The following is a 56,341-nucleotide window of genomic DNA, read 5'->3' as shown; positions in this document are numbered from 1 at the left end:
ACCGCGACGTTCCATTGGATCCGCAAGACCTATCAGCAGGTCGACGGCATCGAGGTGCCCGAGTCCTTCGTGACCCGGGAGCGCGATGTCGTGGGCGTCGAGATGCCCGACACGAACGGGGCGTGGAAGACCCAGCGGTTCGTCGATCCGAACGACACCCGCCACGACATGCACGTCAACATCGTGTCCTTCGAACCGGGAGGTGCGATCCCGTTCCCCGAGACGCATGTCATGGAACACGGCCTGTACATCCTCGAGGGCAAGGCGGTGTATCTGCTCAACAAGGATTGGGTCGAAGTGCAGGCGGGCGACTTCCTGTGGTTGCGTGCCTTCTGTCCCCAGGCGTGCTACGCGGGCGGGCCGAGTCGCTTCCGCTATCTGCTCTACAAAGACACCAACCGGCACGCCGGCCTCCAACTCTGACTCTCCTGAATCGGGTCATGATCCGGTGGCTGCTGCCGTTGGCGCCCGGGTGGCGGCCCACCGATCGCCTGTGCACAGGGGTCAGTGCGGTCTGCTGGGAGCGTCGTGTTCGGTGCCGAGTCGTTCCTGACTAGCGGCCCAGGAAGCGAGGAGCGTGAGGGCGTCGGCGGTGGGTGTGCCGGCGGCTGCGGTATAGATGTTGAGTTGCAGGCCGGGTTCGGAAGACAGTTCGAGTGCTTCGAAGTCGAGGTCGAGTTGGCCGACGGCGGGGTGGTGCAGGCGCTTTCGGCCGCTGCGGTGGAAGCGGACGTCTTGTGATGCCCAGCGTTGGCGAAATAGTTCGCTTTGGGTGGACAGTTCCCCGACCAGTGCGATGAGTGCTTTGTCGTGGGGGTTGCGGCCTGCTTCGAGTCGGAGCATGGCGGCTGCGTCCCTGGCGATGGTGTCGTAGTCGACGAAGAAGTCTGCGGCTGCCTGGGGGTGGAGGTAGACGAATCGGGTGGTGTTGGCGGGGCGGCGGGGGTCGGCGAGCACGGGGGAGTAGAGGGCGCGCGCGAGGTCGTTCATCGCGATGATGTCGTGGCGGCCGTTGCGGACCCAGGCCGGTGCGTCCGTGATGGCATCGAGTACTTGCTGGATTGCCGGACGCACGGTCACCGGTGGAGTGCGGGGGCGGCGGGTGGTGCTTGCCTGTGCTTGCCGGGCGAGGGCGAAGAGGTGGTCGCGTTCGGCGTCGTCGAGTTGCAGGGCGACGATGAGGCCGTCGAGGACGCTGTCGGAGGCGCCGGCGAGGTTGCCGCGTTCCATGCGGACGTAGTAGTCGACCGAGACACCGGCGAGCATGGCGACCTCTTCGCGGCGCAGGCCTTTGACGCGGCGGTTACCGCCGTACACGGGTAGTCCGCTCTGCTCAGGGGTGATGCGTGCGCGCCGCGTGCTGAGGAACTCGCGGATTTCGGTGCGCAGGTCGGTCGAGCTCATGAGTCCACGGTAGGCAGCGATCGCCGGATGTGGGAGGTACTGGCAGTACCCGGAACGTCCGTGACTCCCCGCGCGGCCGGAATGGAGGTCAACTGGGTGGCATGAAAGCGACGTACATGTTCGGCGCGGGCGATGTCCGTGTCATCGATGTTCCTGATCACACCATCCAGTCGTCCACCGACGCTCTGGTTCGGATCGTGCGGGCCTGCGTGTGTGGCAGCGACCTGCATCCCTATCACTCCATGGAGGTCGATCCTGCGGGCAGATCGATGGGGCACGAGTTCATCGGTGTCGTCGAAGCAACCGGTTCGGATGTGAGGACGTTGCGTGTCGGTGACTTCGTCATTGCGCCGTTCGCGGTGTCGTGTGGCACGTGCGCGTTCTGCGCTGCGGGTCTGCAGACCTCGTGTGTGCGTGGCGGGTTCTGGAATGACGCCTCGCTGGGTACGGCGGGTGGTCAGGCCGAGGCGGTCCGGGTGCCGCTGGCCGACGGCACGTTGGTAAAGGTGCCGGTGGGCGAGGACGCCGACGATGCGCTGCTCGACTCCTTGTTGACGTTGTCGGATGTGTACGGCACCGGCTGGCATGCCGCGATCCGCGGCGGCGTCGGCGAGGGCAGTGTGGTGACCGTGATCGGTGACGGGGCGGTCGGGTTGATGGCGGTGCTGTCGGCTCGCCAGCTCGGTGCCGAGCAGATCGTGTTGATGGGGCGGCACCAGGTGCGCACCGATCTCGGTCGCGAGTTCGGTGCGACCGATGTGGTTGCCGAGCGTGGTGAGGAGGGAATCGCGAAGGTTCGTGAGCTGACCGGCGGCCTGGGCAGCGCGATCGTCCTCGAGGCGGTCGGTCACCGGCCCGCCTACGATCAGGCTGTGGGCGTCGTCCGCGCGGGCGGAACGATCAGTCGTGTGGGGGTGCCCCAGTACGAGGACGCGCCGGTCGGGTTCGGGAGCCTGTTCGGGCCGAACGTCACCCTGACCGGTGGTCCGGCGCCGGTGCGCGCGTATATCGAGCAGCTGCTTCCGGCAGTCCTGGACGGCATCGTGCAGCCGGGGAAGGTGTTCGACCGGACCGTCGGACTTGCTCAGACGCCGCAGGGCTATGCCGCGATGGATGCCCGCGACGCGCTCAAGGTCGCGGTCCGGCCGTGACAACCGCTGTTTCCGGTCGGGCCACGGGCGCGCCGATGATCCTGGTGCGCGCCGCATTGCGGGTTGGCTCCGCATACACCCGCCGCACGAGATCCGCGGCATGACAACTGCTCAGTGCGTCACTCCCCGCGCGTGCTGACCGATCCTAAGGTTGAAGCATGACCATCCCCGAATTGACTTTGAACAACGAAATCACGATGCCGGCACTGGGTTTCGGGGTGTACCAGACCCCGCCCGATGACACTGTTGCTGCGGTCGAGGCGGCACTGGAGACCGGATACCGGCACATCGACACCGCCGCTGCCTATCAGAACGAACGCGAGGTCGGTGAAGCCATACGCCGTTCGGGCATCGATCGCTCGGACATCTTCATCGAGACCAAGATCTGGATCACCGACTACGGCTACGACGCGACGCTGCATGCCTTCGACAAGAGCGCACGCAAACTCGGAATCGATCAGATCGACCTGCTGATACTGCACCAGGCTCTGCCCGGCGAGTTCACCCTCACCGTCGAGGCCTACAAGGCGCTCGAGACGCTGCTCGCGGATGGCCGCGTCCGCGCCATCGGTGTCAGCAACTTCATGTCCGGTCACCTCGCGCGACTGCGGGACGAAACATCGGTGGTGCCGGCGGTCAACCAAATCGAGGTACATCCGTACTTCCGTCAATCCGACGTGCTCGCGGCCAACGCCGCACGAGGGATCGTGTCCCAAGCGTGGTCTCCGATCGGTGGCATCACCTTCTACCGCCACGGTTCCCACGGCTCGACACTCGACGATCCCACCATCAAGAACATCGCAGCGGCACACGGGAAGACGCCGGCCCAGACGATGCTGAGGTGGCACCTGCAGCAGGGCCGCCAGGTGATTCCGAAATCGGTCACCCCGTCGCGTATCACCGAGAATTTCGACGTCTTCGACTTCGAGCTCACCGCCGATCAGCTCACCGCGATCGACGCTCTCGACACCGGGGTGCGCGGCGGACCGGAACCTGACGACATCACCCGCGAGACATTCGGCTTCGAAATCCCGGAAGCCTGAGGAGTACCGCAATACAGATCGACCCCCATACCGCGAGCACGACGAACTCCTACTTGCCGGTCTTTTCCCGGTGACGACAACCAGGCCAGCAGCATGGGCGGCGCTTGCCCTCAGCCAGTTCGGTATGCGTCCTCTTGATCCGACGCCGTCTCGTCTCATCGAGCTTGGCATCCTCGACCCAGCAGATCCACTCATTGCGTGCCAGGGGTGATGTCGTTCCACGCGGCCAGTGCCGGGCCGTTATCGACCAATGCCTGTCGTAGATCTGTTGGCACTCCATGCACCGTGCCGCTCGGGACCGTGGGCTTGCCCATGTTTCGAGACTACCGACGGTCGCCCGGTATGGCGGGCGGTAGCCAAGCGCGGCGTGGTGTCGGTCCACCGGCAGGCCGCCTCCATCTGGCGGTCGCCGCATGCCGGCTTCGCCCACCTCTCGACGATGGCCTCGCGAGTTACCGGGCCGTTTCCATCCAGGTGACCGGTAGTTCGTGGACAGCCATAGATGTTCATATCGGTTCTGAGTTTCACATCGTCGGCGGGGATGGCGAGTTCGAGAGTGGGGAAGCGGCGCAGCAGTCCGGCGAAACCGGCGCGCATCTCGATGCGGGCCAGTTGCTGGCCGAGGCATTGGTGGACGCCGTGACCGAAGGACAGGTGACCGCGGGCCTTGCGGCGGATGTCGAGTGTGTCGGGGTCGTCGAAGCGCTGGGGGTCGCGGTTGGCGGCCAGCAGTGAGACGACGACGGTCGATCCCTTGCGGATTGTTTCGCCGCCGAGTTCGATGTCTTCCGTGGCGTAGCGATAGAAGATGTCGGCAACGGCCAGGTAGCGCAGGAGTTCTTCGACGGCATCGGGTAGCAGGTCCGGGTCGGCGCGCAGTTCGGCTAGTTGCTCCGGGTGCTCCAGAAGCGCGAAGGTGCCCAGTGCCAGCATGTTGGCGGTGGTCTCGTGGCCCGCGAGTAGCAGCAGGAAGGCGGCACCGGTCAGCTCCTCGATGGTGAGGTCGTCATGGCGGGCCAGGTCGGAGAGTATGTCTTCGCCGGGGGCGGCGCGTTTGCTGGTGACGAGGTCGGAAAGGTACGTGGTCAGTGCAATGTACGCGGCCATCTTCTCGTCGAGCGGCTGGTCCTTGACCAGGAACTTGGCGGAGTTGACCTGGAAGTTCTCGCGGTCTGCGTAGGGGACACCGAGCAGTTCGCAGATCACCAGCGAGGGCACCGGCAGCGCGAACTCCTTGACCAGGTCGACCGGCGGGGTCAGGCGCGCCATCTCGTCCAGTTGCCGCTCGGCGATGTCGGTGATGTGGTCTTCGAGCTGCTTCATGCGTTTGACGGTGAAGGCGCCGGTGAGTTTGCGCCGCAGCCGGGTGTGGTCCGGCGGGTCCATGGCGATGAACAGGCCCGGGATTTGCGGGGACGGTTCGGTGGCGGCGGGCATGCCGGGGGTCTCGTAGGGCACGTGGAGAATGCCGATGTCCTGGCGGGAGCTGAGTCGGGTGTCGGCCATGAGCCGGCGGACCGCGTCGTAACCGGTGACGAGCCAGCCCTCGTGACCGTCGGGGAAGATCATGGGACTGACGGGGCGAGCTTCGCGCAGCCGGGTGATCTGTCGGGGCGGGTCGAAGGGGCCCGCATCGCGATCCATGGGGAGGCCGTGCTGGGTGGGAATCGTTCGACTCATCGGAATTCCTTTCGTGGCGGTAGTCGGGTTCCCCGAGTGTCGTGCGGGTTACCGGACGGCCGGTGGTGTCAGTGTGAGTGGTGTCTGATGGCGGTTATCGGTCGAGGATCGTGATTGCCGCGGCGGGGCAGGTGTGGGCGGCTTGGCGGACTGACGTGTGTTGCGGGGGTGGTGGTGTGGGAGCGAGCAGAAGCACCCGGCCGTCCTCGGTGTTCTGGTCGAATACCTCGGGAGCGGTCAGTACGCACATGCCGGCGCCGATGCAGCGGTCCTGGTCCACGTCGAGATGCATCGGTTGGTTCTCGAACGCGGGGCCGCCGAACGACTTTCGCAACCTGGTCACTTCAGTCGCCGGCTGAGATTGCTCGGTGGTCATGGTTTCCCTTTCTCCAGGGCCAGAAGGGGATCACGAACGGCGGATCGTGATGCCGCCGAACGAGGTGTGTGCGCGCACCTCGACGGTCTCGTCGGACGCCTCGGGCCGGGTGGTGTCGTCCAGCAGGTTGCGCACCTGCCCGAACTTGCTGTTCACCTGCAGCCGTGCGGCGGTGCCCTCGGCGATGCCGATCTCCAGGTCGCCCATCGCAGTCCCGAGCTCGACCGAGCCACGGGCCACCTCGCCGAGGCGGATGCTGCCGTTGGACGTCTTCGCCTCGACCCCCGCGCCGGCCCGGTCGACGGAGATGTCGCCGTTCGTCGAGCGCACCCGGACGTTGCCGGTGGCCGCGTCGATCATGGTGTCGCCGTTGGAGTTCTTGACGGCCACGGAGCCCTCTGTCGCTCCGATGCGAACCCTCCCGGAGCCGGTGTGGATCTCGGCGTTGCCCGCGACGCCGTCCGCGGTGACGTGACCGGCCGCGGTGTCCACACGCAGGGGGCCGCTCCGCTCGAGCCGGACGTTCCCGGCCGAGGTCTTGAACCTGCACTCCCCGAGTCGGCCGGTGCCGCTGAGGTCTCCCACCTGTACCTCGCCGGACACCTGCGAACCGCTGGGGAGGTTGATGGACACCTCCACCGACCTGGTCTTGTGGGAGAAGTCGAAAACGCGCGCTTTTGGGCCCCGAGACCTGGAGCACGCCGTTCGCGTAGTCGACGCGGACCCGCTGGGCGGCGTGCACGTCCGACTCATCGGATTCGTCGCTCGGGCGGACATCGACGGTGGTGTCGGTGCGGTCGCTCGCGGTGACCTGCACATTGCCGACGCCGAGCTCGAGCGTGACGGAAATCGGTTCGGGTGTATCGAAATTGGGCATGACTGTCCCCTTCTGATGGGTGGGCGAGACATCCCCGCAGGTCGGGGACGCGGTGTGGTGGGAGGCGGTGCGGCTACCGCACCCGGCGGGTGAGGCGCCGCGTCGTCTGTTTGACGCGCTGGGTCGTCCGGATCCCCGACTCGAGTGACCCGGTCAGGTGCTGGACCAACGTGCAGGGCGCGTCGTCGCCGCCGGCTTCGGCGTGTTTGGCGAACTCGCGTCCATGGTTGCTCACGTACGAGGTCAAGTCCATGGCACCAATATGGCACCAAAATGGCACCAGCGCAAGCCATGATGGCTCAATCGGGGCATCATGCAGCACCCGTCTCGTTCTTCTCGCAGGAAAAGTGCTGGTCAGGATCGCGTGCGGTGAAGGGCGCCGGGACGATCGGTGATGCCTTCAGGTATCGGGGAAATCGGCCTAATCACCGCCGCTCCCGCATGCCCGCTTGAATCGGCTATCCGCTGGTTGCGGCGCAACAGGTCCGTGGCCCGGGCTGCGACCGGGGCGTCGACGAAGTCTCATCCGGCATGCGCAGTGCGGCGTGCCCTGCTGCTTCGAACGAGTAAGACACGCCGCGCCCAGTCGAGTTGGTCGGGAGAGGGGGTGAAAACCCGGTGGATCGCCTGCAGCTGGGCGGGGTGGATCTCCGACATCCCGACGAATCCGAGGCCCCACGAATGTTCGGCTTCGGCCGTGAGGAGGCCGTCGTCGTCGAGTTGTGCGACCACGCTGTCGATCGGCGGCGGCAGTCCGGCCGCGCGGGCGGCGCGCACGATGAGAGCGGGCATGCGTGCTTCTTGCAAATAAACCTCCTTGTCACGCGCGTTTACGAGCACGTAACCCACGGCATGGTTTCCTGCCATTATCTTCAGTTTCATCGCATGGTGATCGACGTAGCGATTGCACAATCCCATCCCCAGGAGGACCCCAATGACCGTTGTCGATTCCAGTGCGATCGGACGGACCGTCGCACCGTTCCGCGTCACCGCAGATTTCTGGAAGTCTCTGCCGCAGATGCCGGTTGCGGAGTACCCGGGCACCGAAGGCTTCATCGACGACGTGTACGCAAACCCGGACGGGTCCGAGATGTCGGCAGGCTACTTCGAACTCCGGCGCACGGACAATCCCCTCGATTACCTCTACGAGTACGACGAAATGAAGGTTGTGCTCGAGGGCGAGTTCGTTCTCGAGAATCTCGACACCGGACAGAAGGAGGTCGCCAAGGCGAAGGACGCGATCTTCTTGCCGAAGGGATCGCGGATCCGATTCACCACCCCTGACGGTGCGTTGGCGTACTACGTCGGTCACCGCTCCTTCGCGCCGTAATCGGCGATGGCAGTGACCACGGCGTCCTCTACCCGGTGGTGGCGGTGGGTGCTGCCGTGACGTCGGGTGTTCAGCGCGCACTGTCACACTGTCACTACCGCCGCCGTGATCGACGACGAATTCCGTTGTGGCGGTTCCCGAGCAACCCTGATCGTCTACCACCACTTCTCCCGCCGTCACCATGCCAATCATGGCTATCGAGCAGATTCGGAGGATCTGACGTGACCGAAGCAGTCGAGACCGCGACAACCAGCGCCGTGGTACAGAGCGACCTTTCCGTCGAAGTTGCCGACACTTCGATGCTCTGCGAGGACATCCGTCAGGTCGTCCTGGCGCCAGTCGGTGGCGGAACGTTGCCGTCGTTCACCCCGGGCAGTCACATCGCGGTCACCTGGAAGCCGGGGACACGCAATTCCTACTCCCTGACAGGCCCGGCGATCGAACCGGCCCACTACTCGATCTCTGTTCGACTGGACCGGGCCGGCGCCGGCGGGTCGCGGTGGGTGCACAACCTCACGGTCGGCGACCAGGTGACCACGTCCCGCCCGCGCAGTGCGTTCGCTCCCATTCCGAACGCACGCCACCACGTCCTCGTCGCCGGCGGCATCGGGGTCACCCCGATCCTGTCGCACGTGCGTGCGGCAGTGCAGTGGCGTCGCTCGTTCGAGGTGATCTATTCCTTCCGCTCCGGCTTCGGCGCACACGTCGAGGACCTGATCGAATTATGCGGGGACCGGTTGACGATGGTGGAGACCCCGGAACAGTTCTGGGACCACGTGACACCGACTTTGACGCGGCAGCCGATCGGCACCCACCTCTACACCTGCGGACCGGCGCAAATGATCGACGCCGTCACCGAAGCTGCGCTCGCCGAGGGCTGGCCACTCCAGCGTGTGCACTCAGAGCCGTTCTCCTCCGGCATCTCCGCTGGGGGTGAACCCTTCACCGCGACCCTGGGCCGCACCGGTACCGCCGTGACTGTCGGACCCGACGCCAGCTTGCTCGACGCGCTGCTGGACAACGGCTTCGACGTGCCGAACCTGTGCCGGCAGGGCGTGTGCGGGGAATGCAAGCTCCCGGTGCGCGGCGGACGGATCGAGCACCGCGACATCTATCTCACCGATGAGGAGAAGTCCACGGGTGACGTGATGATGCCGTGTGTGTCCCGGGCAGCTGGCGCGGATCTGGAGCTGGACCTGTGACCTCCACGGCATCAGACACCGCAACCGAAAACCTCATGCATTCCCCATCCGCGCTTCCCCGCGAACAGTACCGGCAATGCCGCCCGGGAATGGCATGGCTTCGTGAACACGGCGACGTCACCGGCTGACCACCTCGAACACCAAACCACCGGGCCTGTTCCTCAACGACTCTCAGAGGGAAATGTCATGACAAGCATCGACGACTCCGACATCGCCACCGCGCAGGTCGGCATTACCGCGGCCAGCATGGACCTATCCGGCCGCCAGTACCTCCTGATCGCGATCGGTGATGACCCCAGTGCCACCGCCAAGGTCGAAAAGTGGGCGCGGGATCTCGACTCCGCGCACCGGGCAGTGGCGTTGCACAGCCTCCCCGACGGTGCGGGTGTCGCCGACCTGATCGACACCAGCACAGTCGGGGTCCGCATCATGGTCGCCGGGGCGGAGTACGAGGTGATGCAGGCTGTTGCGGTAGCGCGCGAGGCGGGAATTCTGCCGTGCGAGTTGTTCATCCACATCTCACACGTGGACGTGATCAACGTCTTCTGCCCGCACTGCGACACCGCCACCCGGGCCACCGCGCGCCCAGACCACACCGTTGAGTGCTCGGGCTGCGCCCGCGACCTCCTCGTGCGCCCGCACACCTCCTCGCATCGTGCGATGTATCTGGCATCGGTTGCCTGACGACCGACTGGAGATCACCCTGCACCGCCATTCCGGCCCGACTCTGGAGCGAAATACCATGACCGAACTGCTCACAAGCGACCTGACCTGTCTGCCCTGGCCTTTCCCGGCAGGGGACGAACCCTTCCGCTACGCGGTCAATGTCGAGCCTGCACCCCGGTATACCCCCACCCTCGCCGGGGGCTGGGGCCGACACGTCGTCGACCTCGGACTCGAATACGTGCCGATGATGCAGCTCAAACGGGAGATCCTGGCGAAAGACCCAGGGCGAGTGCAGATTTTGCCGCACATGATGCCCGCCTGCTGGGACGTCATGCTCTACCTCATGCGGCAGATGGCCGACTCCCACCCGGAAACCATGCAGCTGACCGGGCAGGGCAACCGCTACCACTGGCGCAACACATTGCTCGGCATCGACCAACACTTCGAAATGGGTGATCTGGTCACGCTGCCGGAGGACCCGCTGACCTTCATCGGCTGCCAGGTGCCTGACGACATTCTCCTGCTCACCGAGCGCCACGACCAACTTTGGTTCGACGCGGCCATCGTCACCTTCGCTGCCGACTGGTCGATCAAGTTCGATGTCGGTATGAACTTCAACGAAATTCACCGCCCCGTACCTGGGCTGACCAGCGGCGGCATCACCAGCCGTGCGCAGCAGTTCATGCGCCATCTCACCACGGACCGCATCTTCCGCCGCGCCAATTGGACTTTCTCCGCCGTTGGCTCACCGCACCGCGACACCAGTCTCGAAACCCGGCCCGAATGGGAAGACGACATTCCGAAGCTCGTCGCCGATGGAGACTACGGACGCGTGCAACTGCGGATCGAACTCGAACACCTCATCCGACTGCCCCTCACCGGAGCGCTCGTCTTCAACATCCACACCTACCTGGCGCCACTGTCGGACATCGCCACCATTCCCGCGTGGGCCGAGCAACTCGCCGACATCATCACCGAACTTCCCGCCGAAATCGCCACCTACAAGGGCATCGACAGTTACCGCCACCACGCCGCCCGCTGGCTGCGTACACAGTCATCGGCTCCCGCCTCCATCTGAGACGATCGACGCCCTAGGAACCCCGCGGCCGTCGATTCGACACCGTCTGGTGATCCTGAAGGTCGCCGGCTCGGCGCCTTGTCGATCGCGACCGCGGCGTGCGTAGCCGGGACTACGGACTCGGTGTTGTGCCGATACCGCTGTGCCACTTCCGAGACGGTCCCTGTTCGTGCTGTCCCGGATGAACCTGCTGGTCTGTGAGGCACACCAGCGCATCGCCGCGTACGAGATTCGACGCCGTCGTGTCGCGGATCGCCGCCCTCAGATGAGGGTGGGGCCCGTGGTCGCTGACAGCGCTTCGAGAAAGGCGGTCGGGACCGTCGTCCACTCCGGCCGCCACAGCCCGTGCAGTTGATCGTCGCGGAGGCCACGCAGGGTCGACATGACATACGGTCCTCCGTCGAGGAGGTACCGGATCATGTCGCGTTCCGCGCACTGCGCCGCGATCGATGCCAGCACCTGCTTCGCCTCGTCGTTTCGGCCTGCGGCCGCGAGGCAGCCGACGAGCAGTCGATTCGCGTGCAGTAGTGCTCGGTGCCGTCCCCGGCCTTCGATCCTGTGCACCCATTCCCCGGCCCAGGTGCAGGCGGCCGCGGTCGTCTCCGCCGATCGTCGACCGAGGAGAAGGGTGATGGCGGTGGCATCCTCGAGCTGCGCGGTGATCTCGTCCAATCCGTCGACCGGGTGACGCCGCTCGGCGAACTCGACGGCGCGACCTGGTTCGAGAGGGAGGCCCAGCATGACCCGTTCGTTGTCGATCCTGGCCCGAAATCGCGGCAGCGACCGGGATTCGGCGGCCTCGGCGCCTTCGTCCAGCCGGTTTGCCGCCCCGTCCCGGTCTCCTCGCAGCGCCATGATGTGCGCTCCGACGACACAGGGGGCGAGCATGAAATCCACGCAGACGTCGTATCCGAGTTCTCGGCTCTCGTTCAATAGCCGTTCGGCGGTGGCGAGGTCGCCACGTTCGTAGAGCAGTTCGCCGAGCAGCGCGCTGGCGAGACGTGCAGCGTGTGAGTGACGTCCCCCGGACTTGACCGCGAGCCGCATCGCCTTCCGGAAGTGGTATTCGGCCGCAACGACATCGAGCTGTTCATTGGCGGCGATGCCGTAGTAGCAATATCCCCACGCCCCGCTGTACGGGCCACTCGTTCGCTCGTGGTACGTCGATGCCCAGTCCTGCATACGGCGTGCCGCGTCGAAGTCGAATCGGTAGACCTCGGCGAAGGTTGCGATGTCGGCCGCGGCGGAGACGACCCATGGGGGCAGGGTCTCCGGTCGCGACAGGCATTCCGCCATCAGCTCGTCGACGCCGTCGATCCGGTCCGAGAATATTGTGATGTCACCCTGAACGACGTCGGCCTCGACCCGCAGATCGGCGATCTCGGCCCCGGCCATCGCGTCACGTTCGAGGAGGGAATAGACGCGGTCCAGTGCCGCCTGTGCGGGCCGGACACGCTGGAGTTCACAGTGGGCCCACGCCAACGTGAGCTGGAGACGGGCGCTGGAGACGACGAGCCTCGGGGGAAGTTTCGCCACCAGACCGAGCAGGGTGGACATTTTCGCGTGCTCGAGCAGAACCGTTCCGTCATGCTCGACCATGTCGACTGCCCCTTTCTCGTCTCCTGCAGCGAGGGCATGATTGACGGCCTCACTCAGCAATTGACGATCGGCGAACCATCGCGATGCCGCGGCGTGGAGCTCGCCGATCCGCTCGGGTTGATCACGCTCGAGTCTTCTGCGCAGGTATTCGGCGAAGAGGTGGTGGTACCGGAACCAGTCGCCGTCGTCGTCGAGGCGGCGCAGAAACAGATCTCGGCTCTCGACGTCTTCGAGCATCGCCTGCCCACGCTCGACGCGCGCGAGTGCCGACGCGAGGCTGCCGCAGATGCGTCCGGTGATCGAGGTGGCCATGAGGAATTCGAGCAGTCTCGGTTCGAGGGTCTCGAGCACGTTCTCGGCCAGGAACTCACCGATGGCGTGATGGCGCCCCGACAGATGACTGATCAGCTGCGTTGGGTCGTCGCATCCGCGCAGCGACAAGGAAGCGAGTTGCAGGGCGGCCACCCACCCGTCTGTCGAGCGCGTCAATGCGTCGACATCGCCGCGGTCGAGCGTCAGCCCTCCGAGATCGACGAGAAACGAATACGACTCCGCGGCATCGAAACGCAGGGCAGCCGAATCGATTTCGACGAGCTCGTCACACACTCTCATCCGGCTCAGGGGCAGGCCGGTGCGGGTGCGGCTGGTGACGATGATCGGCAGGTGGTGGCAGCCGTGGTCGAGAAGAAACTCCATCGCTGTGATCGTCTCGGCACTGGTGACCCGGTGCCAGTCGTCGAGGACCACGGCCACACGCTGCCCGCTGTCGTGGACCTCGTTGATCAGGCTGATCATGACGTACTGTGCGGCCGCATCGCCGCGTTGCTCGAGCGCCTCACCGAGCCCATCCCCGAGGGCCGGGCTGATCTTCCGGATCGCCTCGACCAGGTGCGCGAGAAACCACACGACGTTGTCGTCATCATGATCGACACCGAGCCATGCCACCGCCACGCCGTCCTCGGTGAGGACATCCCGCCACTGGGCGGCGAGCGTGCTCTTACCGAATCCCGCCGGTGCATGAATCACGGTCAGTCGCCGCGACCGGCCTGCGCGTAGGACGTCGATGAGCCGAGCCCGGGCAACCAGCAGACGGGTGGGCGTCGGTGGACGGAACTTGGCCGCGGCAGTGGGCGGCGGGATCGTTGTCGGCGTGCGCCGACGGACGGGACTCTTCAGCGGGCGGGAGCTCCCCGACACGACGCCAAGCGTCCCGCCCAGTGGATTCTGTCCGTCCTCGCTCAGTTCGACCGGAAGCGCCATGTGATCGACGGACAGGCCCATTCGACGCTGGCACTCCTGCAGCTCGTACCCGAACTCGGCGGCGGTCGTCGGGCGCATCCGCGGGTCTCCGGACATGGCGCGTTCGACGACGTCGCACACCTCCTGCGGGATACCCTCCGCTCCGAAATCAGGGATGGGTTCGGTGGTGACCCGCAGGAATTGGGCAATAACCCGCTCACCGCTGCGTCGCTCGAACGCGGCGTGGCCGGTGATCGCGCAGAACAGAGTAGCCGCGAAGCCGTAGACGTCCGAGCTCGGAGTTGGCGGCCCACCCGAGAGGACCTCGGGGGCGGTGAAGGCCGGCGACCCGAGAACGGACCTGGTGGAGGTCTCGAAGCCGCCGGCGATGCGGGCGATGCCGAAGTCGGTGAGCTGGGGTTCTCTGTACTCGGTGAGCAGGATGTTCGCCGGCTTGACGTCGCGATGGATGATGCCGAGACGGTGTGCAGTCTCGAGGGCACCTGCCAGTTTGATCCCGAGTCGCAACGCCTCGGGCCACTCGATCGGCCCCAGTCTGCGAATGCGGGCGTCGAGCGAATCGCACGCGTGATATCGCATCACGATGTACGGGCGACCCGAAGAGGTGGCGCCGACCTGGTGGATGTTGACGATGTGCGGGTGCCCGGACAGCTGCCCCATCGCGCGTTGCTCACGCAGAAACCGTTCGAGGTTGTCGGTGTCGAAGTCCTCGGTGAGCACTTTCACCGCGACGGTGCGGTCCAGGGCAGTTTGACGGCACCGGTAGACGACGCCGAACCCGCCCCGCCCGATCTCCCGGGCGTCCTCGAATCCGGCCGCGGCCAGCTCCGTGGTGATCGCGCGACCGGGGGCACGCTGAGTGGTCGGTGGATCGAACTCGGCCATCGGCGGCCGCCTCACTCCCGGACATCGATACCAGACGTCGATCCCTCGCAGACACTGCTCGACTGCTCGACGTGGGTGTTGATCCAGGATAGTCCCCGAGTTCGAGGGTCAGCCGTGCCGCGCTTAACCAGACCGGGTCGGCCACCTCTTCGTCGCGGCGCTCAGAACCTCAGAGAGCACCTTGAAAGGCGGGATTCGCGGGTCCACCATCGGCCGTGAATCGGATCAGCCCGTGACGGGCGCACTCCACTGCGACGGGGGCCAGGGCCGCCCGGCGTCGTCAGTGTGCCCATTGGTGACACGGCGTCCGAGAAGCACGGCCGCCGAATGCAGGTGCGGGCCGGCCCGGTGCCGCCGAAGGACGAGGTGCTCCACCCAAGTGAAGGCACACAGGGTACAAACAAGGAAGTCTGAGGACGACGAACCCACCGGGAGTCCGGGTCTGGAACCTGTGCGCGTCGATCCGCTACGACGGACCAAACCCATACAGCTCGGTCAGGATTCGAGAAGCGCCGGCACCTGCGGTGCGGATAACGTGGTCCGTATCGCCGACGAAGCGGTCGTCGATGACCGCGTACCCCGAGGGAGACGAATATGAGTCCCACAATCCGCAGCCTGGTGATCCCGGTATCCGACCTGGACGCCGCCAAGGCGGTCTACACCGCGCTGCTCGGCGCACCGCACACCGACGAGTCGTACTACGTCGGGTACAACGTGGACGGCTTCGAAGTCGCCTTGAATCCGAGTGGCGAGAACGCCGGACCTGTTGCTTTCGCCGACGTCGAGGATCTCGACGCGACCCGCGAAACCCTGCTCGCCGCTGGTGCGACCGAGCGCAGCGCCCCGCGCCAAGTCGCATCCGAGACGCGGATTTGCGTGCTTGCCGACGCCGACGGCAACCCGATCGGACTACGCGGTCGGTAGCACGGCGTGGGCTCGGACTCGTGAGTCGCCCCACGTCCCCCGCGCTATCGACCTCGAACCGACTCGCGCGGCGTGACGCTCGTTTGCCCACGATCATCAGGGCTGCGCACTACCCACGGGTTGATCGGAACGCTGGTTGAGGATCTAGCGTATCGGTCATGACACCAGATGACAGAACAGCGCGTGCAGCCGTGGATCGGGATGCTTTCGGACGCCAGGGATTCGGAGCGATGAGGTTGCGCGACGACAGCGCCGGTGGCCCGGATCGCGACCCGGTGGCCGTGGTTCATGCCGCGCTTGATGCGGGCATCACGATGGTGGACACCGCCGACGCGTACCAGAATGAGGAGCTGATCGGCCGGACGATCCGGGGCCGGCGGGATGAGGTGCTGCTGGCCAGCAAATTCGGCCTCGTGTGGCGGGATCAGGTCGCCGGCGGATTCGACGTGCGCGCCGATCCGTCATACGTGCGGCAGGCGTGCGAGGCGAGCCTGCAACGGCTCGGCGTCGACATGATCGACCTGTACTACCTGCACCATCGCAGTGAGACGACCCCGATCGAGGAGACCGTCGGCGCCATGGCAGAACTGGTCGGCCAGGGAAAGATGCGCTACCTCGGCCTGTCCAATGTGACGGCGGACGACCTGCGCCGCGCACACGCCGTCCACCCGATCGCCGCGCTGCAAGAGCAGTGGTCGCTGGACCACCGCGCCATCGAGCATCAACTGCTACCCGTCATCGCGGACCTCGGCACAGTGGTGGTGGCACACTCACCGACCAGTCATGGACTCCTGCACCAGACTCGGAGCGCAGCCGACGAGCAGCGAGCAAGCGGCCTGCATGCCGCCGTGGACGAGATCGGCGGCGCCCACGGCCGGACAGGTCGCACTGGCCTGGGTGCATCATCGGCAGCAGGCGCACGGTGTACCGGTGGTCCCGCTCCCCGGGACGACCAGCGTCGAACACCTACGCCTCAACGTCGCCGCGGCCGACCTGATCCTGTCCGAGGTCGAGCTGCGACGACTCGATTCCCTCAGGACGGCATCGTGACCTGCGTTGCCTCAGACGTCGACGAGGGAGCATTCAAGGTCGATCTCGCAGCGGAGTAGACGGCTGGATCGTCGAGCCGCGGGGTCAGATCTGCCTGCGTCCTTTCCGTTCGCATCGAATTCGGAACGACCGGGAATGCCTCAGTCGATTTCACGATCACTGCCGATGCGTGCCCGGGTCGATGACCGGCCGAAGGACAATCTTTCCGCGAACGCCGCCCTGCGCGACCGCGCGGTGGGCGGAGGCGACCTGGTCGAGCGGTACGACGGCGTGCACGCGTGCCGGCAGGTGGCCGCTCGCGGTGGAGTCGAGGAGCTGGGCGAGCCGGGCACCGTCGGGCTGCGCCACCAGCTCCCGGACGGTGACGCCGCGTTCGCTTGCCGGCGCCGCGCCCGGCTGCACGCCGACGAAGAGGCCGCCGTCGCGGACCAGCGTGAGGCCCTGCTCCTGGAGTGCGGCACCGTCGGCTACCGCGTCCCAGGCGCGCGCCGCCTCTGTGGTGAAGTCGGCGCCGAGGCCGCGCACGAATTTCTCGTCTTCGGCCCGGGCGAGTCCGGTGACCCGCCAGCCGCGGTCCTGGGCGAGCGTGACGACGTTGGCCCCGACCGCTCCGGCGGCGCCGGTCACCAGCAGGCTCCGGCCTCCGCCGTCGCCGAGTAGGTCGACCAGCTGGTCTGCGGCCAGGCCGTTGAGCGGGACCGTGGCTGCGGTGGCCAGGTCGAGTCCCTCCGGCACGGGTGCGGTGTCGCCCGCCGGGACAATCAGCTGCTCGGCGTACGTCCCGAAGTCGCGGTCGAACCCGGCGACCAGCCCCGCGACGCGGCTGCCGACCGGGAGGTCGACGTCCGGACCGGCCGCCGTGACGGTGCCGGCGAAGTCCCAGCCTAGGCCGGTGTGGTCGGGCTGGTCGATCAGCCCGAGCCGGTGGAACACCCCGGCGGCAAGCGCCAGGTCGACGGGGTTGACCGCGGCCGCTGCGATCGCGACCCGGACCTCGCCCGGGCCGGGCTCGACGACGGGGACGTCGATGATCTCGATGGACTCGGGACCGCCTGGGGTGCGGACGATCGCGGTGCGGAAGGTGGTGGACATGTTCGCCTCCTGTGGGCCGGTGTTTGTGCTGTACCCACCACGATGGAGGGGTTACTCTCCAATGGGAAGTAGGCACTTCAAGGTGCGTATGTCACCGCGCAGGAAGGAGCGGTCGATGTCGACAACCACGGCAGCCCAGGAGCGGGCGCAGGCGAAGGTGGAGTACGAGGCGTTCCTGGCGACCTGTCCCAGCCGCCGGCTCCTCGACCGGATCTCCGACAAGTGGGTGACGCTGGTCCTCGCCGCGCTGGGCGGCGACGGACCACACTCAGGCCAGGACTGCGTCGGCGAGCCGCGGCGGATGCGCTACTCGGAGCTGTCCCGGCGGCTGGCCGGAGTCAGCCAGAAGATGCTCACCCAGACGCTGCGCTCCCTCGAACGTGACGGCCTGCTCACCCGCACGGTGACGCCGACCGTGCCTGTCACGGTCACCTACGAGCTGACCGACCTCGGGATCTCGCTTCACGCCGTCATGCGCGGCATCAAGGGGTGGGCGGAGGCGCACATGGACGAGGTGTTCGCCAACCGAGAGCAGTACGACACCGGCGTCGACTAGCGGCGGCGACGGCCATGGTGTGCCGATGCCTGGGATGCTACGAGAGGACGTCGGCAAGGTCTTCGAGGATCGCGGCTTTGTCCTTGGTGCCCACTATCTGTTTGACGACCTCGCCGTCGTGGAAGAGGACCATGGTCGGAATCGACATGATGCGGAAGTGCTTGGTCGAGTCGGGGTTTGCGTCGACATCGAGTTTCGCGACGGTGAGTCTGTCGGAGTGCTCGGAAGCGATCTCGTCGAGTACTGGGGCGATCTTCTTGCACGGCCCGCACCACGGCGCCCAGAAATCGACCAGTACTGGCATCGTGCTGTTCAGGACAATCCTGGTGAAGGTGTCGTCGGTTACGGTGACCGTGTGGGCGTCGGACATGGGTGGCTCCTTGGGTTGAAAGACTGTACGGATCACGTCGAATCCGGTTGGTCAGGCGAGGATGTCGACCTCGGGGTCGAGCTTGATGTCGACCACGTATGGTCCTCGGAGATCGTGGGTGATGTGCCGGAGCTCGTCGAGCTCCTCGATCTTCCGAACGGACATCGATCCAGCGCCGATCGCTTCGGCGATGGGCCCGAATTCTGGCCACATATTGAGGGAATGGTCCGGATCTGCACCGTAGCGTTGAAGTTTGGTGTGCTCGGCACCGTAGGCGTTGTCGTTGAAGACGAGGACCAGGAGGGGCAACTGGTGTCGGACCGCGGTTGTGAGTTCGGCCAGGTGCATCATGAATCCTCCGTCGCCGACGACGGCGATGGTCAACTCGTCGGGACGCGCGATCGCGGCACCGATTGCGCCGGCGAGACCGAGTCCGATTGCGCCGAAGCCTCCCATGGTGGTGAAACGCCGCGCGTCGGGCACCTCGATGCGTGGCCAGACGGCGTTCGTGAAGCGGCCGATATCGCTGACCATCGTTCGGTCGGACGGCAGCACGTCGTCGAGTCTGAGGCAGGCAGTTCGCACATCGACCGTGTCGGCCGCTGTGTGGTCCCTATACTCGGACTCGGGGCAATAGTCGACCAGGTTCTGCTGCACCGACTGCAGCCATCCCGGGTGTGAGGGTGTGTGGTCTATCGCGTCGAGAGCTTCCCGGATCGCGTCGGCGACCACGGCGGCGTCGCCGGCGATGTATTCGCTGGCGGGTAGGTACCAGCCGAAGCGGCCTGGATCGATGTCGACCTGGACGACATGTTTGTCGGCCAGAAGTTCGCCGTGGAAGGTGGTGTAGACGTTCAAACTCGCGCCGAACGCGATGATCAGATCCGATTCGGCGATGGCTGCGGCGGCCACGCTGTGGGAGAGGCTGCCGCAGATTCCGAGGTTGCTGGGGTGCCCACGGAACATGTCCTTGGCCAGCACAGACGTCGCGACCGGGGCGGCCAGTGTCTCGGCGAGAGCGAGCAGTGCATCGTCGGCCCGCGACAACACGGCGCCGTAGCCGGCGAGGACGATCGGGCGTTTGGCGCTCGCGACAAGGCCGAGCGCAGCATCGAGGTCGTTGATTGCCGGAACCGAGGGCGAGGAGTGCACCGCGGGGGAGACCGGAGCTTGGTCACCCGCGTCTTCGAGCATCAGGTCGACCGGAATGTTCAGTACGACCGGTCTGCGTTCGGCGACCACCCGTTGGAACGCTCGATTGAGGTCACGACCGAGGGTTTCCCGCCGATGCACCTTGTCGTATCCCGCTCCCGCTGCCTGTGCGAAGGAACTGATGTCCATCCGTTGGAAGTGGGTCGGTTCCGCCGGTGTGTCCCCGGTCAGGAGTAGGACTTGGCTGCGGCTGCGGACTGCTTCCATCAATGACGTCATGGTGTTGGACAGTCCGGGGCCATGAGTGACCGTGGCGACGCCGACCCGTCCGGTGCTGCGAGACCAGCTGTCCGCCATAGCGACCGCGCTGCTCTCATGCACGACGGCGACAAACTGGCCTCCACGCTCACGGTAGTTCGCGACGTACAGCATGTTCGCGTCACCCATGAGCCCGAACATCACATCGACGCCGTGCCCGAGAAGGGAATCTGCACACGCCTCGAAGATCTTCATACGGAATTCCCCCTAGTGAGATCCGGCAGCTGCCAGATACCGTTCGACGTCGAGTGCTGCACTGCAGCCACTGCCGGCCGCAGTGATCGCCTGCCGGTAGGTGTGATCGACGAGGTCGCCGCACGCGAACACACCGGACACCGGCGTCCGCGAGGTTCGTCCTTCGGTCAGGACGTATCCGGCATCGTCGAGTGCGACTTGTCCATGCACGAGCTCGTTGCGCGGATCGTGCCCGATCGCGATGAACACTCCGGTCACGCGCAACGTCGAAAGTTGATCGGTGACCGTGTCACGCACCACGAGTCCGGCAACCTGCTCGTCGCCGATCACGTCCTCGGCGACGCTGTTCCACAGGAACAGGATCTTGGAGTTCGCGAACGCGCGTTCCTGCATGATCTTCGAGGCCTTCAGTGTGTCCCGGCGGTGAATCACGGTCACGCTGGCCGCAAACCGGGTCAGGAACATCGCTTCTTCCAGCGCGGAGTCTCCGCCGCCGATCACTGCGATGTGCTGATCGCGGAAGAAGAAGCCGTCACAGGTGGCGCACCAGGACACTCCGTGCCCGGACAGACGTTTCTCGTTGGGCATCCCGAGGGCGCGGTAGGCCGATCCCATCGCCAGGACAACGGTTTTGGCCGTGTACTGACGATCATCGGTGGAGACGCGCTTGATCTCGTCACCCAGGTCGACGGTGGAGACGTCCCTGGCGATCAGCTCCGCACCATAGCGTTCGGCTTGCTTGCGCAAGGTGTCCATCAGCTCCGGTCCCTGAATTCCTTCCACGAAGCCGGGAAAGTTCTCGACCTCGGTGGTTTGCATGAGTGCGCCGCCGTATTGGGTGCCCTCGAAGACCAGCGGGTGCAGGTTCGCGCGGGCGGTGTAGATGGCGGCGGTGTAACCGGCGGGCCCGCCGCCGATGATGATGACGTCGCGTGGGGAGTTCATGGTTGCTCCGAGTCAGTGAAAGGCGGCAACGCCGGTGATGGCGTGGCCGACGATGAGGGTGTGGATTTCGCCGGTTCCTTCGTAGGTCAGGACGGATTCGAGGTTGGCCATGTGCCGCATCACCGGGTATTCGAGGGTGATGCCGTTGGCTGCCAGGATGGTGCGGGCGCTGCGGGCGACGTCGAGGGCGCTCTGCACGTTGTGCAGTTTGCCGAAGCTGACCTGCTGGGGGTGGAGTTGTCCGGCGTCCTTGAGTCGGCCGAGATGGAGTGCCAGCATGAGTGAGGTGTTGACCTCGGTGAGCATTTCGACGAGTTTGCGCTGGGTGAGCTGGAAACCGGCGATGGGCCGGCCGAATTGGGTGCGCGTGGTGGAGTAGTCGAGCGCCGCTTCGTAGCAGGCTCTCGCTGCGCCGACTGCTCCCCAGATGATCCCGTATCGGGCTTCGGTCAGGCATGAGAGGGGGGCACGCAGGGTGGTGGCCTGGGGGAGTGCGGCGCTGGTGGGGAGCCTGCAGTCCTCGAAGACGAGTTCCGAGGTGGTGGATGCGCGCAGCGACATTTTGTGTTTGATGTCGCGGGTGGAGAAGCCGGGGGTGTGGCGAGGGACCACGAAGCCGCGGATACCGTCGGGGGTCTTCGCCCACACGACGGCGACGTGGGCTTTGCTGCCGTTGGTGATCCACATCTTGCTGCCGTTGAGTACCCATTGTCCGTCTTCGAAGCGGGCGGTGGTGCGCATCCCGGACGGGTCGCTGCCGGCATCGGGTTCGGTGAGTCCGAAGCATCCGATTGCTTTGCCCTCCGCCATCGCCGGTAGCCACGTCTGCTTCTGTTCCTCGCTGCCGTAGCGCCAGATCGCGAACATCGCGAGTGATCCCTGGACGGAGACGAAGCTGCGCAGGCCGCTGTCACCGGCTTCGAGTTCCAGGCAGGCGAGCCCGTAGGCGACCGCGCTGGTTCCGGGGCAGCCGTAGCCCTGCAGGTGCATGCCGAGCAGACCCAGTTCTCCTGCAGCTCGGGGGAAGTCGTCGGGCAGGTATGCGTTGTCGTAGGCGTCGGGAAGTCGGTGGAGCAGGTCGCGGCGGACGAATCCGCGGACGGTGTCGCGGATGAGTCGTTCTTCATCGGACAGCGAGGCGTCGATGTTCAGGAAGTCGTGGGCGTTCAAAGGCGGGGGAGTGGTCTGCTTCAGGTCTTCGGTGGTGGTCATGAGTGGTCCTTCGTCATGCGGTTTCGCGGCGGGATTCGAGTTCTTCGAGCCAGCTTCGGATGTCGGTGCTGTGTTCGCCCAGGTGCGGTGCCCGGGTTCGGTACGTGACCGGTGTGGCCGACAGGCTGATGGGGTTGGCTACCTGGCGTCCGAGTCGGGTGTCGCCGTCGGCGGTGTTTGTGACGGGTTCGAGACCGAGTTCGGTGGCGAGATGGAAGGCATCCGCGATGTCGTTGACCGCGCCGGCGGGCACCCCGTGTGCTGTCAATGCTTTAGTCCAATGGTGCGCTGGGTGCGGTGCCAACGCTCGTTCGAGGCTTTCGCGTAGAGCTTGTCGATTCCGGACTCGAAGTTCGTTGGTGGTGAAGCGATCGTCTCGAGCCAATTGAGGGAAATCCAGAGTGGAGCAGAGGTCGCTGAACTGTCGGTCCGTGCCCACAGCGAGTACGAGAGCGCCTCCGCCGGTGGCATATGTGTCGTAGGGGGCGATGCTGGGATGCCCGTTGCCGAGGGCGTGGGGAATCTTTTCCGCCAGAACGTATCCCGAAGACTGATTCGCCAGTGCGCTCAGTAGTGCCGACATGAGGTTCACTTCCACGCGCTGGCCCACTCCGGACCTTTCGCGTTCGTGGAGCGCGGATAGTATTCCGACCGTGGCGAAGAGGCCGGCCAGCACGTCGACGAGAGCGACGCCGGCTTTCGTCGGTGAGTTCTGATCGGGTCCTGTGATGCTCATCAGCCCGCCGAGTGCTTGCACGAGGAGGTCGTAGCCGGCGAGTTCGCGGCCGGCTCCGGCACCGAACGCTGAGATGCTGCAGTACACCAATTCGGGGTTGGCCTGGCGAATAGTGGTTTCGTCCAATCCGAACCCCGCCATGGTGCCGGGTCGGAAGTTCTCCACGAGAACATCTGCGTGCTCGGCGAGGGTCCTGGCGACCTCGAGATCGTCCGGGTCGCGGAGATCGAGCACGATGCTGCGTTTGTTCCGGTTGACGCCGAGGTAGTAGGTGCTCTGATCGTCGACGAACGGGGGACCCCAGGCCCGGGTGTCGTCCCCTTCGGGGCGTTCGACCTTGATGATTTCGGCGCCCAGGTCGCCCAGTGTCATCGTGCAGAACGGGCCCGCGAGGACTCGCGAGAAGTCCGCTACCAGTAGGCGAGAGAGCGGAGGGTTGGTCATGTCGTCTCCTTGGATCGGTGCGTACGTGCTCGCTGCCGGTAGTGACAGCGCCACCCATGCCTTCGGGCTGACAGACCGAGGTCCGCCGGTCCCGGGGCGGATGCAGCGCCGTGGGATTTCGAGATGCGGTGGGGTGCCTGGCTGCTGGGCACCCCACCGCGGCCTTGCTAGACGGAGGACGTCGTCGCGGTCCGCGTGGCCCGGGTGGGCGTTCCTGTCAACCAGATATCGAGGGCCTGAGGAGCGACTTCGGCGGCGCGGCCTTCGAGCTGCTCGAGAGTCAGGCTGCTGATCGGGTGGGTGATCACGACGGGCTCGAGGTCCGCCATTCCACGTGCGTCGCGCTGTAGGCGGGCTTCGTGCTCGAACTCGGTGGTCACGATGACCGCCGTGGGCAGTCCGGCCTGTTCGAGGCGAACACCGTCGGTGACACACGCGGAGCAGCAGGAACCGCAGTCGCCGATTGCAGTCAGCGCAATGTCGTTTTCGGCGGCAATCCGGTTGATTACTTCAGCACTTGCGTCCGAGGAGAAGTGCTCCTTGTCGTAGTACTCGACGGAGGCGAACGTCACGCCCCGTTGCTCGAGTGCCCGCACGGTGGCACGCAGGAGTTTGGCAGCATTCCACTTCGTGTTGCTCAGCACTGCCAGACGAAGGCCATCTGCGCTGTTCGGCCGGGTTGCCAGGGGAGAGGCCTCCACTTCGACAACACCTCGGGGGTCGTAAATACCATCGTTCATCGTTCTTTCCTCGCTGTCAGATTTTGTGTTGTGGGCGGTCGGGGGAGCTACAGGCGGCAGGAGCCGTCCGAGCATTCGAGGCCGCCGGGGTCGCCTGTCGGCACGGTGTCGTCGTGGACGGCTCGTAGCACCGGCGTTGTCGCCGTGCTCCATCCGGGCAGGAAGGCCGAGAATCGACCGGCCGCGCCGCCCGCGATGAACAGATGGATGTCGTCGGGCGTAAACACGATCGGCACCTGTCGGCCGGACTGGCGCGGATACCACTTCGGCAGGTTGCGGTTGTAGGTGGTTCCGCCGGGAGGGGCGTAGCGGTTGCCGTAGCTGACCTTGTCCCAGTCATTGGTTCCGTTGAGCCAGAGGTACCGGCGGATGTCGTCGCGGGTCCATCCGAAGGATGCGATCGTGCGTGCGTGTTCGATGCCGAGGACGACGGTGCAGGAGCCGCCGAGCACGGCGTTGTTGTGACCGATCGTGCTCATGGCCGAGGCGATGGAGTCCAAGATGCCCTGCGGGTCATCGGAGATGTGGTTGGTCACGCTGTGGGGGGCTTCGGCGCCGATGACGAGCACCGTGCTGTCCTCCGGGGCGTAGCCGTGTTCGACGTGGTAGGGAGCCCAGGGGCTGGCTTCTTCGTTCTCGGCGATGCAGAAGGTGTACTTGCCCGGATGGCCGAGGGTGCTCTTGTCGAGTTCACCGGGGATGCCCCCGCCGACGCTGAGCATGATCAGTCGCACTGCCCGGCCTATGGTCGCGTTCGCTCGGTTGCCGGAGCCGAAAAGGTTCCCCCCGGAGTTCATGCCGATCTCGCGAGCGATCGGACCGTTGACCACGATCAGCGGCGAGACGACATGGGTGGTGGCCTGGATTCCGTTGAGGTTGAAGCGGGTGTCCGCCAGGGCGAGTACTGCGGCGCGCACGACGGGTGCATATTCCGGCTTGCAGCCGGCCATCACCATGTTGACTGCGAGGAGTTCGCGGGTCAGGCTGCCCCATCGCGGTGGGATTCGTGCCTCGAGAGTTTGGGGATTGCCGCCGAGTGCCTCGACCACGGCCGCGACTCGGTCCGGGGTGGGGGGAACGACTGGCAGGCCGTCGCTCCACGGCTGGTTGAAGTAATGCTCGACCAGGTCGTTGTGGTCGATGCGGGGTTGTACGGCAGTCATTTCGGTTGTCCTCCTGGGTAGATCTGAATTACCTAGGCCAACCGTAAGTCCGCTACACCATCACAGTCCAAGACATGTTTGGTCACCTATTATATTCTGTGTATATGAATGATCCGGAGATGCGATTACTCCGCTATTTCGTCACGGTCGCCGAGGAACGTCACTTCGGACGCGCAGCCGAACGGCTGCATATGGCGCAACCGCCGCTGAGTCAGCAGATCCGTAAGCTCGAGCACCAGCTGGGGGTCGAGCTCATCGATCGTTCACGGCGGCCGATCGAACTCACCGATGCCGGTCATGCCCTGTTCGAGGAGGCTCGCCTCTCGCTCGTGCACGGGGAACGAGCCTTCGCCGCAGCACGGCGGGCCGCCACCGGGCACCTGGGGCATCTGCATATCGGCGCCCTGCAAGCTGCCGTCGATGGGGTGTTGTCGTATGTGATGCGTGCCCACCGTCGTGCGTACCCGGACGTCAAACTCGAACTCGCGGAACTGGGTACAGCGGATCAGATCGTTCAGCTCACCGAACATCGACTCGACGTCGGTTTCCTACGTGGGCCCGTGGACGAACCGACGCTGACTGTGGAGACGCTGATCGACGACCCGCTCGCGGCCGTCGTGTGCGATGACGACCCTCTCGCTGACCGCGGGAGAATAGACCCCGGGATACTGGCCGATGAACCCATCATCCTGTGGACGCGGGCCGCAGCGCCGACCACCTTCGCCGATGTGGTCGAGCTGTTCCGGCAACACAGGATCCAGCCACCCGTCGTCGAGGAATCTCCGCGCATTCAAACCATTCTGGCGCTCGTTGCCTCCGGTGCGGGGGTGGCGTTGCTGCCTACATCGTTCATCAATCTCAGCCGCCAGGGAGTCCGGTTCGTTCCACTCCACGACCCGCTCCCGCACCGCCCGCTGTCGCTTGCCTGGCGCGCCGGCCAACAGTCGCCTCTCGTCGCAGGCTTCGTCGACGTCGCTCGCCGCACGGGACCGCAATATCTGCACGATCTGACGCTGCGACACCCTCAGCTCCGACCAGAAGCGTGACCCGAAGTTGTCACGGATAGGTGCGCCGAGGTGATCAATGCCCGTAAACTCGATGCATGACACACATTGATTGTGGGCGTTGCCTCGATGGAACTGCGTGATCTGGAGGCATTTTCCGCTGCAGCGCGGTTCGGGCACTTCGGGCAAGCCGCCGAGAATAGATTCATGTCGCAATCGGCGCTGAGCCGTGCCATCGGACGTTTGGAAGACGAACTGGGAGTTCCGCTGTTCGATCGTGTCGGACGAACGGTACGACTGAACCGGTACGGCGAGATCTTCCGGGCCCGCGTGGAGGAAGCCTTCAAAGCGCTCGATACAGGATGGTCGGAGATCACCGACGCCGTGGATCCGAATCGCGGGATCGTGACGATGGCGTTCATACCCTCTGTCGGACCGATCCTGGTCCCTCGCCTGCTTCGAGAGTTCCGGCGGACTCATGCGAATGTGCGCTTCCAGCTGTCGCAGGGCGGGGCAGGGTCCGTTGTCGGGATGCTTCAGGACGGCTCGGTGGACCTCTGTCTGACAGCTCCCGACCCGCAAGTGCCTGGTGTGGAATGGGTACCACTGTGGAAGGAGCCGATGATCTTGGCTGTTCCCGAAGACCATCGACTGGCCACTGCGGACACTGTGCAACTGGCCGACCTCGCAGAGGTTCCGGTAGTTACACTGAAGCGCGGCTTCGGGATTCGGCAGATCACCGATGAGCTCTTCGAGGAAGTCGGTGTCACCCCGACAATCGTGTTCGAAGCTGCCGACGTGCCCACCGTCCGCGGCCTGGTGGCAGCCGGCCTCGGGGTCGCCGTTCTCCCTCCCTCTCCCGACACACATCAGGTCGGGTTGCCCATAGAGGTACCGATCAGCGATGTCGACGCCAGCCGCGTGGTCGGGGTTGCACGAGTTACCAGCCGCTATATGCCTGCCGCTGCGCACGCTTTCCTCGAGCATGTCATTTCCATGGCGGAGACCCCGCGGAGTTGAAGCTCCACGGGGCCGGTGTCCGCCAGTCAGCCCAGGCCGAGATGCGGAAGCCAGAGGACGACACCGAGAGCGATCAGGATGCAACCGACCAGGTCGAACACCGATCCGGTACGAAGCATCCGTTTGATCGGAACGAAACCGGAGCCGTACACAATTGCGTTGGGAATCTGGGCGATCGGAAGCATGAATCCGAACGATCCGCCGAAGACGCTGGCAACAGCAGGAATTACCGGATTGATGCCGGCCGCCATCGCGATGGGCACGACGATGGGCACGACTATTGCCACAGCCGCAGTATTGCTCGTGGTCTCGGACAGCAGGATCGCCATTGCGACAGCGAAGAGAGTGATCACGAACAGGCTCGGAAAGCCCAGATTCTGGCTGAGGGTCTCACCGACGAGATCCGCGAGACCGGTCGAGGACAACAGACCGCCGAGCACGATGCCTGCGCCGACCAGGACAATCACTCCCCAGTCGATTCGCACCGCCTGTTCCCAGTTCAAAACCCTGGCGCCGGGTTTGCTCCCGGGCAGAACGAACAGCAGGGTCGCCGCAATCACTGCTACCGCGCCGTCGTCGAGGTGGCCGGCAACGAAGGTCGCGATCGAGGAGTCGACGCCGAACGTCAGCGAGACAACGCTCGGGGTCAACCATCCCGCACACACCAGGCAGAAGGCGAACAGCGTGCTGCGCTCACCTGTCGAGAGTCGGCCGAGTTGCGCACGCTCGTGACGCAGGTAGTCGAGGTCGGGCAGAGCGCGGCATTCCGGGCGATTCATCGAGATGATGACGACGCACAAGATGACGAACATGATTGCGACGATGGGGGCTGTTGCCGCTGTCCACTGCAGGAAGCCGATGGAGCTGCCCGTGAGCTTTTCGATGTAACCGATGCCGACGAGATTGGCTGGGCTTCCGATGGGCGTCAACAGGCCGCCAACCGCCGCTGCATACGCGATCATCAGCATGAGAGCGGTCGCAAATCGGGTCTGCCTGGGCCCGGATGAATCAGTATCCCCTGGGGACATGATGGGGTTGAGCGTGCGGATCAGACCCAACCCGATCGGCAACAGCATCGTCGCCGTCGCCGAATTCGATACGAATGCGGAGATCACCAAGGCGATGAACCCGAAGGCCACGATCACGCGATAGGAAGACTTCGCGACCCCCGGCAGGGTAAGCACACGCAGCGCGAACCGGGCATCGAGGCCGTGCACGTTGATCGCCTTGGCGAAAAGGAAACCTCCGATCAGCAGAAAGATGACCGAGGAGGAGAACGAGGAGAAAACGAGATCACTCCCGTTGCCGCCATCGGGACTGTCCGCGATACCGAGTGTTGCAGCGAGTCCGATCGCGAGGAGCGAGGTCACCGCCAGCGGGAGCGCCTCGGTGATCCAAAACGCCACGGCCAGAATCAAGATCGCTGCCAGCCGTTGCTGGGGTCCACTCAACCCTGTCGGGATCACGAGTAGGGCGACGAACCCGATGCCGCCGACGAGGAGGCCGATGGCTTGTGTCCTTGTGCGGCTGGGTGGACGCTCCTTGTCCACGGTGGGAGGAACCTTGTTTCCCGTTGTGTTCGGTACTCGAGTCGGCACTGTCATCTGGGCCTCCGCTGGACGGCATCGCGACGTCATACGCACGCGTGCGATGAGGAATCGTTCATAAGTGCTTATGTGGGTCAGGTCACGTTAAGCACCCGCAACCATTGCGGTCCAGTGAACGATTTGCCTATAACTCATGCATGCGACGCATATAGACGTTTACGGGATGTCGGACAGCCCCGGCATCACGGCCGACACGTCGAGCAGGGAAGAGCCCCTCGGTTCGGCGGGGTATCGGTCCTCCGCGATTGAGGTCGCTTCTCGCTGATTCAGCTGCGGTCGGCGGCAATGGCGTCGCGTGGGTCGTCCAGGTCGCGGTTGATCGGGTCGGGGGTGATGTACGTGGTGCCGATGGTGATGAGCGTCAGGATGCACAGGTATCCGGCGATGAACACCCATGACCCCAGTCCGGCGCCGGGGACGTCCGGGCCGCCGTCAGTGGCGACGACCATCGCGATGATCCAGGCGCCGATCAGCGGTGCGATACCGCCGGAGAGCACCGCGGAAATTTCACGGGCCACCGACACGCCGAGGTAGCGCTGTCGGGAGCCGAACAGCTCGCACATGAATGCGCTCTGCGAGCCGAACATTCCCCAAGTCCCGATCCCGAGCGCCAATGAGATGACGACGATGGTCAGCACCACGCTGCCCTGGCTCAGTGCCCACCAGATCGGGAACGCGGACACCAACTGGAAGTAGGCGAAGGCGCGGTAGGTCCTGACCCGGCCGAACCGGTCGGAGAGCTTGCCGGCGATCGGGATCACGATCGCGCCGAGGGACGCGGCGAACACCAGCGAGAGGGCACCGATCGGTCCCTTGATGCCGACCGCGGCGCTGGTGACGTAGGCGACCGCCAGAGCCTGGTACATCGAGGACGAGCCGTTCTCGGCGAGGCGAAGGCCGATGCCCCGCAACAGAGACGGGCGGGAGTGGGCGAGCAGGTTGTGCAGCGGCCGCTCGTCGATCTGATCGCGGACCTCGAGTTTCTCGAAGGTCGGCGACTCCTTCAGGTTGACCCGCAGGTACATCGCGACGCCGAGGATGACGACGCTCGCCAGGAACGGCACCCGCCACAGCCAGGTGTCGGTGATCTCGCTGTGGCCGCGGTAGACGAGGAAGTAGACCAGGGCCGCGGTAACGGTGCCGACCTGCACACCGAGGAACGGCAGCGACGCGTAGAAGCCGCGCTTGTTCGGCGGGGAGTACTCGGTCATCAGGATCGAAGCGCCGGCCATCTCCGCGCCGGCGCCGAGACCCTGGACGATGCGTAGAAGGATCAGCAGGATCGGGGCGAGCATGCCCACGCCGCCGGAGTACCAGTCGCCTTCGCTACCGTGGTAGGTCGGCAGCAGACCGATACAGGTGCTGGCGACGCCCATCATGATGATGGTGGCCATCAGCACGAACTTGCGGCCCAGCCGGTCACCGAGCCGTCCGAAGAACACCCCGCCGAGGGGGCGAACGGCGAAGCCGATGAAGTACGTCGCGAAACTCAGGACCAGCCCGGTCGAGGCGTTCTCACTCGGGAAGAACAGCGGCCCGAACACCAGCGCGGACGCCAGGCTGTACAGGGCGAAGTCGTAATACTCGAGGGCGCTTCCCACGGATGCGCCCCACGCTGCCTTGCATAGGTCTTTCGTGGTGACCACCGGGATATCCGTGTGGGCTTCGGGACCAGCCGTGGACGGTGAGTGTGGATTGAGGGTCATAGTGTGCCAATCCGGTCGAGGGATCTGCTGAGTAGCGAGAAGGACTGAGGGGCTTACGAGTTGGTGAAGACGGGGGTGGTCTTGTTCTGGAAGGCGGCGACCCCGACTGCGAAATCATCGGTCGACGCGGTGAACCCACTGCCAAGGGCCTCGAGGATCACGGACGGGGCGCCGACGGCGGCCGCGTCGACGAGCTGCTTGCTCACCTGCACAGCGGCGGGGGCACCTTCGAGGATCCGGTCGACGATCACCCCGACGTCGGTGGCGAGACTGTCACGGTCGGAGACCGCGGTCAACAGCCCCCATGTCAGCGCCGTCTCGGCGTCGAGTTGGCGGCGGGTAAAGATCATTTCCTTGGCCCGCGCGGCCCCGACTACGTGCGTGAGACGCTCGGTGCCACCCCACCCGGGAATGGTTCCGAGGCTGGTTTCGGGGAGTCCGAGGCGGGCGGTGGTGGCGCCGACTCGCAGGTCGCAGGCGAGGGCGAGTTCGAGTCCGCCGCCGACGGCGATCCCGTCGACGACCGCGATCGTCGGTTGGCGCAACTGGGCGAGAAAGTTGAACACCCGGTGGCCTTCGGTGATCCAGCGTTTCCACATCTGGGCGGGGGTGAACTGCGCGAACTGGGTGATGTCGGCGCCGACACAGAACGCCTTGTCTCCGGCGGTTTTCAACAACACCACCTGGGCGTCGGAGTTCTCGATGGCCCGCAGTTCAGTGTAGAGGTTGTCGAGCAGCTCGAGGGTGAGGGCGTTGAGTTTGCGCGGTCGGTCGATCAAGATGGTCGCGACCCGGCCGGCACGGTTCCAGCTCACGTTGATGCGGCCGACGTTCTGGTGGATCTCAGTGGTGTTCATGGAAAGTTCCTCGGTAAGTGTGGTCAGCTCTGCAGTGCCTGCACGCGCGGGTGCGCGGGCAGTGGGGCGAGGGTCAGGCCCTGCGCGCGCGGGGAGAACAGCTCCGGCGCCATGGTCTTCAGGTTCGGGTCGACGAGCAGATCGAACTCGGACTTGTCGAGAATGTCGCGCTGCAGGTCCACGCCGGGCGCGATCTCGATGACGGTCAGTCCCTCGGGCCGCAGTTCGAGGACGGCCCGTTCGGTGACGTAGAGGACCTTCTGGCCGTTGGCGAGTGCGCGTGTGCCGGAGAACGTGGGGGAGTCGACCTCCTCGACGAACTTGGTGTGTGGTCCGTCGGCCCGGATATGCAGGGCGCCGTCCTCGATGGCGATGTCGCGGCGGCCGGCGGTGAAGGAGCCGACGAACACGATCGACGGTGCAGCGGAGGTGATGTCGGCGAACCCGCCGACGCCGGCGGTGACGTGCCGGCGCTTGGGGAGGCTGTGCACGTTGACGTTGCCGTGTCGATCGATTTCGAGGAAGGAGAGCAGGGTGTGCTCGAAGCCGCCGCCCTGCAGCAGAGTGAACTGGTCCGAGCTCTGCATGATCGCGTCCGGGTTCTGTGCAACCCCGAAGACGAAGTCCAACAGTGGAACACCGCCGACCGGACCCTGCTCGATCACCCAGGACACCGCGTCGGCGAGCCCCTCCTCGACCAGGACGTGGGGAACCAGGGCCGAGACGCCGAAGCCGAGATTGGCGATCTCGCCGGACTGCAGCTCGGTTGCGGCGCGGCGGGCCATGATCTTCTCGAGGGTGAACGGCACCGGTTCGAGAGTGCTCAGCGGGCGGCGCAGCTCACCGGAGATGGCTGGGTCGTACGGGGTTTGGGTGGTCTGCAGCTGATCCGGCGCGAGCACGAGGGTGTCGACGAGGATGCCCGGCACCTGCACCGCCTGCGGGCTCAGGCTTCCGCCCTCGGCCAGGTACTTGACCTGGGCGATGACGATGCCGCCGTTGTTGTGGGCTGCGTAGGCGAGGTCGAGGGCGCCGAGCGGGGACGGCTCCTCCTCGAAGGTGAGGTTGCCGTGGGTGTCGGCGGTGGTGGCGCGGATGATCGCGACATTCGGGACGAGGGCGTCGTAGAACAGCCACTCCTGACCGTCGAGTTCGTGGACGCGGACGAAGGCGTCCGGGGTGATGGTGTTCATCCGGCCGGCGCTGATCCGGGGGTCGACGAAGGTGTCGAGGCCGACCTTGGTCAGCACGCCGGGCTGCTTGGCGGCGGCCGCGCGGTGCAATTGGAACAGCACACCAGAGGGGAAGTTGTATGCCTCGACCTCGTTGTTCTCGATCATCTGCCAGATTCGGGGCGGCTCCGCCGACGAGGGTCCGGATGGGTAGGAGCCGGCGATCACGCGTGCGAGCATCCCATTGTGCGTCAGGTGGTCGATGCCCTTGATACCCCACATGTCACCGGCCGCGATCGGGTGCACGCTGGTCAGGTTCGTCGGTGACTGCGTCTCTACGTACCGCTGTCCGAGGCCGGCGAGCACCGCGTCTGGGCAGCCCAGTCCCGATGAGGAACTGACGGTGACGATGTCGCCGTCCTCGACGAGGTCGGCAGCCTGGCGGGCGGTGAGTACGCGGGGGGTGTGCATCATCTGGCTCCTAGCTGTGAAAGCGCTTACTTTTTGGTCATGTCGAGGCGGTTGGTAGGGCGGTATCCGGAGTGAGGTGTGCCTACCCGCGGCGAGGACGCCAGGCGGCGGTGGAGGCGCGCACTCGAAGCGCAGGCTCGACGAGCTGGTGACTGTACGGAGTGGCGGCAGTAGCGCCGTCCGGCGTCTGAGGTTGGCCGAGGCGTTCGAGGATCAGTTCGCCGCACTTCTCCCCGATCTTGGTGGGGAAGGTGGCGACGGTGGTCAGCGGCGGCGTGCGGTGAGCGGAACCGGCGATGTCGTCGAAGCCGCCGACAGCGATGTCGCGGCCGGGCTCGAGGCCGCGTCGGGTCAGTTCGGCGTAGACGCCGACGGCAACGATGTCGCTGTAGGCCACGATCGCGTCCGGGATCTCGCCGCGGTCGAGCAGGCGGCGGGTGGCGTCGGCGCCGCCGTCCGGGGTCGCCTCCCCGAACAGTCCGTCGGTGGGGTACATGGTCATGTCGGATCCGGCGATGGCGGCCAGAAAGCCCTGCTCGCGCTCGCGGCGTGCCGAGGTGTGCTGGGGGCCGCCGACCATGGCCACGGTCCGTGCACCCATCGAACGCAGGTGGTGGCCGAGCAGTCGTCCGGCTTCGACGTTGTCGGCGCCGACGTAGTCGTGGCGGAGGTCGAAGTGTCGGGCCAGGAGTACAAGCGGGATGCCGCTCGCCGCGAGCAGGTCGTCGATGTCCGAGGCCTGGGTGTCGCCCGCGGGGAGCAGGATCAATCCATCGATGCTGCGTTCGACGAGCCGGTCGAGTAGACGCCGCTGGCGGGTGGGGTCGTCGCGGCTGTAGCCGATGAAGACGGCGTAGTTGGCGCGGTCGGCGACGTCTTCGAGGGTCATGGCGAGTTCGGCGAAGTAGGGGTTCTGCACCTCGGTGACTACGAGGCCGAGGGTCATCGACCGAGGATTGCGAAGCATCGCGGCGTGCCGGTTGTAGACGTATCCGAGTGCCTTCATCGCCTCACGTACACGGCGTGTGGTCTCCGGCGCGACGCTCGGGCTGTCGTTGAGGACAAGAGACGCCGTCGATCGGGACACGCCGGCGTGGCGGCTGACGTCGGAGAGTGTGACTCGCCCCATGACCTCGACCCTTTCTCTCGTCCAGTGTGACCTGCGATACAGAACATACACGAGAACCTGGATCGATCCAAGAGCTTGTTCTCGCAGTTTGCAGTACCTTCCGGATGTCGATCGGTCATCTGGCCGGTCATCTGCGGAAACAGGAATGGATCGATCCAGAATCGATTTCCGGGTTCCGTGTGGGTCGGGTGCCGCACCTCGGCCGTGAGGGCGCGGATCCACGGCCGTCGCCCGGTGCTGGCTACGTGGCACGGTTGGCCACGCGTGGTAAGCGATTTCTTGACGGTGTTCCCACTGCCCTCTACGGTGAGTTCGGGTACCCGCGACAAGAGTGGGCCCAGGCCGGGAGCAATCTGTCCCGCTCGTTGGCGCGGCGGTTCGGCGTTCCGCTCAGCGTGGCGCAACGTCGACACCCCGCAGGATTCACGGGAGCCACTATGCAAACAATGAGAAGTGTTCAGGACTGCGCCGATGTCGAGGTTCTCGCCATCACCGAGACGGGCCGGGCGTCGTGACTGCAGAGATCGTCACGATTGCATCATTGACGGTGGGGGATACTGCGACTCGACGGTTCGTGGTCGACGCGGGTGCGGTGGATGCCTACGCCGACCTGTCGGACGACCGCAATCCGATCCACGTCGACGCGCAGTATGCCGCATCGACGCCGTTCGGAAAACGGGTCGCGCATGGGATGTTGGTCGCCGGCTATGTCCAGTCGGCGCTGACATCGCTCGTCGCTCCCGGCGGGGTCTCGAAGAGCTATACGTTCGAACTCCACGCGCCGACGTTCGTCAACTCGGTGGTCGACGCCACCGTGACCTGCGTTGAGACTGATCCGCGGACAGGCCGAGCGCATTTCGACCTGGAGATCACCGACGTCGACACGGGTACGGCCGTGATGTCTGGTCAGGCCGTCGTTGCGTTCAAGAAGTCGGCGTCGGTCGACTGATCGTGCCGCAGCGATTGCTGCGAGCTTCCAGGACGAGGAGCCCGAGCGGGCGTGTGCGCCCGCTGGGGCTCCTCGTCGTACTTTGAGCCTCAAATGGCCTGCCTCCGAACACATCCAACGCTCGTACCTATTCGGACGCATCCTTCTGCACTGGGCATTGTTGTGGGGTTCAACCCTTGACTAGCGTTAGTGATGTGGATTACATTTACCGCACTCCACACTATGGATTGAGGTCCACAATATGGAAACGCCCGGAGCGCAGAGTGCGTATCGACTTCTCGACGTCCTGACTCGAGTATCCCTCCACCCCGAAGGAATCACGGCAGGAGACATCGCAAAGGCAACCGATCTGACGGTCCCTACCGCGCACCGACTGCTGCGTGTTCTTCGCGAGCGCGGGTTCGCTGTCCAAGACGGTGCGTCGGGTAAGTACTCGCCGGGTCCGCAGATTCAGGTTCTTGCGGGTGAGGGCGTAGATCGCTACGCGCTCGAGGAACTGGGTAGGCCATTGCTTGCGCAGCTGCGTGACGCCACGACGGAGACGGTGTTCATGTCGGTTCGACGCGGCCTGCGGTTGACCTACCTCGTCTGTATGGCTTCGTCGCATTCCGTGCAAATGTACGGCGAACCGGGGCAACAGATTCCGCTGCACGCCACCAGTCAGGGCAAGGTGATCCTCGCGTTTCTGCCGTCGGGAGTCGGCGATCGGATCATCGACCAACTGGACCTGACCCGATACACCGACTCGACTATCACCGACACGGAAGAACTGCATCGAGTGATGCAGGACGTTCGACGCGACGGATTCGCACTCAGCCTCGAAGAGCGTGAGCTCGGAGTGCGCTCCATCGCGGCTCCCGTGTTCGATGCGACCGGCGCCGTGGCCGCGGCGATCTGTGTGGGTGGCCCGATCTTCCGTGTCACCGAATCCGACCTTCGCTCGCGATTCGCCGATCTCGTGCTGGACACCGCCTCGAAACTTACCGCCGAACTCTCCCGAATCAGACGCCCCTCCATTGGCGCCGACACGCTCCTCCCCATCGACTAGCACCGAGTAGCTCTACCGCACAACGTACTTGCCACCTCCACCGCTGCAAACACAGCGGTCGAACAAACATGCCCCGAGTAGGCACCTCCGCCAGAAGGAACCCCATGAAGCAATCCCGTGCTCTGATTCCCGCGCTTGCCTGCGCCGCGATACTCGTTGCCGGAACCGCGTGCAGCTCGAGCGTCGACAACAACGCCACCGCTGTCGAGGCTTCGGTTGCCGACGTCGTCATCGACGACGGCGGATGCGCCAAGAACCACGACCAGATCGCAGACATCCAGAAGAAGCTCGCCGGCAACCTGTACGGAATCGCTGCCGCGAACTCGGACAAGGGAACCAACACCAACCCCGAGCCGAAGCGCGCCGACGACCCGATCAAGATCACGTTCTCGATCGAAGGACTCAGCCACCCCTTCCTCGTCAAGCAGAAGCAACTCGCCGAGGAGACTGCCCGCGACCTCGGCGTCGAGATCAACGTCATCAGCGCCAATGACGACGTCAACCAGCAGTTCAACGACATCCAGACCGCCGTCGCGCAGGGCACGGATGCGCTGATGATGATGCCCGCGAACACCGAAGGACTCAACGCCGTCCTGTCGCAGGCCTCCACGGCCGGGGTGCCGTACTTCTTCACACAGAAGGGCATGCTGGGAGTGAAGCCGGCGTCCCAGGTGCTGGCACCCTACGCCACTGAAGGTCGCCAACTCGGCGAATGGGTCGTCGAACACTATGCGGGACAACAAGACATCAAGGTAGCCGTTGTCTCCGGAATCCCCGGGGATGCGTCGAGCGATGCCCGGGTCGGAGCGTTCATGCTTCCCCTGCTGCGGGCATGCACGTTCGACATCGTCGCCGAGCAGCCCGGCAACTACCGCCGCGCTGATTCCGAGAAGGCCGCCCAGAACATGCTCGCCGCGAACCCCGACGTCGACCTGGTGTTCGGCGCGAACGACGAGGCGGCACTCGGCGCAGTCGCCGCACTGCAGTCCAGCGGACGAACTGGAGTCGACGTCGTCGGCGCCGACGGCGAGACCGACATGTTCACCGCGATCGACAGCGGACAGACGCTCGCCACCGTCATTCACAAGCCCACCGCCGGCATCCTCGTCGAGGAGATCGTCAAGTACCTTCGCGGCGAGGAAGTTCCGCAGTTCAAGGTCTTGGATGAGGATCTGGTGACCAAGGACGACACCGCAACCACGCAACCCGCTTTCTGAACTCGGGAGTCCTCATGACAACCACAACATCCGTGCCAAGCCCGTCGAAGCCACCGTCGGCACCCGTCGACACCCCGCGGGCACGCATCCTCGACGGCAACGCGGTCAAGCAACTCGCCCAGCTCGGCCCCGTCGTTGCCCTGATCCTCCTCGTTGCCTTCTTCTCGGTCCAGGCGCCGAACTTCATCACAGCCAACAACCTGACCAACGTTCTGCAGCAAGTGTCCATCACCGCGATCGCGGCAGTCGGTGCCACCGTCGTGATTCTCGTTGCCGGAATCGACCTTTCGGTCGGATCGATCGTTGCCCTGACAGGCAGCGTCGCCGCGCTGTATCTCCAGCACGCAACGTTGTCGACCGGCATGGCAGCGGGCGCGGCCGTTGCGATCACCCTGGTCGCCGCGATCGGCTGCGGATTGCTCAACGGGATTCTCGTGACGGTAGCGAAGGTCCCCGCATTCATCGCCACGCTCGCGACCCTGACGGCTCTGCGCGGAATAGCCCTGCTGATCACCGACAGTTACCCCATCTCGATCAACAACTCCGCATTCACGCAGATCGGCATCGGCAAGGTCGGGCCGGTTCCTGTGCCGGTCATCATCATGGGCGTCACCTTCGCCGTCGGGTACGTGATCCTTCACCGGCTCAAGATCGGCAGGCGGATCTACGCGGTCGGCGGCAACAGGGAAGCCGCACGCCTGTCCGGGATCCGGGTCTCGCGAGTTCTGTTGTTCGCCTTCGTGTTCGCAGGATTCTGTGCCGGCGTGGCATCCCTGATACTCAGCGCGAAGCTGTCCTCCGGGCAACCGGCAGGAAGCGTCGGTTTCGAACTCGATGTCATCGCCGCGGTCGTCGTCGGCGGTACAAGCCTATTCGGGGGGCGCGGCAGACTGGCCGGCACGTTCCTCGGCGCGCTGGTCATCGCGGTTCTCGGTAACGGTCTCACCCTGATGAACGTCCCGTTCTACTGGCAGCAGATCGTCACCGGCGCCGTCGTCGTTGCCGCCGTGGTGCTCGACCGAGTCACCCGAGGGGAGCCGGGCGAATGACCGTCGACACCGCCGTCCGGACCGGACTCCTCGAAGCACGCGGAATTTCGAAGCGTTACGCGGGTGTCTCGGCGCTCGAGGATGTATCGATCGCACTCGAGCCCGGAAAGATCCACGCCCTGATCGGGGAGAACGGCGCTGGCAAATCGACGCTGTCGAAGATCCTGTCCGGTTTCGCGACACCGGACGACGGCGACATCCTCCTCGACGGCAATCCGGTGTCGATCAAGAGCCCGGCGCACGCCGCCGAACACGGAATCGCGATCGTGCACCAAGAACTGTCGGTGATCGGTTCGGTGTCGGTGGCCGAGAACGTTCTGGTCGGTGCCGAACCGTCGCGCTGGGGATTCGTGGATCGAAAGGCCCTGTCGATCGACGCCTCGCGCTACCTCGCCCGGGTCGGTCTCTCGATCGATCCCCGTCAGGACGCCGGCCGGTTGTCTATCGCCGAACAACAGCTCGTCGAGATAGCCCGCACCATCGCTCTCGACGCACGGGTCGTATTCTTCGACGAGCCGACCTCGTCGCTTCCGCACGACGACTCTCGTCGGCTCCTCGGACTGCTCCGCGAGCTACGAGATGCCGGCACCGCCGTGGTCCTGATCAGTCACGACCTGCCGGAAGTACTCGAATACTCCGACACCATCACCGTGCTGCGAGACGGCCGGCACATCATCACCGCACCGACCGCCGAGTTCACCGAAGACTCCCTGATCAAGCACATGATCGGCCGCGATCTCGGCGCACTGTATCACGGGCACACCAGCGCACCTCCGTCGTCCGCCGATCCGATCCTGACCGTCACCGGGATCGAAGCACCCGGAGTGCGAGCGGCATCCCTGCACGTCGCGCCGGGAGAAATCCTCGGCATCGGCGGACTGGTCGGCAGCGGACGCACCGAGGTGCTGCAAGCGATCTTCGGTGCAACACGAATCACGGCGGGCACGATGATGCTCGACGGCACCGAATACACCGCCTCCCATCCGCACGAAGCGATCGAGTGCGGGATCGGACTCGTCCCCGAGGACCGCAAGGACCAGGGCCTCCACCTCGGCCTGCCGATCAGCTCCAACATCGAGCTGGCCAGTCTCGCGCAGATGAGCAGCGGACCGTGGCTGCGGCGCAGACGCGGCACCAAGATCGTCGACAAGTTCTTCCGAGAACTCCGCATCAAGGCGGCGAGCACCTCGCTGCCGGTCGGCGCCCTGTCCGGCGGCAACCAGCAGAAGGTCGCGCTCGCGAAGGTACTGGCCACCAACCCACGCGTCCTGCTGCTCGACGAACCGACCCGCGGCATCGATGTCGGTGCGAAAGCCGAAGTGCACAGACTCATCCGCGAACTGGCAGACAACGGCATCGCGATCATCATGGTGTCTTCCGTGCTTCCCGAACTTCTCGGCGCCTCGGACCGCATTGTGGTCATGCGCGGCAGACGAACAGTAGGCGAGCTCTCGCGGGCGGATGCCACCGAGGAGTCGGTTATGCGACTCGCCTTTCAAGGTGCGATCACATGAGCGCGCCGGTCGCCGTCGTGACCGGCGCGGAGGGCGGGTTGGGCGGTGCCGTGACATGCCGCCAACGGGCGATCGACGACCTGGACCTCGCAACGTGGAACCACACACTGTCGGTGAACCTGACCGGGACTTTCCTCTGTGCGCGATCGCGGCCATGGACGAGCTCCGCAGAACCGGTGGGGCCATCGTCACCATCGGAAGCCAACTCGGCTACACCGGAGGCATCAACTGCGCCGCGTACGCAGCCTCGAAGGCCGGAGTGTCCGGGCTGACCCGGGCCCTCGCACGACAACTCGGCCCCGAAGTCCGGGTCAATTGCGTGGCCCCGGGACCGATCGAGACACCGATGACCGCAGCGCACGCGACCCCCGAATGGTCGAGCAGAAGACACAGCAGCAGGTGATGAAGCGCTTCGGCACCGCCGACGAGGTGGCCACGGCGGTCTCCTGGGTCGCGGGCACGGACGCCAGCTTCGTGACCGGCCAAACCATTCACGTCAACGGGGGAGGAGTAATGCCATGAGAACCAGCGGAAAGATCGCACCCGAATTTCTCACCGCACGCGAGGCGGTCGACCGAGTCCCCGACCGCGCGCGTGTGCTGGTCGAAGCGTCCGGAGGCGGGGTCATCGAGCCGTCGGCGCTGATCGCGGCCGTCGCCGAGCGATACCGGCACACCGCGGCACCGTCGGAACTGTCCGTGTACTTCTGCAGTGGTATCGGTGATCGCAACGGCGCCGGGATGGACATGATGGCGATCCCCGGTCTGGTCAAGACTGCGGTCGCCGGACACTGGGCGATGACGCCCACTCTGTCGACCATGGCGCACGACGGCGAGATCGAGGCCTACAATCTGCCGCAAGGTGTACTGGCACAGCTGCTTCGGGAGAGCGCAGCGCACAGGCCGGGCCTGGTCACCAAGGTCGGGCTGGGGACCTTCATCGATCCGCGGCACGGCGGCGGAAAACTGAACGACGCGACGACCGCGGATCTGGTGAAGGTCCTCGAACTCGAGGACGAGGAATACCTCTACTATCCCAGCCCGTCGTTCGACGTCGCCCTGATTCGCGGCACCACGGCGGACGAGCACGGCAACCTCACACTCGAACACGAGACCGCCAAGCTCGGAGTGCTCGCCGCGGCGATGGCGGTCCGCAACAGCGGAGGCATCGTTATCGCCCAGGTCAAGCGGGTGGCCGCCGCGCACACGCTGAATCCGAAAAGTGTGGTCGTCCCCGGCCATCTCATCGACATGGTCGTCGTCGACGAAGACCAATGGCAGACCGCGATCAACCACTACGACCCCGCGTTTTCAGGCGAGGTGTACGTGCCGTTCGGGCGCTCCCCGGCGATGCCGCTCAGCGAACGCAAGGTGGTCGCCCGCCGCGCGCTCGACGAAATCCCCTACGGGGCAGTGGTGAATCTCGGTGTCGGGATGGCCGACGGGGTCGCCAACGCGGCCCTGGAAGAGGGCCGACTGGCCGAGATGACCCTGACCGTCGAACAGGGCATGGTCGGTGGAGTGCCCGAACGCGGGGTCATCTTCGGAGTGACGATGAATCCCGAGGCGGTCATCGAGCATGCCTCCCAGTTCGATTTCTACGACGGCGGCGGCCTTGACGTCACCTGCCTCGGATTCGCCGAAGTCGATATGGAAGGCAACGTCAACAGTTCACTCGTGGACGGCCGGATCTTCGGTGCCGGCGGCTTCATCAACATTTCGCAGGCCGCCAAGAAGGTGGTCTTCTGCGGTTCCCTCACCGCCGGCGGTCTGCGCACGGACCTGACCGGATCGGCCCTGCAGGTCACCAGCGAAGGCACACACCACAAGTTCGTCCAGCAAGTAAGGCAGATCACGTTCAACGCCCGGCTGGCCCGCGAACGCGGTCAAGAGGTCCTCTACGTCACCGAACGTGCGGTCTTCGCACTCGGCGACGACGGCCCCGTCCTGATCGAGGTGGCACCGGGCTGGACGACCGAGCAGATCGTGGCACTGATGGATTTCCGGCCCAAGATCTCCGAATCCGTCGGACACATGGATCCCTCCCTGTTTCGGGAGGCACGAGCAAGCGCACACCCAGCGCCGGCCGATGCCGGCACCACCAGCGAGGAGAACTGACATGCGTACACGCGCCGCCGTGACCTACGGCCTGAACACGAAATTCGACGTGAAAGAAGTCGAACTCGACGACCCCTCCGCCACCGAGGTACTCGTGCACCTGGTCGCCTCGGGAATCTGCCATTCGGACATGCACCACGTGACCGGCGACCAGATCGCCCAGCTGCCCATGATTTTCGGGCACGAGGGCGCCGGTGTCGTCGAGAAGGTCGGCTCTGCTGTGAGCCACGTCAAACCGGGTGATCACGTCGTCATGTCATACCTTCCGTCCTGCGGCACGTGCCGGTGGTGCACCGACGGACAAACCAACCTCTGCGACCTCGGCGCGTACACCGTGCAGGGTCCGCAGATCGACGGAACCCACCGTTTCCACGACGACGAAGGCACCGGCCTCGGCCAGTTCTGCCTCGTCTCCACCTTCAGTGAATGGACCGTCGTACCGGGACAGTCCGTCGTGAAGGTCGAGCCGCACTACCGGCTGGAACGAGCATGTCTGGTGGCGTGCGGCGTCACCACTGGAGTCGGGACCGCGATCTATCGCGGCGGCGTCCGGCCTGGTGACGACGTCATGGTCTATGGCGTCGGCGGCATCGGGATGAACATCGTGCAGGGCGCCAAGGTTGCGGGCGCGAAACGCATCATCGCGTGCGACATCAACGACTGGAAGTTGGAACAGTCCAAGCTTTTCGGTGCAACACACACCGTCAACCCGACCGTCACCGATCCGGTGGAGTTCGCGACCGAACTCACCTGGGGCGTCGGTGTCGACCGGTCGTTCGAGGCGATCGCCACCCCCGAGACTATCGGCGCGGCGGTGCGCTCGGTCCGCAAGGGCGGAGTGGCGACCGTTGTGGGACTGACCCGCCACGACCAGCCGGACATCCCGATCAACCCGTCCGAGTTCGTGCTGTGGCAGAAGACGCTCACCGGATCCCTGAACGGTGGCTGCAACCCTCGCAACGACATCCCCGCCATGCTGCGGTTGTGGGATTCCGGGCAAATCGACCTGGACGGGCTCGTCACCAAGGAATACCGGCTTGAGGAGATCAACGAGGCCTATGACGACCTGCTGGCGGGGAAGAACCTGCGCGGCGTCATCCGTTACGAATGGGCAGACAACGGGGTGGACGCATGACACCGAACCCGCGACTCGACGACACCTCCCAGGAACTCCTCGAGGTGGTCGCCGACTTCTGCCGCACCAAGATCGCACCCCGGGCACAGAGCATCGACGAAACCGCGGAGTTCTTTCCCGACCTGCTGACCCAGGCCGCAGACATCGGTCTGCAGGGCCTGATCTTCGACGACGACGGGAAAGTCGATACCGCGATGTTGTCGCTGGCCCACGAGACCACCGAACTGGTGGCGTCGTACTCGGGTGCCGTCGCGCTGGGGATCTCCATTGCACGGCTGCACGGATACCTCCTGGCGACCTACGCACCGGACGACGTGCGACGCAGATGGCTTCCGGGCCTGATTGACGGATCCGCTCGCGGCAGCTTCGCGCTCAGCGAACCGCACGCTGGCACCGACATCCGCGCAGGCAAGACCGTCGCGACGACGATCGACGCCGACACGTTCTCGATCACCGGCGAGAAGGCCTGGATCACCCAATCGCCGCAGGCCGACTTCTGCATCGTCCTGACCAAGCTGGATTCGAAGGATCGCGACGCGGCCACAGCCGCATTCGTCGTGCCGCTCGACACACCCGGCGTGACCGTCGGACAGGACGAGCCGATGTCCGGATTCCGCGGAATGCCCATGGCCAACGTGTATTTCGACAACTGCCTCGTCCCCGCCGCGTGGCGACTGAACGTCGACGGCTTCCGTGGCATGCTCGAAGGCCTCAACCTCGCCCGTCTCGACGCGGGATGCTACGGCGTCGGATTCATGCGCGCCGCCCTGCGCGAAACGAGCGAATACGTCCGCAACCGGGAAGCATTTGGGCGCACATTGGCCGACCAGCAGATCGTGCAGGAAAAACTCGGACACATGCACGCGGACTACCTCGCCGCACGCGGGCTACTCCGGGACGGTGTCGACTCGTTCGCCCGCGGAGGGGGCGGGAACGCGCACCTGATCTCGGCCGCGAAGATGTTCGCTAGCGACGCCGCGATGCGCCACACCATCGAGGCAGTTCAGTTGCACGGCGGCTACGGAGTGCACCTGCACTATCCGGTCCAACGCCTGATGCGCGACGCAAAGATCATCCAGATCATCGACGGAACCAGCGAAATCCACGCCCTCATGCTCGGCCGTGCCGCAGCACGAGCGGACTGGACGAAGACCGAGGTGAACGCATGACCACCACCACCGCCGAAATCGACGTCCGGGACAAGGCAACCGGCGAGATCATCGGATCCGCACCAGTCTCGTCCGCCGTCGACGTCGATCGCGCCGTCGCCGAACTGGGCCGAACCCAACCGGACTGGGTCGCCGTGCCGGCAACCGAACGAGCAGCGATCCTGCGCCGCGCCGCCACGCTTCTCCAGCGCGACACAGATCGATTCGCGCGCATGCTGGTGCGTGAAGGCGGAGCCACCACGGCCAAGGCCGAGGGCGAGATCGGTGCCAGCATCCTCGAGTTCTACCAAGCGGCGGAGCTCGCGACCACAGCGCTCGGTGAGGTGATCCCATCCGGGCAACGCGGCCGCATGAACATCGTCGAACGGCGGCCGGTCAGTGTCGTCGGGCTGATCACGGCCTGGAATGCACCACTGCACATCGCGCTGCGCGTCCTCGCCCCCGCCATCGCCTTGGGTAACACCGTGGCACTCAAACCCGCTCCGGAAACTCCGTTCAGCGGCGGGCTGATGATCGGTGAACTACTCGACGAGGCGGGGCTCCCTGCCGGGGTCGTGGAGATACTGACCGGCGGACCGGCCGGGCAGGCGCTGGTGACCCACCCCGCGGTCGACATGATTCACTTCACCGGCTCCGAGGAGACCGGGCGCCGTATCAACGTCGCGGCCGCGCCGAGCCTCAAACGGGTAACACTCGAACTCGGTGGCAACAATGCCACCGTCGTACTGGCAGATGCCGATGTCGAATTGGCCGCACGATGCGGCGCCGAAGCCTCGTTCGGGCACCAAGGCCAGGTGTGCATCGCGACCGGCCGGCACATCGTGCTGTCGGCTGTCGCGGACGAGTACACGACGAGACTGGCCGCGCACGCCGCGGCACTGACCGTCGGTGATCCGAATGCAGGACAGGTCGATCTCGGGCCCATGGTGTCGACACGGCAGGTAGGCAAGGCGCAGGACATGATCGCCCGCAGCGTCGAGATGGGTGCGCACGTCGTCGAGGGAGGCACCGCGGCCGGCACACTGATGCGCCCGACGGTCGTGCGCGCGGTGCGTCCGGGGATGCCGCTACACGACGAAGAGGTATTCGCGCCGGTCGCGCCGATCACCGTCGTCGAGTCGGTCGAGGAAGCACTCGACATCGTCAACGGCACCCGATTCGGATTGACCGCATCGGTGTTCGGCCGCGACCTCGACCACGCCTGGTCGGTGGCCGACCGGATTCGCACCGGAATGGTGCACGTCAACGATGTGTCCGCCATGCACGAGTCGCACGTACCGTTCGGTGGTAGGGCGGCGTCCGGACTTGGTGACGACCTCGGCGGCCGGGCCAACATCGACCTGTTGACCGAACGCCGGTGGACCAGCCTGCAGCGGACCAGGCAGTGAACGACCATTCAGGCGGGATACGTCTCGAGATCAACGGGCCCGTCGCGAATCTGATCCACTTCCGGCAGACGGGCCCCGAAGTCGTCCGTGGCGCGTGGACCCGAGCCGGACAGCGGGCGTCCGCGTCCCTCGCGGCGTTACCGCAGACCACCGTTGCGGTGTTGAGCGGCAGCGCGTACGGCGGCGGGCTGGAACTGGCTCTTCATTGCGACTTCAGGATCGCCGCATCGCACGTCGAGATCGGACTTCCGGAAACGACGCTGGGCACGACAGCGGGGTACTCCGTCGGCGAAACATCGAGCTTTCTGAACAACCCATCATGGAGGGGCAAACGATGACACGAACGGTCCTGATAGCGGGCTCCTCCCGCGGAATCGGTGAAGCAGCAGCACGACTGGAAGCTGCTGCAGGCTCATGCGTGATACTCCACGGCCGGACAGAAACGGAGAAACTGAAACAACTCGCAGCCGAACTCGGCACGCTCGCCTTCACCTGCGACGGGCAGGATGAAACTGCGGTGAACCGAACCGTCCAGCAGATCACTGAACAGGGCTACGAGATCGATGCGCTGATCTGCACCATCGGAGCCGTGCTACCGACGAATGCACTCACCGGCGACACCGAGCGTTGGATAGACGAGTACCGGTCCAACGTCTTGGCGCCGGTGAACTTCATCCGCGCCGTCGCACCGGGGATGACAGCCCGCGGACGCGGACGAATCGTCACCGTGTCGTCCATCCGCGGACTCGACAATTTGGCAAGCCCCGAAGTGACCGGCTACTCGGCGGCCAAGGCAGCCCTCGAGAACGTCACTGCGTCGTTCGCCAAAGCGCTGGCACCAGCGGTCACCGTCAACGCGGTGGCGCCGGGGTTCGTCATGACGGACATGGCCGAAACGTGGTCGGAGACCGTTCGCGGAGAAGTCGCATCCAATCTGCTCGGACGCGCGGGACAGCCCGAAGAGATCGCGGCACTACTGAGCTACTTGACGAGCGACGGAGCGAGCTTCATCACCGGACAGACAATTCTTGCCGACGGTGGCCTCGACGCCCGATAGCACCGAGTTCTACTAGGCGTCGAGGTCCTTGGCCACCACCGAGTCAGCGCCCGCTCGGCACGCTTGCTGCGCTGCAGCAACAAGTCCGGGAAGTGCGAGCCGGAGGCGGCTTGGGGACGGCGACGTCGAGAGTGCCGGCGCGGGTGGGGGTACCGCCCTGCACGAAGAGCTTGGGGGAGCGAAGTCGCGGTGTCGGCACCCGTTGCGGCTGTTGGTGCGATCGCTGAAGAGCGTTCGCCGTAGCGGGCGCCGCACAGGGTGTCGGCCCTCGCGCACCCATCAGTGCGTCGATGAACGTGGACAACAAACTCCGCAGCAGGTCAGGGCTGGCGTCGGTGAGGCGACCGGTCAAGATCGGGCGCAGGTCGATGTCGTAGGCAGTGGTCATCGCGTGCTCTAACGCCCAAGTCGAGTTGGTGGCTCCCTGGGAGGACGGTTCTCTGTTTGTCAATGGGCGACAGCGGCGTTCAGGGTGCGGAAGAGCTCGCGGGCGATGTACCGCTCGAGTGAGCGTCGGATCTCCGGGTCGGACTTTCCCCGTGCGCGGCCCGCGGCGATGTAGGCGGGGGGTCGGACTTGCCGCGGCGCCGTGTCTGCCCACGGGGACACTCGACCTCGACGATGGTCAGTCCGGCACCGGTCAACACGCGAGCCAGGCCGATTCCGTAGCTGCGGGTGCCTTCGATCCGACCACGACACGGGGGCCGGGGGCGTGCTCGGCGATCCACACGAGGGCGTCGGAGAAGTCGCGCCGTTCGGTGCGGTCATCTCCAGTGCGTGTGTGTCGCGGTGTGTGTCGCCGCCGATGACGGCATCAACGGTGTCTGCCACCATGGTCATGGGCCTTCGCGCTCCTTCGGGTGCAAGGGTCAGGGCGGCACCGTCCCGGGCGGAACCACCCAGCGGCATATCTGTGACGGGTCACGTGCCCTTCGGCACGGACAGGCTTCTGATCAGGCCATGGCTCTCAGGTCGGGACGATCAAGGTCTGGCTGAGCAGGGCGGGGTTTGGTGCGGTGAAATCGGCGTCGTGGAACCGCTTGTCCGGATAACCGACAGCAGACTCCGCCGTCCCTTCTGAGTCGAGCGCCCCGCATCGATATCGATTCGGGGCACTCTCGCCGCGAGCTGAAACTACCCCTGGCGGCGGAGCTCCGCGCAAAAGACCGGAGGCGCCAACCCCGAGAAGGGTGAACGCCTCCGGCTCATCTTGTGCATCCGCAGTGTCGCCGCCTCTCGCCCACTCTTGCTCACGAACTAGACAGTCGGCCTTGTTCGAGCGGCCCCGGCACTGCGATCAGACGATCGGGGGGCATGTCATCACCCGCGGTGAAAACCACACTCCGTCACGGTCGGAGAGGCGGCCAGGAACGGGCGCAGCTCGAGCCACTCGTGGATCGGTTTCCCACCTGCGCCCGGAGCCGCGGACAGTTCGCCGGCCAGTTCGAGCGCCCGCTCGTGGCTGTCGAGGTCGATCACCATCCAGCCGGCGATCAGGTCCTTGGTCTCGGCGAACGGGCCGTCGGTGACCGGTGGTCGCCCCTCGCCGTCGTAGCGGACGAACGTGCCCTCCGGGGAGAGTGCCTGACTATCGACGAACTCGCCGGTGCCCTCGAGCCGGGCGGCGAAGTCGTTCATGTACTGCACGTGGGCCGAGATCTCCTCCGGCGTCCACTGGTCCATGGGCGCGTCGTTGACCGATGCCGGCGCGCCGCGGTAGTGCTTGAGCAGCAGGTACTTGGCCATCATGTTCTCCTTCGTACGGTACGGCCCATTCTGGCCGATTCACTCCGGGGACGAAGCCGCGCGCGGGTTCTCGACAGTCCACGGCGACATGTCCTGACCATCTTCTCTGTCGGGGCCACAATCCATCGCGGGGACGGTGAGAGCCGCTCAGCTCGGTTGTCGGATGTTGGGGAGGGTGTCGGCGAGTTGGTCGAAGAGGGTGGGCCATCCGCGACCTAGCCAGGCGAGGCGGCGCGGTCGAGGTGGTTGCCGTCGAGGAGGTGGGAGAGGCGGCGCTGCTGTTCGGCGGACACCGAGCTGGGAGCCTGGCATAGACGGGATTCACCGGGATCCGGTTCGATGTTCAGCGGTACAGGTTCGGCGAGGTCAAGCGCATCATGGAATGCCGGGAGACAGCAGCCGTGCATGGATCCGCGCCGCTTTGTTCCGCGGGGTGGACGCATCTTTTATAAAGATGGCGTTCGTGAGGTCCCCGGCCGCGTGCTCAAAACCTTTGCGGCCCTTGGCATACCTTTACTCAACTTGTTGTCTGGGAGGGGCGGGAGCGATCGTTGCCCCGTCCTGGCAGGTTGTCCTCCATCGTGCCAGGCTCAGCGACGGCACGGCGGTCGCGGGCCCGTGACGCCACAGCCGGGCGGTCTTGCGGCGATAGCCCCAGCCGAAGGTGTGGAGAAGTATGAAACGTGGGACGGCCGGGATCACGTGCAGGATCACCTCGCGCCCCTCCGGGTCGAGACCGTCGATGATCCAAGGCCCTTCGGCACCGAGTTCCCGGAAGCCCTTCGGTTTGACGAAGTACCCCTGTTCGATGGCGAGGTACTCGGCGGTGGTGATCGTGGCGCCGACGACCGGCCGGATGACGACAGTGACACGTGTCAGGAGGTGTGTGGGGTGGGGATGCTGTGGGTGAGGGCGCGGGCGGCGAGTTGAGCGCGTTTGTGGTGTGGAGGGAGGTCGTCGAGGTGGAATTTGGTGTAGAGGGCTTGCAGGTGTGTTTTGACGGTTTCGGTGCTCACTTGCAGGGTGTCAGCGATGTGTTGGTTCGATGCGGGGATGGGGTGGTCGGTGCCGTCGTGGAACGGTCGGCACAGTTCGGTGAGGACGGCGTGTTGAGCGGGGGTGAGGTCGAGGGGGCGGTCGGCGGTGTTGCCGATGTTGGTGATGCCGCAGTCCGTCGGGGGCTCACCGTGGTAGCTGAGGGTGCTGGAACCGATCCGAATGACATCTCCGGGGTGCAGGGTGTGGCGTCCCCATATCCGTGTGCCGTTGACGAAGGTTCCGTTGCGGGAGAGGCTTTCGTCGATGATGGTCCAGTAGATGCCGATGCGTTCGAGTGTGGCGTGGAGGCGGGAGATGTCCGGGTCGGTCTGTAGTGACAGGTCGGCATCGGCGGAGCGGCCGACGGTGATGGGGGAGCGGTCTGGGGTCAGCGGCATCTGATGGGTGTGTTCGTGGTCGGTGTAGGTCAGCGTCGGGTCTGTCACTGGGAGTCCTTGTGGTACGGGGTGGTTGGGACAGGCGCGGTGGTGGGCATCTGGGCCAGGATCTGCGCGGTGGTGTCGAGCATCTGCTCGATGACGATGGCTGCGGCGATACCGAGGGAAAGACACACCGCGCTGGCGAGGGGGAGCCACGGGGTGAGGGCTGCGGGGAAGAACCACCACAGGACGGCCAGGGCGAGGAGCGGGGCGGGCACCGCGATCCGCTGAGCTCGGGAGAGTTGGTCACGGTGCGCGGTCAGGGCGGTGCGTTGGGTGGGTGGGGGTCGTTGCTCGGCGGGTCGGTGAAGGTGTTCGTCGTCATGGGGCGTGCTTTCTCGCGATCGCGGTCGGGGGTGGGGTGGTGACGGGTGTCGGTTGTTTCCGGCCTCCTTCTATCGTGGTGGGCGGGGGCTGTTGGCGTTAGCCACCCTGGGGGGTGACTGTGACCACCCCCGGGCCTCTGCGAGTCTGTGTGTGGTTCCGATTCGGTCAGGTGAAGGCGGAGGACAGGCACCAGGCGGTGGAGAGGACGCCGATGCTCAGAGCGATGATGCCGAGGGTTCTGGCCCTCTTTGATGCGGCCCGCGCGCCGTCGAGGTCGCCGCCGTACCAGCGGGGGAACACTTTCAGTGCGTTGCCGAACGCGGCGAATGCCAGCGGCCAGAAGAACACCGCGGCGGCGACGGCCCATCCGACGTTCGAGGGCGGGAGTGGGGGCGGCGACGGCGGCGGGGTGTGCGGTGTGGTCAGTTCGGGCTGGGTCATGGGGATTCTCCTGAAGATCGTGCGGTGGAGGGGGTGTGTGCCCGGTTAACACTGGTTCACGCCGATGTTCGGGCGCGTCCCCTTCAGGGTGGGGTGTACCGCACCCCCGGCTACTGGGTGCGGTAATGCGCTGGGGGAGTGCAATTTCGGAGAGTCGGGGGGGGTGGGGTGATGCGCACCCTGATGGGGATGAGCGATCCCTATGGGGCCGGGCATCGTTGACGGCATCGAAAGCTCCACCCACCCACTCACACCGGTAAGGAACTCATGATGTCGAACACCACCAAGTCCACCAAGTCCGGCAAGTCCAGCCTGCGGGCGCTCGTCGTCGGTGCCGCCGCGGTGCCGATGCTGATGCTCGGGGCGGGCGCCGCGTCCGCTGCCGCGGCGTTCCCGTTCGATGTTCCGATCAACATCGGTTTCGAAAACAGCCAGCAGGGCGGCAATGGTGGCGCTGGTACCGGCGGTAGCAATGGCAACGGCAACAACAACACCGGCGGCAACGGCACCGGCGGTGCGGGCGGCGACGTCGGCGGCGGAATCAACGTCGGTTTCGAGAACAACCAGAGGGGTGGCAACGGTGGCGCTGGTACCGGCGGTAGCAATGGCAACGGCAACAACAACACCGGCGGCAACGGCACCGGCGGTGCGGGCGGCGACGTCGGGTAGGGAGCGCGTCATGACGAGAAGGACCACGATCGTTGCGTGTGCCGCGGCGGCGGTGATCGCCTGCGGGTGCGGGTCCGCCGCCGCGTCCGACGGCCCGACTCTCGGCCGCCCCGCGGTGGCCGGAGTCACCGTTCCGGACACCCCGGGCCGCGCCGACTGCCAGCCGGGTGCGCCCGGGAGCGGCAGCCGGGGCGGGGACGGCGGCGACTGTGTCGGCGGCTCCACCGGCGACGGCGTCGGAAACCGCGGCGGCAGTGGCACGGGCGGCGCCGGCGGCAACGTCGGATAGAACAACGGAGGGCGTACAATTCTCGTCACCGTTCGGCACCACACCATCGACGACCTGCGCCCGCCCGGGATTCTGCGCCCGGGCGGGCACAGGCCGTCGCCGTATCCGTCCGCCCGTCGGGCGAGCCACAGCAGGCGTTCCTGGAACACCGGGCTGACAACGTGTTGGCCTGGGACTTTTCGGTGGTCGACGAGTCCGACACCGAGGTCGCCCGGATCAGCAAGACGTGGGCGGGTTGGGACAACGCGGCACTTACCAACGCCGACAACGATGACGTGCAGATTCATGGGCGGATGCCGGATCCGTTGGCCTCTGTGGTGTCGCGGCCAGCCTGCCATCGACCTGACATCGAAACCGGACGACCGGGGCCGGAGCCCGTCCGGTCTGCTCCTGTGGTGATCCGTGCTCCCGTGGTGATCCGGTTGGGACGGAGCAGTATTCGAAACGTCGAACTTGGGGGACCGGAGTACTCGATTCGGTGCACCGAGAAATGTGGTGTGTCGCGCGGGCGGCGGGGGTGGCCGGAGTGGCACTGCCGTTCGAATTGCAGTTGGAGCCCTACGCCTCGGCGTGAGTGCGGAGCATTGTTTTCGCCTGGTAACAAAGATGATTCCACAAATATGAGACCGCTGCGACGGGGTGCGGCTTGCTGCAATTTTGCCTCACCCCGGCATTTCACAACATGCTCCTGTGGAGATGATTTCGACGGCTACTCTGCATGCTCGGATCCACTGGTCGGCGGCGGTAGCGGTGGCACTGCTCGCTCTGATGGTGACGGCAGTTCGGCGTCGGATACTACGGGCGCGACGACGCCCGCGACAACAAGGTGATCGAAAGATTTGGCCGAAGCGATGGGGGAAGTCTGCAAACTGCCCGAGGACGTTGCGGTCGTCGGGATGTAATGTGTTGGTATCAACGCAGTTTGGTATTCAGGGGATGGCCGGATGGTGTTGTGCTACGAGATGTTCAAGGTGCGGGAGGATGTTCGCGACGGTGTCGGGGATGCCGTTCTGGGTGGCCATGTGTTGACGGTGCCGGTCAATCCGCCTTCGGCGCTGGGCCCGTTGTCGCCGACGATGAGGATGACCAGCGTGTCATCGGCGATGTCGAGTTCGTCGAGGACCGCGACGAGGCGTCCGACCTGATCGTCGGTGTGCGCGACGAAGCCGGCGAACACTTCCTGCATCCGCGCACTCAGGTCGCGGACATGGCTGCGGGAGTCGCCGCCACCAGATAGCCATGGTTCGTTTGGAGCATCGGGAAAATAGTCCTCGGCTGTCTGTCCATGTCACCTAGATGTGTCGCAGACGTGGGCCTACCTGGATGTGCGGACGGTAACGATTACTTTGCCGAGTTGGGATTCTTGCGCTGGTTTGCATTGAAGCGCGCTTTCTTCTGACGATTCCCGCACGTGTTCATGTCACACCATCTGCGGGTGCGGCTTTGGCTGGTGTCGAAGAAGGCGGCTTGGCAGGTTGGCGATGCGCACAGGGCCAATTTTCCGTCTCGTTCACCTGCGATGATGCTGATCGCGTCGGCGGCGATCACGCCTAGGGCATCTTCAACGCAGGAAGCCGAGCTCAGTCGCCATCGCCGATTGCCCTCGGGAGTCAGGATTGCCGCTGCCCGACCCTGAATGCTGCAGTCATTGATGACGTGGACAGCGGACGCAGGGAGAGCGTCTTGGATCGCGGCCGCTGTCGCTGCGGCGTGAATACATTCCCTCAGTTCCCGAGCGAGTTCGAGCTGGGCGGTGGTGCAGGAGTCCACGGCTAGGCCGTTCTCTGCCAACCAGTCGACGAGTCGCTGCGGCGTGGGAATGCGCTCCACAGCGTTGCCATGACGCTCCGTCAGAGTCCCCGTGAAACTGGTCGCTAGCACGTTACCGAGGCGAAAGTCGGGGAACCCAGCACGCATGGAACCACCTTAGCGGGTTGCACGCTGTCATGAAGACGTGTTAGAACCGTCTTAGCCGGTTCGCGATAGGTCTTAGCCGGTTCCCCGATGACCGGGAGGTCTCATGCCCCGTCCAACCAGCGACGTGCAAGCATTTGAAGCCCACGCAACTGACGCTGACCTCGACGATCTGCGCGCGCGATTAGCCGCGGCTCGGCTACCGGAGGCTGAGACGGTCTATCGCGCCGCGCCCGACCCTCGCCGATGGGAACAGGGCGTTCCTCTCGCCGACCTCGTCGACGTCGTCAACTACTGGCGCACCGGATACAACTGGCGGTCGTTCGAAGCGCGCCTCAACCGGATCGGACAGTTCCGCACGACCATTGATGATCTGGGAATCCACTTCCTACACCGCCGATCCGCGCGCGCAGATGCCACTCCTCTGATCTTGACGCACGGCTGGCCAGGCAGCATTGCCGAGTTCGTCGATGTAGTAGACGAGCTCGCAGATCCGAAAGATGCCGACGCGCCAGCGTTCCACGTCGTGGTCCCGTCGTTACCGGGTTTTGGTTACAGCGACAAGCCGGCCACCACCGGGTGGGGAATCGAAAAGATCGCGGCCGCATGGGTGGAACTGATGGGAAGGCTCGGCTACGACAAGTTCGTAGCCCACGGCGGCGACTGGGGAGGTGTGATCACCACGGTGCTCGGCGGAAGGTTCCCGGCGCACGTTCTCGGCATCCATACAACGACCGCGCAGGCACCGCCCGGGTTGACAACGGACGGGCTGACGGCGGCCGAGAGAAAATGGACCGAGGAAACCCGCGATTTCTGGCGCCACCACGCGGCGTATGCGAAGCAGCAGGCGACCCGACCGCAGACCATCGGCTACTCGCTCGTGGACTCACCAGTCGGGCTTCTCGCCTGGATCCTTGACAAGTTCGCGGAGTGGACAGATACCGAAGATAGCCCGTTCGAGACGGTTTCCAGAGACAGAGTTCTCGACGACGTCACTCTGTACTGGCTGACGCGGACCGGCGCATCGTCAGCCCGCATCTACTACGAAAGCCACAACTCGCTCGACCCCGACCTTCGGGTCGACGTCCCGTCGGCAATCAGTGTGTATCCCCGCGACATCGAGAAGTGTCCGCGCGCCTGGGCGCAGGAGCGATACCGACAGATCGTCCGATGGAGGTCGCCCGAAACAGGGGGACATTTCCCGTCGCTGGAGGTTCCCGAGTATTTCGTCAAGGATCTGCAAGAAGGCCTCACGGCAGTGCTGGCCGCTGATCGGTAGACGCGGCCGGGTGCCGGGACTCGGAATCAGTCCGAGGATCCGAGCTGCGCGCCGCATGCGCGGCCCGGCGAGGGCGCTAGCACCGCGACCGGCTGCATGTCGACTAGGACTCCTCGCGCCAAGGCATAGGGACCTCCGATGAGACCGTTCACCGATCGGCTTGCGGCACGGCGGGCATGAATCGTCCATGACGTTGGGTCGGGACGGCGTCGGGCCCAATCCAGTCGGTGACGGGCAGCATTTGTCACACTGGCTTCATGAATGATGTCTGGCCGATTGTGCACGCGGAGCGTGCGGCGCTGATCGATGACCTCACCGACCTCACCGACGACCAGTGGGCCCACCCGTCGCTCTGTGGTGACTGGACCGTGCACGACGTCGCTGCACATTTGATCAACAACGCGAAGACCACCCGCCTCGGCATCGTGCGCAACATGGCCCGTGCGCGCTTCAACTTCGATCGCCAGAACGCCCAAGGCGTCGAACGCGAACGCGGCGCCACGCCCCGCCAAACGCTCGCCGGGCTTCAGCAGGTAGCAACACGTACGTCGACGCCGCCGGCACCGCTCGACAGCAGGCTGGTCGAAGAGGTCGTCCATGGCGAAGACATCCGACGGCCGCTGGGCATCACCCGTATATATCCGTCGGAGGCGGTCGTCAGGTCGTTGCGGTATCAGGCGCGCACCCCGGTATCCCTGGGCGGTGCGAAGCAACTCATTGCCTCGGTCCAGTTGCGGGCCACCGACGCAGACGTGTCGATCGGCGATGGCCCAGAAGTCTGCGGCCCGGCACTGTCACTGCTCATGGCAATATCGGGGCGCAAGTCGGCGCTGGGTGACCTCGACGGACCCGGAGTATCTGCGCTGGAGTGATCACGCCAGTGGCGTCCCGCAGAATCAACCAGCAGCGAGACGAGAGTCTGGCCGACAGCCCGCCGCCGAACAGGTGGTTCCGTAAGCGGAGAGCCGATGCCTCGCAGGCCGAGAGCACCGAATCCTGGCTGGGTCCTACGACCTGCTCGCCGGCGCTGAGAGATTCGAATCCGTAACGGACCAGTCGGTCTGGACGATCAAGGTGCCAAGGCTATATACCGACACAAGGAGCGAGAAGTATGGGTTCGTCCGAAATCTTCACTGATTTG

53 protein-coding genes and 5 pseudogenes (2 of these 58 running past the window's edge) are annotated in these 56,341 nt (G+C 65.2%); 30 read left to right on the top strand and 28 right to left on the bottom strand.

The window, feature by feature from the left end:
* Nucleotides 1-423, top strand: the 3' portion of a protein-coding gene (locus tag OYT95_RS01620) for a bifunctional allantoicase/(S)-ureidoglycine aminohydrolase (RefSeq protein ID WP_128638764.1). Its footprint begins 393 nt before the window's first position; the window shows 423 of its 816 coding nt (coding positions 394-816); the start codon falls outside the window, past its left edge; the stop codon is at nt 421-423.
* 81 nt (nt 424-504) lie between these two features.
* Here OYT95_RS01620 and OYT95_RS01615 read toward each other — a convergent pair whose 3' ends face one another.
* The gene (locus OYT95_RS01615; RefSeq protein ID WP_128638763.1) at nt 505-1,404 is read right to left on the bottom strand and encodes a helix-turn-helix transcriptional regulator; all 900 of its coding nucleotides are present in this window, start codon (nt 1,402-1,404) and stop codon (nt 505-507) included.
* A gap of 101 nt (nt 1,405-1,505) precedes the next feature.
* Here OYT95_RS01615 and OYT95_RS01610 point away from each other — a divergent pair, with 101 nt between their 5' ends.
* Both OYT95_RS01610 and OYT95_RS01605 read left to right on the top strand, forming a co-directional pair.
* Nucleotides 1,506-2,555, top strand: coding sequence for an alcohol dehydrogenase catalytic domain-containing protein (locus tag OYT95_RS01610; protein WP_268790713.1), 1,050 nt, complete (start codon nt 1,506-1,508; stop codon nt 2,553-2,555).
* A gap of 158 nt (nt 2,556-2,713) precedes the next feature.
* Entirely contained in the window at nt 2,714-3,598 is an 885-nt protein-coding gene (locus tag OYT95_RS01605) for an aldo/keto reductase (protein WP_268790712.1), read from the top strand.
* 49 nt (nt 3,599-3,647) lie between these two features.
* On the opposite strand, the pseudogene OYT95_RS01600 reads toward OYT95_RS01605, so the two are convergent.
* From OYT95_RS01600 to OYT95_RS01575, 6 genes and pseudogenes are all read right to left on the bottom strand, one after another.
* Nucleotides 3,648-3,912, bottom strand: a pseudogene (locus OYT95_RS01600) (YdeI/OmpD-associated family protein).
* A 138-nt stretch (nt 3,913-4,050) separates the two neighbouring features.
* Nucleotides 4,051-5,278: pseudogene (locus tag OYT95_RS01595) on the bottom strand (cytochrome P450).
* Nucleotides 5,279-5,372: 94 nt separating this feature from the next.
* On the bottom strand, nt 5,373-5,621 hold the full coding sequence (locus tag OYT95_RS01590) for a ferredoxin (protein ID WP_328286530.1): 249 nt from the start codon (nt 5,619-5,621) through the stop codon (nt 5,373-5,375).
* A 63-nt stretch (nt 5,622-5,684) separates the two neighbouring features.
* Complete coding sequence (locus OYT95_RS01585; RefSeq protein ID WP_268790711.1) at nt 5,685-6,287, bottom strand: DUF4097 family beta strand repeat-containing protein; 603 nt, start codon at nt 6,285-6,287, stop codon at nt 5,685-5,687.
* A 317-nt stretch (nt 6,288-6,604) separates the two neighbouring features.
* Nucleotides 6,605-6,784 (bottom strand): hypothetical protein, encoded by a 180-nt coding sequence (locus OYT95_RS01580; protein ID WP_268790710.1) that lies wholly within the window; start codon nt 6,782-6,784, stop codon nt 6,605-6,607.
* Nucleotides 6,785-7,053: 269 nt separating this feature from the next.
* Complete coding sequence (locus OYT95_RS01575; protein WP_235214442.1) at nt 7,054-7,323, bottom strand: hypothetical protein; 270 nt, start codon at nt 7,321-7,323, stop codon at nt 7,054-7,056.
* A 142-nt stretch (nt 7,324-7,465) separates the two neighbouring features.
* On the opposite strand from OYT95_RS01575, the gene OYT95_RS01570 reads away from it, so the two are divergent.
* The 5 genes from OYT95_RS01570 to OYT95_RS01555 all read left to right on the top strand — a co-directional run bounded on the left by OYT95_RS01570 (nt 7,466) and on the right by OYT95_RS01555 (nt 10,807).
* Nucleotides 7,466-7,861 carry a cupin domain-containing protein gene (locus OYT95_RS01570; RefSeq protein WP_037227739.1) on the top strand — a complete coding sequence of 132 codons (396 nt, stop codon included), beginning with the start codon at nt 7,466-7,468 and terminating at the stop codon, nt 7,859-7,861.
* 66 nt (nt 7,862-7,927) lie between these two features.
* Nucleotides 7,928-8,086 (top strand): hypothetical protein, encoded by a 159-nt coding sequence (locus OYT95_RS44615; RefSeq protein WP_378494626.1) that lies wholly within the window; start codon nt 7,928-7,930, stop codon nt 8,084-8,086.
* The gene (locus OYT95_RS01565) at nt 8,083-9,063 is read left to right on the top strand and encodes a PDR/VanB family oxidoreductase (RefSeq protein ID WP_268790709.1); all 981 of its coding nucleotides are present in this window, start codon (nt 8,083-8,085) and stop codon (nt 9,061-9,063) included. Before OYT95_RS44615 ends, OYT95_RS01565 begins: the two co-directional genes overlap by 4 nt.
* A gap of 186 nt (nt 9,064-9,249) precedes the next feature.
* Entirely contained in the window at nt 9,250-9,747 is a 498-nt protein-coding gene (locus OYT95_RS01560) for a dimethylamine monooxygenase subunit DmmA family protein (RefSeq protein ID WP_268790708.1), read from the top strand.
* Between the two features lie 58 nt (nt 9,748-9,805).
* A complete protein-coding gene (locus OYT95_RS01555) occupies nt 9,806-10,807 on the top strand; it encodes a heme-dependent oxidative N-demethylase family protein (RefSeq protein WP_268790707.1) in 1,002 nt (333 codons plus the stop codon).
* Between the two features lie 261 nt (nt 10,808-11,068).
* On the opposite strand, the gene OYT95_RS01550 is transcribed toward OYT95_RS01555, so the two are convergent.
* Nucleotides 11,069-14,551, bottom strand: a complete 3,483-nt coding sequence (locus OYT95_RS01550; protein WP_268790706.1) for a serine/threonine-protein kinase — start codon at nt 14,549-14,551, stop codon at nt 11,069-11,071.
* A gap of 594 nt (nt 14,552-15,145) precedes the next feature.
* Here OYT95_RS01550 and OYT95_RS01545 point away from each other — a divergent pair.
* Together OYT95_RS01545 and OYT95_RS01540 are read left to right on the top strand one after the other, a co-directional pair.
* Entirely contained in the window at nt 15,146-15,475 is a 330-nt protein-coding gene (locus OYT95_RS01545) for a VOC family protein (protein WP_128638755.1), read from the top strand.
* 230 nt (nt 15,476-15,705) lie between these two features.
* On the top strand, nt 15,706-16,584 hold the full coding sequence (locus OYT95_RS01540) for an aldo/keto reductase (RefSeq protein ID WP_268790705.1): 879 nt from the start codon (nt 15,706-15,708) through the stop codon (nt 16,582-16,584).
* A gap of 97 nt (nt 16,585-16,681) precedes the next feature.
* Here the strand turns inward: OYT95_RS01540 and OYT95_RS01535 are convergent, their stop codons facing one another.
* Entirely contained in the window at nt 16,682-17,617 is a 936-nt protein-coding gene (locus OYT95_RS01535; protein ID WP_268790704.1) for an NADP-dependent oxidoreductase, read from the bottom strand.
* Between the two features lie 115 nt (nt 17,618-17,732).
* On the opposite strand from OYT95_RS01535, the gene OYT95_RS01530 reads away from it, so the two are divergent.
* Nucleotides 17,733-18,173, top strand: a complete 441-nt coding sequence (locus OYT95_RS01530) for a winged helix-turn-helix transcriptional regulator (protein ID WP_268790703.1) — start codon at nt 17,733-17,735, stop codon at nt 18,171-18,173.
* A 37-nt stretch (nt 18,174-18,210) separates the two neighbouring features.
* On the opposite strand, the gene trxA is transcribed toward OYT95_RS01530, so the two are convergent.
* From trxA to OYT95_RS01495, 7 genes are all read right to left on the bottom strand, one after another.
* The gene (gene trxA, locus OYT95_RS01525; RefSeq protein ID WP_037227725.1) at nt 18,211-18,543 is read right to left on the bottom strand and encodes a thioredoxin; all 333 of its coding nucleotides are present in this window, start codon (nt 18,541-18,543) and stop codon (nt 18,211-18,213) included.
* A 51-nt stretch (nt 18,544-18,594) separates the two neighbouring features.
* Nucleotides 18,595-20,208 (bottom strand): thiamine pyrophosphate-binding protein, encoded by a 1,614-nt coding sequence (locus tag OYT95_RS01520; protein WP_268790702.1) that lies wholly within the window; start codon nt 20,206-20,208, stop codon nt 18,595-18,597.
* A gap of 12 nt (nt 20,209-20,220) precedes the next feature.
* Nucleotides 20,221-21,153 carry a thioredoxin-disulfide reductase gene (trxB, locus tag OYT95_RS01515; protein ID WP_268790701.1) on the bottom strand — a complete coding sequence of 311 codons (933 nt, stop codon included), beginning with the start codon at nt 21,151-21,153 and terminating at the stop codon, nt 20,221-20,223.
* Nucleotides 21,154-21,165: 12 nt separating this feature from the next.
* Complete coding sequence (locus OYT95_RS01510; RefSeq protein WP_052032906.1) at nt 21,166-22,365, bottom strand: acyl-CoA dehydrogenase family protein; 1,200 nt, start codon at nt 22,363-22,365, stop codon at nt 21,166-21,168.
* A 13-nt stretch (nt 22,366-22,378) separates the two neighbouring features.
* Nucleotides 22,379-23,545, bottom strand: a complete 1,167-nt coding sequence (locus OYT95_RS01505; protein ID WP_268790700.1) for a CaiB/BaiF CoA transferase family protein — start codon at nt 23,543-23,545, stop codon at nt 22,379-22,381.
* 167 nt (nt 23,546-23,712) lie between these two features.
* A complete protein-coding gene (locus OYT95_RS01500) occupies nt 23,713-24,285 on the bottom strand; it encodes a UGSC family (seleno)protein (protein ID WP_052032905.1) in 573 nt (190 codons plus the stop codon).
* Between the two features lie 47 nt (nt 24,286-24,332).
* On the bottom strand, nt 24,333-25,448 hold the full coding sequence (locus tag OYT95_RS01495) for a hypothetical protein (protein ID WP_037227716.1): 1,116 nt from the start codon (nt 25,446-25,448) through the stop codon (nt 24,333-24,335).
* 104 nt (nt 25,449-25,552) lie between these two features.
* On the opposite strand from OYT95_RS01495, the gene OYT95_RS01490 reads away from it, so the two are divergent.
* Entirely contained in the window at nt 25,553-26,494 is a 942-nt protein-coding gene (locus OYT95_RS01490) for a LysR family transcriptional regulator (protein WP_268790699.1), read from the top strand.
* An 87-nt stretch (nt 26,495-26,581) separates the two neighbouring features.
* On the top strand, nt 26,582-27,472 hold the full coding sequence (locus OYT95_RS01485) for a LysR family transcriptional regulator (RefSeq protein ID WP_037227715.1): 891 nt from the start codon (nt 26,582-26,584) through the stop codon (nt 27,470-27,472).
* Between the two features lie 26 nt (nt 27,473-27,498).
* On the opposite strand, the gene OYT95_RS01480 is transcribed toward OYT95_RS01485, so the two are convergent.
* The 5 genes from OYT95_RS01480 to OYT95_RS01460 form a co-directional block, all read right to left on the bottom strand.
* Nucleotides 27,499-29,076 (bottom strand): SLC13 family permease, encoded by a 1,578-nt coding sequence (locus OYT95_RS01480; RefSeq protein ID WP_268790698.1) that lies wholly within the window; start codon nt 29,074-29,076, stop codon nt 27,499-27,501.
* A 269-nt stretch (nt 29,077-29,345) separates the two neighbouring features.
* Entirely contained in the window at nt 29,346-30,785 is a 1,440-nt protein-coding gene (locus OYT95_RS01475; protein WP_442972541.1) for an MFS transporter, read from the bottom strand.
* 53 nt (nt 30,786-30,838) lie between these two features.
* Nucleotides 30,839-31,642 carry an enoyl-CoA hydratase/isomerase family protein gene (locus OYT95_RS01470; RefSeq protein ID WP_037227709.1) on the bottom strand — a complete coding sequence of 268 codons (804 nt, stop codon included), beginning with the start codon at nt 31,640-31,642 and terminating at the stop codon, nt 30,839-30,841.
* Between the two features lie 23 nt (nt 31,643-31,665).
* Complete coding sequence (locus OYT95_RS01465) at nt 31,666-33,288, bottom strand: acyl CoA:acetate/3-ketoacid CoA transferase (RefSeq protein WP_245973287.1); 1,623 nt, start codon at nt 33,286-33,288, stop codon at nt 31,666-31,668.
* A gap of 79 nt (nt 33,289-33,367) precedes the next feature.
* Nucleotides 33,368-34,414: a LacI family DNA-binding transcriptional regulator gene (locus OYT95_RS01460; RefSeq protein WP_037227706.1), complete on the bottom strand. Its 1,047-nt coding sequence runs from the start codon at nt 34,412-34,414 to the stop codon at nt 33,368-33,370.
* Nucleotides 34,415-34,925: 511 nt separating this feature from the next.
* On the opposite strand from OYT95_RS01460, the gene OYT95_RS01455 reads away from it, so the two are divergent.
* From OYT95_RS01455 to OYT95_RS01395, 12 genes and pseudogenes are all read left to right on the top strand, one after another.
* A complete protein-coding gene (locus OYT95_RS01455; RefSeq protein ID WP_268790696.1) occupies nt 34,926-35,363 on the top strand; it encodes a MaoC/PaaZ C-terminal domain-containing protein in 438 nt (145 codons plus the stop codon).
* Between the two features lie 241 nt (nt 35,364-35,604).
* Entirely contained in the window at nt 35,605-36,411 is an 807-nt protein-coding gene (locus tag OYT95_RS01450; protein ID WP_052032901.1) for an IclR family transcriptional regulator, read from the top strand.
* A 104-nt stretch (nt 36,412-36,515) separates the two neighbouring features.
* Nucleotides 36,516-37,628 (top strand): substrate-binding domain-containing protein, encoded by a 1,113-nt coding sequence (locus OYT95_RS01445; RefSeq protein WP_037227704.1) that lies wholly within the window; start codon nt 36,516-36,518, stop codon nt 37,626-37,628.
* 14 nt (nt 37,629-37,642) lie between these two features.
* Nucleotides 37,643-38,677: an ABC transporter permease gene (locus tag OYT95_RS01440; protein ID WP_268790695.1), complete on the top strand. Its 1,035-nt coding sequence runs from the start codon at nt 37,643-37,645 to the stop codon at nt 38,675-38,677.
* Nucleotides 38,674-40,191 (top strand): sugar ABC transporter ATP-binding protein, encoded by a 1,518-nt coding sequence (locus tag OYT95_RS01435; RefSeq protein WP_112302327.1) that lies wholly within the window; start codon nt 38,674-38,676, stop codon nt 40,189-40,191. The genes OYT95_RS01440 and OYT95_RS01435 overlap by 4 nt, the downstream gene beginning before the upstream one ends.
* Nucleotides 40,139-40,713, top strand: a pseudogene (locus OYT95_RS44610) (SDR family NAD(P)-dependent oxidoreductase). Before OYT95_RS01435 ends, OYT95_RS44610 begins: the two are co-directional and overlap by 53 nt.
* A complete protein-coding gene (locus tag OYT95_RS01420) occupies nt 40,710-42,308 on the top strand; it encodes an acyl CoA:acetate/3-ketoacid CoA transferase (RefSeq protein WP_112302328.1) in 1,599 nt (532 codons plus the stop codon). Before OYT95_RS44610 ends, OYT95_RS01420 begins: the two are co-directional and overlap by 4 nt.
* Before the next feature lies 1 nt (nt 42,309).
* Complete coding sequence (locus tag OYT95_RS01415) at nt 42,310-43,443, top strand: Zn-dependent alcohol dehydrogenase (protein ID WP_037227694.1); 1,134 nt, start codon at nt 42,310-42,312, stop codon at nt 43,441-43,443.
* Nucleotides 43,440-44,612, top strand: coding sequence for an acyl-CoA dehydrogenase family protein (locus OYT95_RS01410; protein WP_112302330.1), 1,173 nt, complete (start codon nt 43,440-43,442; stop codon nt 44,610-44,612). Before OYT95_RS01415 ends, OYT95_RS01410 begins: the two co-directional genes overlap by 4 nt.
* On the top strand, nt 44,609-46,000 hold the full coding sequence (locus OYT95_RS01405; protein WP_268790692.1) for an aldehyde dehydrogenase family protein: 1,392 nt from the start codon (nt 44,609-44,611) through the stop codon (nt 45,998-46,000). Before OYT95_RS01410 ends, OYT95_RS01405 begins: the two co-directional genes overlap by 4 nt.
* Entirely contained in the window at nt 45,997-46,338 is a 342-nt protein-coding gene (locus OYT95_RS01400; RefSeq protein WP_268790691.1) for an enoyl-CoA hydratase-related protein, read from the top strand. The genes OYT95_RS01405 and OYT95_RS01400 overlap by 4 nt, the downstream gene beginning before the upstream one ends.
* On the top strand, nt 46,335-47,057 hold the full coding sequence (locus tag OYT95_RS01395) for an SDR family NAD(P)-dependent oxidoreductase (protein ID WP_268790690.1): 723 nt from the start codon (nt 46,335-46,337) through the stop codon (nt 47,055-47,057). The genes OYT95_RS01400 and OYT95_RS01395 overlap by 4 nt, the downstream gene beginning before the upstream one ends.
* A 41-nt stretch (nt 47,058-47,098) precedes the next feature.
* On the opposite strand, the pseudogene OYT95_RS01390 reads toward OYT95_RS01395, so the two are convergent.
* The 5 genes and pseudogenes from OYT95_RS01390 to OYT95_RS01370 all read right to left on the bottom strand — a co-directional run.
* Nucleotides 47,099-47,445, bottom strand: a pseudogene (locus OYT95_RS01390) (transposase); the annotation flags it as partial.
* Between the two features lie 932 nt (nt 47,446-48,377).
* Entirely contained in the window at nt 48,378-48,803 is a 426-nt protein-coding gene (locus tag OYT95_RS01385; RefSeq protein WP_268792325.1) for a YciI family protein, read from the bottom strand.
* A gap of 875 nt (nt 48,804-49,678) precedes the next feature.
* Entirely contained in the window at nt 49,679-50,287 is a 609-nt protein-coding gene (locus OYT95_RS01380) for an FHA domain-containing protein (protein ID WP_268790689.1), read from the bottom strand.
* Nucleotides 50,284-50,499 carry a hypothetical protein gene (locus OYT95_RS01375; RefSeq protein ID WP_268790688.1) on the bottom strand — a complete coding sequence of 72 codons (216 nt, stop codon included), beginning with the start codon at nt 50,497-50,499 and terminating at the stop codon, nt 50,284-50,286. The genes OYT95_RS01380 and OYT95_RS01375 overlap by 4 nt, the downstream gene beginning before the upstream one ends.
* A gap of 274 nt (nt 50,500-50,773) precedes the next feature.
* Nucleotides 50,774-51,049 (bottom strand): CD225/dispanin family protein, encoded by a 276-nt coding sequence (locus OYT95_RS01370; protein WP_268790687.1) that lies wholly within the window; start codon nt 51,047-51,049, stop codon nt 50,774-50,776.
* A gap of 270 nt (nt 51,050-51,319) precedes the next feature.
* On the opposite strand from OYT95_RS01370, the gene OYT95_RS01365 reads away from it, so the two are divergent.
* Together OYT95_RS01365 and OYT95_RS01360 are read left to right on the top strand one after the other, a co-directional pair.
* Complete coding sequence (locus OYT95_RS01365; protein WP_268790686.1) at nt 51,320-51,718, top strand: hypothetical protein; 399 nt, start codon at nt 51,320-51,322, stop codon at nt 51,716-51,718.
* 10 nt (nt 51,719-51,728) lie between these two features.
* The gene (locus tag OYT95_RS01360) at nt 51,729-52,007 is read left to right on the top strand and encodes a hypothetical protein (RefSeq protein WP_268790685.1); all 279 of its coding nucleotides are present in this window, start codon (nt 51,729-51,731) and stop codon (nt 52,005-52,007) included.
* Between the two features lie 955 nt (nt 52,008-52,962).
* Here the strand turns inward: OYT95_RS01360 and OYT95_RS01355 are convergent.
* Both OYT95_RS01355 and OYT95_RS01350 read right to left on the bottom strand, forming a co-directional pair.
* A pseudogene (locus OYT95_RS01355) lies at nt 52,963-53,211 on the bottom strand (sulfatase-like hydrolase/transferase); the annotation flags it as partial.
* Between the two features lie 137 nt (nt 53,212-53,348).
* Nucleotides 53,349-53,924 (bottom strand): CGNR zinc finger domain-containing protein, encoded by a 576-nt coding sequence (locus OYT95_RS01350; RefSeq protein WP_081792216.1) that lies wholly within the window; start codon nt 53,922-53,924, stop codon nt 53,349-53,351.
* A 103-nt stretch (nt 53,925-54,027) separates the two neighbouring features.
* Between OYT95_RS01350 and OYT95_RS01345 the strand changes: the two genes are divergently transcribed.
* The 3 genes from OYT95_RS01345 to OYT95_RS01335 form a co-directional block, all read left to right on the top strand.
* Nucleotides 54,028-55,200, top strand: coding sequence for an epoxide hydrolase family protein (locus tag OYT95_RS01345; RefSeq protein WP_268790684.1), 1,173 nt, complete (start codon nt 54,028-54,030; stop codon nt 55,198-55,200).
* A 257-nt stretch (nt 55,201-55,457) separates the two neighbouring features.
* On the top strand, nt 55,458-56,072 hold the full coding sequence (locus OYT95_RS01340; protein WP_128638734.1) for a maleylpyruvate isomerase family mycothiol-dependent enzyme: 615 nt from the start codon (nt 55,458-55,460) through the stop codon (nt 56,070-56,072).
* 239 nt (nt 56,073-56,311) lie between these two features.
* On the top strand, nt 56,312-56,341 hold the 5' end (the start) of the coding sequence (locus OYT95_RS01335) for a hypothetical protein (RefSeq protein ID WP_167344014.1). 120 nt of this gene lie beyond the right edge of the window; 30 of the gene's 150 nt are visible here — the first part of the coding sequence; the start codon lies at nt 56,312-56,314; the stop codon falls past the right edge of the window.

The sequence above is a fragment of the Rhodococcus sp. JS3073 genome (genome assembly GCF_026810085.1).
In the GTDB taxonomy this organism is placed as follows: domain Bacteria; phylum Actinomycetota; class Actinomycetes; order Mycobacteriales; family Mycobacteriaceae; genus Rhodococcus_F; species Rhodococcus_F wratislaviensis.
The sequence above is the reverse complement of the archived record's forward strand: the minus strand, read 5'-3'. Positions and strand labels throughout refer to the sequence as shown.

Coding starts and splice junctions, on each gene's coding strand:
- OYT95_RS01510 (WP_052032906.1), bottom strand. CDS start 22,365: ATGACCACCACCGAAGACCTGAAGCAGACCACTCCCCCGCCTTTGAAC.
- OYT95_RS01520 (WP_268790702.1), bottom strand. CDS start 20,208: ATGAAGATCTTCGAGGCGTGTGCAGATTCCCTTCTCGGGCACGGCGTC.
- OYT95_RS01575 (WP_235214442.1), bottom strand. CDS start 7,323: ATGCCCGCTCTCATCGTGCGCGCCGCCCGCGCGGCCGGACTGCCGCCG.
- OYT95_RS01490 (WP_268790699.1), top strand. CDS start 25,553: ATGAATGATCCGGAGATGCGATTACTCCGCTATTTCGTCACGGTCGCC.
- OYT95_RS01500 (WP_052032905.1), bottom strand. CDS start 24,285: ATGAACGATGGTATTTACGACCCCCGAGGTGTTGTCGAAGTGGAGGCC.
- OYT95_RS01570 (WP_037227739.1), top strand. CDS start 7,466: ATGACCGTTGTCGATTCCAGTGCGATCGGACGGACCGTCGCACCGTTC.
- OYT95_RS01405 (WP_268790692.1), top strand. CDS start 44,609: ATGACCACCACCACCGCCGAAATCGACGTCCGGGACAAGGCAACCGGC.
- OYT95_RS01505 (WP_268790700.1), bottom strand. CDS start 23,545: ATGACCAACCCTCCGCTCTCTCGCCTACTGGTAGCGGACTTCTCGCGA.
- OYT95_RS01450 (WP_052032901.1), top strand. CDS start 35,605: ATGGAAACGCCCGGAGCGCAGAGTGCGTATCGACTTCTCGACGTCCTG.
- OYT95_RS01465 (WP_245973287.1), bottom strand. CDS start 33,288: ATGATGCACACCCCCCGCGTACTCACCGCCCGCCAGGCTGCCGACCTC.
- OYT95_RS01560 (WP_268790708.1), top strand. CDS start 9,250: ATGACAAGCATCGACGACTCCGACATCGCCACCGCGCAGGTCGGCATT.
- OYT95_RS01460 (WP_037227706.1), bottom strand. CDS start 34,414: ATGGGGCGAGTCACACTCTCCGACGTCAGCCGCCACGCCGGCGTGTCC.
- OYT95_RS01435 (WP_112302327.1), top strand. CDS start 38,674: ATGACCGTCGACACCGCCGTCCGGACCGGACTCCTCGAAGCACGCGGA.
- OYT95_RS01360 (WP_268790685.1), top strand. CDS start 51,729: ATGACGAGAAGGACCACGATCGTTGCGTGTGCCGCGGCGGCGGTGATC.
- OYT95_RS01550 (WP_268790706.1), bottom strand. CDS start 14,551: ATGGCCGAGTTCGATCCACCGACCACTCAGCGTGCCCCCGGTCGCGCG.
- OYT95_RS01485 (WP_037227715.1), top strand. CDS start 26,582: ATGGAACTGCGTGATCTGGAGGCATTTTCCGCTGCAGCGCGGTTCGGG.
- OYT95_RS01440 (WP_268790695.1), top strand. CDS start 37,643: ATGACAACCACAACATCCGTGCCAAGCCCGTCGAAGCCACCGTCGGCA.
- OYT95_RS01555 (WP_268790707.1), top strand. CDS start 9,806: ATGACCGAACTGCTCACAAGCGACCTGACCTGTCTGCCCTGGCCTTTC.
- OYT95_RS01545 (WP_128638755.1), top strand. CDS start 15,146: ATGAGTCCCACAATCCGCAGCCTGGTGATCCCGGTATCCGACCTGGAC.
- OYT95_RS01340 (WP_128638734.1), top strand. CDS start 55,458: ATGAATGATGTCTGGCCGATTGTGCACGCGGAGCGTGCGGCGCTGATC.
- OYT95_RS01345 (WP_268790684.1), top strand. CDS start 54,028: ATGCCCCGTCCAACCAGCGACGTGCAAGCATTTGAAGCCCACGCAACT.
- OYT95_RS01605 (WP_268790712.1), top strand. CDS start 2,714: ATGACCATCCCCGAATTGACTTTGAACAACGAAATCACGATGCCGGCA.
- OYT95_RS01445 (WP_037227704.1), top strand. CDS start 36,516: ATGAAGCAATCCCGTGCTCTGATTCCCGCGCTTGCCTGCGCCGCGATA.
- OYT95_RS01615 (WP_128638763.1), bottom strand. CDS start 1,404: ATGAGCTCGACCGACCTGCGCACCGAAATCCGCGAGTTCCTCAGCACG.
- OYT95_RS01530 (WP_268790703.1), top strand. CDS start 17,733: ATGTCGACAACCACGGCAGCCCAGGAGCGGGCGCAGGCGAAGGTGGAG.
- OYT95_RS01475 (WP_442972541.1), bottom strand. CDS start 30,785: ATGACCCTCAATCCACACTCACCGTCCACGGCTGGTCCCGAAGCCCAC.
- OYT95_RS01540 (WP_268790705.1), top strand. CDS start 15,706: ATGAGGTTGCGCGACGACAGCGCCGGTGGCCCGGATCGCGACCCGGTG.
- OYT95_RS01415 (WP_037227694.1), top strand. CDS start 42,310: ATGCGTACACGCGCCGCCGTGACCTACGGCCTGAACACGAAATTCGAC.
- OYT95_RS01535 (WP_268790704.1), bottom strand. CDS start 17,617: ATGTCCACCACCTTCCGCACCGCGATCGTCCGCACCCCAGGCGGTCCC.
- OYT95_RS01480 (WP_268790698.1), bottom strand. CDS start 29,076: ATGACAGTGCCGACTCGAGTACCGAACACAACGGGAAACAAGGTTCCT.
- OYT95_RS01495 (WP_037227716.1), bottom strand. CDS start 25,448: ATGACTGCCGTACAACCCCGCATCGACCACAACGACCTGGTCGAGCAT.
- OYT95_RS01410 (WP_112302330.1), top strand. CDS start 43,440: ATGACACCGAACCCGCGACTCGACGACACCTCCCAGGAACTCCTCGAG.
- OYT95_RS01365 (WP_268790686.1), top strand. CDS start 51,320: ATGTCGAACACCACCAAGTCCACCAAGTCCGGCAAGTCCAGCCTGCGG.
- OYT95_RS01470 (WP_037227709.1), bottom strand. CDS start 31,642: ATGAACACCACTGAGATCCACCAGAACGTCGGCCGCATCAACGTGAGC.
- OYT95_RS01395 (WP_268790690.1), top strand. CDS start 46,335: ATGACACGAACGGTCCTGATAGCGGGCTCCTCCCGCGGAATCGGTGAA.
- OYT95_RS01610 (WP_268790713.1), top strand. CDS start 1,506: ATGAAAGCGACGTACATGTTCGGCGCGGGCGATGTCCGTGTCATCGAT.
- OYT95_RS01370 (WP_268790687.1), bottom strand. CDS start 51,049: ATGACCCAGCCCGAACTGACCACACCGCACACCCCGCCGCCGTCGCCG.
- OYT95_RS01385 (WP_268792325.1), bottom strand. CDS start 48,803: ATGGCCAAGTACCTGCTGCTCAAGCACTACCGCGGCGCGCCGGCATCG.
- trxB (WP_268790701.1), bottom strand. CDS start 21,153: ATGAACTCCCCACGCGACGTCATCATCATCGGCGGCGGGCCCGCCGGT.
- trxA (WP_037227725.1), bottom strand. CDS start 18,543: ATGTCCGACGCCCACACGGTCACCGTAACCGACGACACCTTCACCAGG.
- OYT95_RS01350 (WP_081792216.1), bottom strand. CDS start 53,924: ATGCGTGCTGGGTTCCCCGACTTTCGCCTCGGTAACGTGCTAGCGACC.
- OYT95_RS01420 (WP_112302328.1), top strand. CDS start 40,710: ATGAGAACCAGCGGAAAGATCGCACCCGAATTTCTCACCGCACGCGAG.
- OYT95_RS01580 (WP_268790710.1), bottom strand. CDS start 6,784: ATGGACTTGACCTCGTACGTGAGCAACCATGGACGCGAGTTCGCCAAA.